This is a genomic window from Stieleria sedimenti (genome assembly GCF_025060895.1).
Lineage (GTDB): Bacteria > Planctomycetota > Planctomycetia > Pirellulales > Pirellulaceae > Stieleria > Stieleria sedimenti.
This window is the reverse complement of sequence record NZ_JANZKV010000228.1, coordinates 1-51,704: the sequence shown is the minus strand read 5'-3', so window position 1 is coordinate 51,704 and position 51,704 is coordinate 1. Positions and strand designations below refer to the sequence as shown.

29 protein-coding genes are annotated in these 51,704 nt (G+C 59.2%); 18 read left to right on the top strand and 11 right to left on the bottom strand.

The features are described 5' to 3' along the window. Nucleotides 1–178: 178 nt before the first annotated feature. The 3 genes from dsrP to NZK35_RS27040 all read right to left on the bottom strand — a co-directional run bounded on the left by dsrP (nucleotide 179) and on the right by NZK35_RS27040 (nucleotide 3,227). Nucleotides 179–1,459: a sulfate reduction electron transfer complex DsrMKJOP subunit DsrP gene (gene dsrP, locus NZK35_RS27050; protein WP_259635643.1), complete on the bottom strand. Its 1,281-nt coding sequence runs from the start codon at nucleotides 1,457–1,459 to the stop codon at nucleotides 179–181. 123 nt (nucleotides 1,460–1,582) lie between these two features. Continuing rightward, nucleotides 1,583–2,545, bottom strand: a complete 963-nt coding sequence (locus tag NZK35_RS27045) for a 4Fe-4S dicluster domain-containing protein (RefSeq protein WP_259635642.1) — start codon at nucleotides 2,543–2,545, stop codon at nucleotides 1,583–1,585. Further along, nucleotides 2,529–3,227 carry a cytochrome c3 family protein gene (locus NZK35_RS27040; protein WP_259635641.1) on the bottom strand — a complete coding sequence of 233 codons (699 nt, stop codon included), beginning with the start codon at nucleotides 3,225–3,227 and terminating at the stop codon, nucleotides 2,529–2,531. Before NZK35_RS27040 ends, NZK35_RS27045 begins: the two co-directional genes overlap by 17 nt. Before the next feature lie 94 nt (nucleotides 3,228–3,321). On the opposite strand from NZK35_RS27040, the gene NZK35_RS27035 reads away from it, so the two are divergent. The 5 genes from NZK35_RS27035 (at nucleotide 3,322) to NZK35_RS27015 (ending at nucleotide 8,084) form a co-directional block, all read left to right on the top strand. Continuing rightward, nucleotides 3,322–3,597, top strand: coding sequence for a hypothetical protein (locus NZK35_RS27035; RefSeq protein ID WP_259635640.1), 276 nt, complete (start codon nucleotides 3,322–3,324; stop codon nucleotides 3,595–3,597). 16 nt (nucleotides 3,598–3,613) lie between these two features. Then, nucleotides 3,614–6,031, top strand: a complete 2,418-nt coding sequence (locus tag NZK35_RS27030; protein ID WP_259635639.1) for a molybdopterin-dependent oxidoreductase — start codon at nucleotides 3,614–3,616, stop codon at nucleotides 6,029–6,031. Further along, the gene (locus NZK35_RS27025; protein ID WP_259635638.1) at nucleotides 6,028–6,849 is read left to right on the top strand and encodes a multiheme c-type cytochrome; all 822 of its coding nucleotides are present in this window, start codon (nucleotides 6,028–6,030) and stop codon (nucleotides 6,847–6,849) included. The genes NZK35_RS27030 and NZK35_RS27025 overlap by 4 nt, the downstream gene beginning before the upstream one ends. A 204-nt stretch (nucleotides 6,850–7,053) precedes the next feature. Further along, on the top strand, nucleotides 7,054–7,785 hold the full coding sequence (locus NZK35_RS27020; protein ID WP_259635637.1) for a 4Fe-4S dicluster domain-containing protein: 732 nt from the start codon (nucleotides 7,054–7,056) through the stop codon (nucleotides 7,783–7,785). Continuing rightward, nucleotides 7,782–8,084, top strand: coding sequence for a hypothetical protein (locus NZK35_RS27015; RefSeq protein WP_259635636.1), 303 nt, complete (start codon nucleotides 7,782–7,784; stop codon nucleotides 8,082–8,084). Before NZK35_RS27020 ends, NZK35_RS27015 begins: the two co-directional genes overlap by 4 nt. Nucleotides 8,085–8,295: 211 nt before the next feature. On the opposite strand, the gene fusA is transcribed toward NZK35_RS27015, so the two are convergent. Continuing rightward, nucleotides 8,296–10,377 carry an elongation factor G gene (gene fusA / locus NZK35_RS27010; protein ID WP_259635635.1) on the bottom strand — a complete coding sequence of 694 codons (2,082 nt, stop codon included), beginning with the start codon at nucleotides 10,375–10,377 and terminating at the stop codon, nucleotides 8,296–8,298. A gap of 604 nt (nucleotides 10,378–10,981) precedes the next feature. On the opposite strand from fusA, the gene rpsR reads away from it, so the two are divergent. The 5 genes from rpsR to NZK35_RS26985 all read left to right on the top strand — a co-directional run bounded on the left by rpsR (nucleotide 10,982) and on the right by NZK35_RS26985 (nucleotide 18,117). After that, entirely contained in the window at nucleotides 10,982–11,245 is a 264-nt protein-coding gene (gene rpsR / locus NZK35_RS27005) for a 30S ribosomal protein S18 (protein ID WP_095736868.1), read from the top strand. Continuing rightward, nucleotides 11,245–11,670 (top strand): acyl-CoA thioesterase, encoded by a 426-nt coding sequence (locus NZK35_RS27000; protein WP_259635634.1) that lies wholly within the window; start codon nucleotides 11,245–11,247, stop codon nucleotides 11,668–11,670. The genes rpsR and NZK35_RS27000 overlap by 1 nt, the downstream gene beginning before the upstream one ends. 507 nt (nucleotides 11,671–12,177) lie before the next feature. Then, entirely contained in the window at nucleotides 12,178–13,926 is a 1,749-nt protein-coding gene (locus NZK35_RS26995; protein ID WP_259635633.1) for an ABC transporter permease, read from the top strand. A 130-nt stretch (nucleotides 13,927–14,056) separates the two neighbouring features. After that, the gene (locus NZK35_RS26990; protein ID WP_259635632.1) at nucleotides 14,057–15,877 is read left to right on the top strand and encodes an ABC transporter ATP-binding protein; all 1,821 of its coding nucleotides are present in this window, start codon (nucleotides 14,057–14,059) and stop codon (nucleotides 15,875–15,877) included. Nucleotides 15,878–16,461: 584 nt separating this feature from the next. Continuing rightward, nucleotides 16,462–18,117 carry a hypothetical protein gene (locus NZK35_RS26985; RefSeq protein WP_259635631.1) on the top strand — a complete coding sequence of 552 codons (1,656 nt, stop codon included), beginning with the start codon at nucleotides 16,462–16,464 and terminating at the stop codon, nucleotides 18,115–18,117. Between the two features lie 149 nt (nucleotides 18,118–18,266). On the opposite strand, the gene NZK35_RS26980 is transcribed toward NZK35_RS26985, so the two are convergent. Beyond that, the gene (locus NZK35_RS26980) at nucleotides 18,267–21,455 is read right to left on the bottom strand and encodes a serine/threonine-protein kinase (RefSeq protein ID WP_259635630.1); all 3,189 of its coding nucleotides are present in this window, start codon (nucleotides 21,453–21,455) and stop codon (nucleotides 18,267–18,269) included. A 243-nt stretch (nucleotides 21,456–21,698) separates the two neighbouring features. Between NZK35_RS26980 and glgA the strand changes: the two genes are divergently transcribed. The 3 genes from glgA (at nucleotide 21,699) to NZK35_RS26965 (ending at nucleotide 27,339) form a co-directional block, all read left to right on the top strand. Further along, entirely contained in the window at nucleotides 21,699–23,201 is a 1,503-nt protein-coding gene (gene glgA, locus NZK35_RS26975) for a glycogen synthase GlgA (RefSeq protein WP_259635629.1), read from the top strand. Nucleotides 23,202–23,411: 210 nt separating this feature from the next. Then, nucleotides 23,412–24,797, top strand: a complete 1,386-nt coding sequence (locus tag NZK35_RS26970; protein ID WP_259635628.1) for a galactose-1-phosphate uridylyltransferase — start codon at nucleotides 23,412–23,414, stop codon at nucleotides 24,795–24,797. 376 nt (nucleotides 24,798–25,173) lie between these two features. After that, nucleotides 25,174–27,339 (top strand): alpha-amylase/4-alpha-glucanotransferase domain-containing protein, encoded by a 2,166-nt coding sequence (locus NZK35_RS26965; RefSeq protein WP_259635627.1) that lies wholly within the window; start codon nucleotides 25,174–25,176, stop codon nucleotides 27,337–27,339. Between the two features lie 93 nt (nucleotides 27,340–27,432). Here the strand turns inward: NZK35_RS26965 and NZK35_RS26960 are convergent, their stop codons facing one another. Both NZK35_RS26960 and NZK35_RS26955 read right to left on the bottom strand, forming a co-directional pair. Then, entirely contained in the window at nucleotides 27,433–28,713 is a 1,281-nt protein-coding gene (locus tag NZK35_RS26960; protein ID WP_259635626.1) for a radical SAM protein, read from the bottom strand. A 187-nt stretch (nucleotides 28,714–28,900) separates the two neighbouring features. Next, on the bottom strand, nucleotides 28,901–30,139 hold the full coding sequence (locus tag NZK35_RS26955; RefSeq protein ID WP_259635625.1) for an amidohydrolase family protein: 1,239 nt from the start codon (nucleotides 30,137–30,139) through the stop codon (nucleotides 28,901–28,903). A gap of 25 nt (nucleotides 30,140–30,164) precedes the next feature. On the opposite strand from NZK35_RS26955, the gene NZK35_RS26950 reads away from it, so the two are divergent. Continuing rightward, nucleotides 30,165–30,785 carry a DNA-3-methyladenine glycosylase gene (locus tag NZK35_RS26950; protein ID WP_259635624.1) on the top strand — a complete coding sequence of 207 codons (621 nt, stop codon included), beginning with the start codon at nucleotides 30,165–30,167 and terminating at the stop codon, nucleotides 30,783–30,785. Nucleotides 30,786–30,852: 67 nt separating this feature from the next. Here NZK35_RS26950 and NZK35_RS26945 read toward each other — a convergent pair whose 3' ends face one another. After that, nucleotides 30,853–33,813 (bottom strand): PVC-type heme-binding CxxCH protein, encoded by a 2,961-nt coding sequence (locus tag NZK35_RS26945; RefSeq protein ID WP_259635623.1) that lies wholly within the window; start codon nucleotides 33,811–33,813, stop codon nucleotides 30,853–30,855. A gap of 319 nt (nucleotides 33,814–34,132) precedes the next feature. On the opposite strand from NZK35_RS26945, the gene NZK35_RS26940 reads away from it, so the two are divergent. Beyond that, a complete protein-coding gene (locus NZK35_RS26940; protein WP_259635622.1) occupies nucleotides 34,133–38,941 on the top strand; it encodes a DUF4132 domain-containing protein in 4,809 nt (1,602 codons plus the stop codon). Nucleotides 38,942–39,167: 226 nt separating this feature from the next. Here the strand turns inward: NZK35_RS26940 and NZK35_RS26935 are convergent, their stop codons facing one another. The 3 genes from NZK35_RS26935 to NZK35_RS26925 all read right to left on the bottom strand — a co-directional run bounded on the left by NZK35_RS26935 (nucleotide 39,168) and on the right by NZK35_RS26925 (nucleotide 44,528). Then, a complete protein-coding gene (locus NZK35_RS26935; protein ID WP_259635621.1) occupies nucleotides 39,168–42,098 on the bottom strand; it encodes a PVC-type heme-binding CxxCH protein in 2,931 nt (976 codons plus the stop codon). Between the two features lie 339 nt (nucleotides 42,099–42,437). After that, nucleotides 42,438–43,808 (bottom strand): two-component system sensor histidine kinase NtrB, encoded by a 1,371-nt coding sequence (locus tag NZK35_RS26930; protein WP_259635620.1) that lies wholly within the window; start codon nucleotides 43,806–43,808, stop codon nucleotides 42,438–42,440. Between the two features lie 78 nt (nucleotides 43,809–43,886). Continuing rightward, complete coding sequence (locus tag NZK35_RS26925) at nucleotides 43,887–44,528, bottom strand: carbonic anhydrase (protein ID WP_259635619.1); 642 nt, start codon at nucleotides 44,526–44,528, stop codon at nucleotides 43,887–43,889. 667 nt (nucleotides 44,529–45,195) lie between these two features. Here NZK35_RS26925 and NZK35_RS26920 point away from each other — a divergent pair. The 3 genes from NZK35_RS26920 (at nucleotide 45,196) to NZK35_RS26910 (ending at nucleotide 51,426) form a co-directional block, all read left to right on the top strand. Next, nucleotides 45,196–48,360, top strand: a complete 3,165-nt coding sequence (locus tag NZK35_RS26920; RefSeq protein WP_259635618.1) for a DUF2309 domain-containing protein — start codon at nucleotides 45,196–45,198, stop codon at nucleotides 48,358–48,360. A gap of 176 nt (nucleotides 48,361–48,536) precedes the next feature. Beyond that, complete coding sequence (locus NZK35_RS26915; RefSeq protein ID WP_259635617.1) at nucleotides 48,537–49,931, top strand: proton-conducting transporter transmembrane domain-containing protein; 1,395 nt, start codon at nucleotides 48,537–48,539, stop codon at nucleotides 49,929–49,931. A gap of 46 nt (nucleotides 49,932–49,977) precedes the next feature. Further along, nucleotides 49,978–51,426 carry a proton-conducting transporter transmembrane domain-containing protein gene (locus NZK35_RS26910; protein WP_259635616.1) on the top strand — a complete coding sequence of 483 codons (1,449 nt, stop codon included), beginning with the start codon at nucleotides 49,978–49,980 and terminating at the stop codon, nucleotides 51,424–51,426. The last annotated feature ends 278 nt before the right edge of the window (nucleotides 51,427–51,704 follow it).

Sequence of the window (51,704 nt, the reverse complement as noted above, 5' to 3'; positions counted from 1 at the left end):
ACACCAACGCTTGCTGAATCCCGACCGACTGTGCCGGTGGCAGCATTCGCGCGAGACGCATTCTGCCGCCGATTATACACGGACCGCCGGACGAACGAATGGCGGTCTGAAAGAGTGACGCAAGCCTGCAGCTTGCGCTTCAGGGGACGCAAGCTGGAAGCTTACGCCACTAAAGAATTCAACTCGTCGCCGTCCGCTCGTTGGAACTCACCTGACCGGTGAAGACGCTAATCACCAATTTCATCAGCAGCGTCAGAACCAGCATGCCGAACGCCCAAATCCCGACGGTGACTTTCCACTCGATCAGGCTCGGAGTGTACTCCACGATCTCGTGAAGCGTCGAAGGGATGAAACCGGGGATGATCAGCCCCATGCCTTTTTCGATCCAAATGCCGACGATGCAGCACAGGCAAGCGACGATGCGGACGGTACTGCGTTCCATGGCCGCCGGCAGGAAGAACAAAAACGTGCCGATCAAATTGAGTGCGATGGCCGACCAGATCCAAGGCACCAAACCGTGGTGACCGTGCGCGCCGAAGAACAGATACTTGGCCGACGACGCGTGCCCACCACCGGTGTAGAAGAGCGTGAAAATCTCGCTGGCCAGCATCACCAGGTTGACCACCATCGCGACGCGAATGATTTGAACCAGCGTCCTGGCCGGTCCCACCGGTGCGGAGTAACCGGTGGTGATCCGCATCACCCGCATCACCAGGATGATGAAGGCTGGTCCGCTGACAAATGCCGAGGCCAGAAACCGCGGCGCGAGCAGAGCGGTGTTCCAAAAGGGCCGTCCGCCCAGTCCGCAGTACAAGAAGGCGGTGACCGTATGAATGCTGATCGCCCAAAAGATCGACAAGAAGACAAACGGGATGTACCACTTGGGATCGGGTTTGCGACCCAGGTAACGCATGTAAAGCAAGTAGCCGACGACATGCAGATTGATCAGCAAGTAGCCGTTGAGCACGATCACGTCCCAGGTCAACATCGACATCGGCCAATTGAATTCGCCGATGCCGGGAATCATGTGCCAGAATCGATCCGGGCGTCCCAGGTCGACGATCACGCTCAGCGTGCACATCACGATCGCCGCGATCGCCACCGTTTCTCCGACGATCACCACCTTGTGCATGTCTTCGTCGTCATACAAATACGCAGGGATCACCATCATCACGCCGCCGGCGGCCAAGCCGACACAGAAGGTGAAATTGGCGATGTACAAGCCCCAGCTGACGTGATCGGTCATGTTGGTACCGATCATGCCGCCGGCGACTTGATTGGCCCAAGCGTTGGCCCCTACCAAAGACAATGCCGTCAGCAGGGTCATCCAGGCATAGAATCCGAAGGATCCCTCGGTGGCCAGCGAGAGGATGCGTTTGATGAACCGCGGATAGGTCAGCAGATGGGAGTCTTCGCTCCGATGATCATCGCTTGTCGGCACGGCCGTAGTGCTGCTCATGCTATTCCTTGATTCGCTCGCCAAAGCATTTGGGTGGTGGATGTTGATCGTTGGTGTCCAGCCTTTAGACCAATACCGCTAAGNNCTAAAGCCTGGACACCAACGGTTTGGATGTTGTGTTGTTCAGTCGAAGTAGTAAAAGAACGCCGGCTTGGTCCCCAATTCTTCCTTCAGGATGTAGACCCGTTTGTTTTCCAGGATCCAACGGATGTTCGAATCGGGGTCCAAAATGTTTCCGAACACGCGGGCACCGGTCGGGCAAGCTTCCAGGCAAGCGGGCAGCTTCCCGCGACGGGTTCGATGCAAACAATAGGTGCACTTTTCCACGACCCCGACGGGGCGAATTCGATTGCTCAGGTAGCTTTGGTCCGGATTGATTTCCTCGGCAGGAATCTCTGCCTGTTTCCAATTGAACCGACGCGCGTGGTAGGGGCAGGCCGCTTCGCAGTACCGGCAGCCGATGCACCAGTTGTAATCGACCACGACGATCCCATCTTCTTCCTTCCAGGTCGCTTTGACCGGACAGACATCGACGCAAGGCGGTTCGTCACACTGTTGGCACTGGACCGGCAAGTAAAATTTGTCGTCTTTGGGAACCACGCCGCTGTAGGTCGTGTTGCCCTGCTCCATGTCCATCGTGCCCTTGGGCATTTCCAAAACACGGATGTACGACTGGCCGGTCGACCGGTCGTGATTGTTCTCTTTGTGACAGGCCTCGACGCATTTTCCGTTGCCGTTGCAGACGCTCAGATTGATCGCGTAGACAAATTTGGTGCCCGGGATCGGACGGTCGTCGGCGATCTCAACCTCGACGCCATGGTTTTCTTTGGCCTCCGCTTCCAGCCGCTCGATCACCAGACGCTTGTCCTGATCGGTCAAGCGTTTGTAGTGCGATTGCATGAACTCGGCCGCCGAGGTCCGCTGGGCGGCTTGCCGCAACGGGGAGACGGCGGCAACAAAGGCGGCGGCGCCCAGCGTGGCGAACGCGCCTTTGACCGCGGTGCGACGGCTGGGATTTGCGATGACCGGCAGCGAACGATCGCGCCCGCCATCACCTGTCGGTGACGGATCATTCGTGGTCGTCATGCTTCGTTTCATCCTTTAGAAATCGATCCCGTGGCTTGAAGCCGACGATCATCTTGGGGTAACTCGGCTCGTGGGGGTCGTGACAATCGATGCAGTTGTTTTTCGTTTGCGGACCGCGCGACAAATCCCAGTGCCCGTTCATGCCGCCGTGGGCACCATGCCGAAACGCGGTCGCCTGGGCGGCGTGGCATTGCGAACACAACGTCATCACGTCGCGATACTCGACCGCACTGCCGTCGGCCAAACGCAAGGCGTCGGATTGTTCGGGGTTGTGGCAGGCATAACACGTCAACGTGCCGTGATTGAACGCCAATCCCTGGTGAAACTCGTCCAACGAATCGCTGGTCCGGTTGGCAAGGTTGGGTGGGCGGACGCTGTGACAGGTCGAGCAGGCGACCTGGCCGGATCGACCTTGCGGGTCCGTCGCGGCCAGCTCGATCAGCGGCGGACCTGCGGGGCGACGAACCACGACGGCGTGACGCCCCGGCTCACCCGGGTCGCGTTCTGTCTCGCTGCGCGACTGAACCGGTCGCCCGGAAGGCTCCGATGAGATCGACTGCGCTGCAACGTCGCGCTCCCTGTGCTGATTGTCACGCGGTGGTGTGCTGTCCCAGCACACCACAACCATCAACGCGGCTGTACAAATGACACCGGCTGAAACAAGACTGGCGATTCGCGTCATGCATTTTCTGGCGGGGATTGGGTTCAACTGACGAGACAAAACCTATACACTGCTGTGCAGATTAAACACTACTCAAGTAGAAGAAGCAAGCGAAGTGCCAATCAGCGGCTTGGTGATCACTTTCGATCAAACGTTCGACCACCCCGACGAAACCCTTTCCCGTTTGCGCGCCGAGCCTGCGATCGAAGTTGGCGCCTGCGACCGGCGACAATGTGCGATCGTTGTTGACACGGCTTCGCAAGCGGACGACAAAAAGATTTACCAGTGGGTACAGGACTTGCCCGGGGTAGCGGGCATCCAGGTTGCGTTCGTCGGATTCGATGACGACGCGACCCCAAACTCCTCTTCAACGACCGATTCGGTGGACTGACCAGTAGGGAACAGAGATGGATTCAAAGCGACGTGGTTTTCTCAAGTCCGCCGCGATGGCAGCGGCCGGTTCGATGGTGCTCGGCGAAGGGGAGTTCTCCTTGCCGGTGCTCGGTGCGGCCGACGCGCCCAGCGATGGAGACGAATTGACGTGGAGCAAGGCACCGTGTCGTTTTTGCGGAACCGGGTGTCACCTCCAGGTCGGCGTGCACGAGGGGCGCGTGGTGGCGGTCGCCGGAGACAAGGCTGCCGAGGTCAACAAGGGGCTGTTGTGCGTCAAGGGCTATCACGTCGGTGGCATCTTGTATGGCGCGGATCGATTGACGAAACCGTTGCTTCGCAAAGACGGCGGTCTGGTCGAAATCGAGTGGGACGAAGCGATCGACATCATCGCCCAACGCATCATGGACGCGCCCGAGAAGTTCGCGTTTTACGGCAGCGGTCAATGGACGATCCCCGAAGGCTACGCGGCGCAAAAGTTGATGAAGGGCGGGCTTTCCAACAACCACATCGACCCCAACGCTCGGTTGTGTATGGCCTCGGCCGTGACCGGGTTTCTGGCCACGTACGGGGTCGACGAGCCGGCCGGCTGCTACGACGACCTGGACGCCTGCGATGTGCTGATCACTTGGGGCAACAACCCCGCGGAAATGCACCCGATTCTGTTTTCACGGGTCACCGACCGCCGCTCCCGCGGAGAGAACGTTCGCATCATCGACATTTCCACCCGACGGACACGGACCACCGATGCGGCCAATGATTATTTGGAAATGGCCCCCCACGGCGACGTTGCGATCGCCTTGGGGATCATGAACCAGCTGATCGCTTCGGGCACCTACGACAAAGACTTCGTGGAAAAACATTGCGCGTTTCGGACGCTCGAATCGGAAACCCCCACGCTGCAAGGCGAGGCGATTTCGGAAGACGAGTTTCGCAAGCGGATCGCGGCGTACACGCCCGAACGTGTCGAAGAGCTTTCGGGGGTTCCCGCCGACCAGATCCGCATGCTGGGCAAACTGTTCGGCGACCGCAATTTGCGGATCACCAGTTTGTGGTGCATGGGGATGAACCAGCACACGATGGGCACGGCGGTCAACTCGCTGGTCCACGGGGTCCATCTGCTGAGCGGCCACTTCGGACGCCCCGGCGATGCGCCGACCAGTTTGACCGGGCAGCCGTCTGCTTGCGGGACGGTTCGCGAAGTCGGCACACTCGCTCACGCGTTGCCCGGCGGTCGGGTGGTCGCCAATCCGGATCATCGCGCCCAGTGCGAAGGGTTTTGGAACCTGCCGGCCGGTCGCATCAGCTCTACGCCGGGCTACCACACGGTCAAGATGTTCGACCAGTTCACCAAGTCTGCCGACGAGGGCGGCGACATCGACACGTTGTTTGTCCAGGTCACCAATCCGGGCCAAACCCTGCCCAACTTGAACAAGTTGTTCAACGACAAGGAAAAACTAAACGACAAGTTCTTGATCGTCTCGGAGGTTTATCCGACGGCGACGACGCAGTTGGCCGACTTGATTTTGCCGGCCGCGCTGTGGGTCGAAAAAAACGGGATCTACGGCAACAGTGAACGTCGAACCCAACAGTGGTTCAAGCTGGTCGACCCGCCGGGCGAAGCTCGTGACGACACCTGGATGACGATCGCCATCGCGCACCGATTGCTGGAACTCGGTCACGAAGGCATGAAAGACAAAGACGGCGAATTCATTTTCTCAGTCAAAGACGAACAGGGCGAAGACATCCCGATTTGGGAATTTGAACACTACTACGACACGAACGTCGACAAGCATTTGTTCGAGGAGTATCGCCAGTTCACGACGATGAAACACAAGAACCTGGCGCCCTATGACGAGTATGTCAAAGCACGTGGATTGCGTTGGCCGGTCGTACAGCAAGACGACGGGTCTTGGCGCGAAACGCGATTTCGTTTCGCCGGCTTCGACGACCCGTTCGTCGCCGAAGGCGAGGAATTCGACTTCTATCATTCCACCAGCGGTGACGGGCGCGCCCAGGTTTGGTTCCACGATTACCAACCACCGCCGGAGGTTCCCGACGAAGAGTTCCCGATGTGGCTGTGCACCGGACGGGTGCTGGAGCACTGGCACACCGGGACGATGACCCGGCGTCTGCCCCAACTGAACCGCGCCATGCCGACCGCCTATGTCGAAATGAATTTGCAGGACGCCTTGGCGCAGAACATTCGCCAAGGGGAAACGGTGGTGATCGAATCGAGACGTGGCACGACGCAGCTGCCGGTGTGGATCGATGGCCGTGGCCGACCGCCGCGGGGAACGATCTTCGTTCCGTTCTTTGACGAGACCAAACTGATCAACAACTGCACCTTGGATGATCACGACCCGTTCTCCAAGCAACCGGATTACAAGAAGTGCGCCGTCCGAGTTCGCAAGCTCAGTGAGGCATCGTCATGAGCGAACCAGCCAAACCGGTGCGACGCGGTCGCCTGACATCTCTGTTTCTATTCAGCGTCCTGGCGGTCTCCGTGATCGGATATCTCGTCGGGCTCTCCGACGGTGTGCCCGCGCCCGATGGCGTGTCCCGGCGCTCTCCCACGGACGTCGCCCAAACCTCCGCGGCCGACGCGTCGGGCAAGGTCGTCCCGGCGGTCAATTATGCCGAGATTCCCGCCACACCGATGGGGCCGACCGACGCCTACCAGGCAAAACCTGTCGCGCTATCGGATCAGCCGGCGTACGATTTGTTCAAGCAGATCGAGCCGAGTGAAGCCGATAAACTGGATTCGAGTCGCATCCGGTCCTCCCGGAGAGCGTACAACGGGGCTCCGCCGATCATCCCGCACGCGGTGGAGAACACCAGCGACGCGGCCTGCTACGCCTGCCATGGCGGCGGCATTCGGTTGGACGGGATGAAGGCCAGCGTGATGTCGCACGCATATTTAGCCAACTGCGTCCAATGCCACTCGCCGCCTCCGCCGACGCCGTTTCAAGACGTTCCCCATGAGGTTGACAATGGTTTCGTCGGCCTAGCGGCACCCCAAGCCGGAAAACGGGCCTACCCCGGCGCGCCGCCCACGATTCCACATTCGCAGTGGATGCGAGAAAGCTGTAACGCCTGTCACGGCGGCCCCAACGGTTGGGCCGGGATGGAATCGACGCACCCCTGGCGAACCAATTGCACCCAATGCCACGCGCCGTCCGCCGCCTTGGATCAAGCGATTCCGGCCAAGGCGATTCCGATGTTGCCGCCGTTGGATGTGGCGGTGAATTAAATTCGGCGTCGTCGCGTTCGTCCATCGTCCGATGGTTGTCGTAGGCCGTTGGCCAAGCGTGTGCGGGGAATCAACGGTCCGTATGGACCGATTCGGCCAACGGCCGTTCACATCCGTAGCCTAGGGCAACGCTCTAGGTGGACGAACGCCACGCGTTTCGGATTGGCCGACGGTCATCCACACCCAACTTGACGGATCGATCCAATGCCATTGCCTGCGGCAGACGACAATCAACCGAGCAAAAAGCCGACGCTCAATCGCCGCGATCTGCTGCAAGGCAGACTGTGGAAATTGGTGCGTCCTTCCGAGCGGACGCCTTTGGTGATGCGTTATCCGAAAACGCGTGAGGACGTCGACGGATCCGATCCCGTGCCGTCAGCCAAACCGCCACGCAGTATCGGCGGCATCGCGATCGAACCGGTCAGGCCGACGGCGTTCGACACGACCGCACCGCCGAGGTCGTACCCGGTCTTTCGGCCCCCCGGTGCCGTCGCCGAGTCCCAGTTTCTCGCCGGTTGCACGCGCTGTGGCGATTGTGTCGACGCCTGTCCGCATGACGCGATCGTCAAGGCACCGGATCGCACGGGTGCGATCGCGGGGACGCCGACCATCAACGCCGATGCCAACGCGTGTCTGATGTGTGAAGACTTTCCTTGTATTAGCGCTTGCGAACCGGGCGTGCTGTCCCGGTCGCTGCCCAAGGCGATCGGCACCGCCAGGATCACCGAGCACCTGTGTCTGGCCCATCACTCGACGACCTGCACGGTTTGCAGCGAGCGTTGTCCGACCGCAGGCGTGATCCGTGTTTCCGATGGAAAGCCGACGATCGATGAAGGGGCATGCACCGGTTGTGGTGTCTGCCGTTACGTTTGTCCGGCACCAGAAAACGCGATTTTGTTGATGCCGCTATTTAATCGTCCGAGCTTGCCGTCATGACGTCCGAAGAACCGCTTCCAGAAATCCTGCAGGCCGAATGGGCGCGGGATCAGGTGATGGCGTTGTTTGCCGATCTAGAGGCCGGATCTGAAGTCCGGCACGTGCAGTTGCGAACCGCATCGGACGACGCCGCGGTAACGCTGGCCGATGCCGAAGCGGCATTCGCCCAAGGGACCGCCCGCGCGATCCAAGTCCGCTATCGATTCGAGGGGGAGTGGTGGAGCGACACGATCTTGCCCGGTGAACCGACGACCAAGATCATTCGCAGCCGGTTGCCCGACCACGGAATGTCGCCATGAAACGGGACGCGGCGTGAACGTGTTCCGCGTGAGACGGAGCCTCCGGCCCATTGCGTTCCAAGGCGGAGCCTTGGAACGAGTGGAGGGTGAGCCGCAGGCCGTAAGGCCTCGGGCAGCGTCGCAATGCCCGGCCGCTTACGCGTCGCGGCTCACAAAATCGACAGCCCGCTCGCGCCGTTCCGATCACCAATGACGAAAGGCGTGAGGCGGACTACTTGCCTTCCTTTTCGCGGCGTTTCATCTCGACGATTTCGTCCTGGACGTTGGACGGAGTTTCGCGATACGTCGCCAATTCCATCGTGAACGTTCCCTGGCCTTGCGTCATGCTACGCAGATCCGTCGAGTAGCCGAAGGTTTCGGCCAGCGGGATTTCAGCGATGATGATGCTGACTCCTTCGACGATATCGTTGCTGTTCATGATGCCACGGCGGCGGATGACGTCACCGACGACGGTCCCTTGGAAATCTTCGGGGCATTCGATTTCGATCTTCATGATCGGCTCGAGCAACTTCGGCGCGGCTTGTTTGAAGTACTCGCGGAAGCAACCTTGGGCGGCGGTGTAGAACGCTTTTTCCGACGAGTCGACTTCGTGGAATGAGCCGTCATCGAGGTCGATTTTGGTGCCCACGACGGGGTATTCCGCCAACGGCCCTTTGCCCAAGATATCTCGGAATCCTTTTTCGATTGCCGGGATGTATTGCTTCGGAATCCGTCCCCCGACGACGTGATCTTCGAATTCAAAGCTGTCTTCGCTGATCGAATCGAGCGGGCTGAGCTTACCGACGATGTGGGCGTATTGGCCCGAGCCACCGGTTTGCTTCTTGTGCTTGTAATTAAACTCGACCAAACGAGTGGGGCTTTCGCGGTAGCTGACCTTGGGGGCACCGACTTCGATTTCGACGTCGTATTCACGGCGGATTCGTTCGATGTAGACTTCGAGGTGCAATTCGCCCATGCCGCTGATCAGAATTTCGTTGGTTTCCTCGTCCGTCATGACTCGGAACGTCGGATCTTCTTTGCGGAAGCGTTGCAGCGCCTTGCTCATCTTGTCGCCGTCGCCGCGGTTTTTGGGGCTCACCGCGATCTTGATCACCGGGTCCGGAACGAACATCGATTCCAACGTGCACTGGTCACGTTCGGCGGCATAGGTGTCTCCACTGGCCGAGTCGATGCCGGTGACCGCCACGATATCGCCGGCACTGGCCGATTCGATTTTCTCGCGTTTATCACTGTGCATTCGAACGATTTGGCTGAAACGTTCCTTGCGGCCGGTCCGCTGGTTGATATAGCTGCCAGCTTTTTCAATGGTCCCTTGGTAGATTCGCATGAAGGTCAATTGGCCGAACTCATCGTCCACGATTTTGAAGGCCATGCCGACAAACGGTGCGTCGGGGTCGGGCTTCAGTTCGATCTTCTTGGTTTCGTCCTTGGGGTCGGTGCCACGGATTTCACGATCCAGCGGACAGGGCAGGTAGCGGTTGACGGCATCCAACAGCGGTTGGACCCCCTTGTTCTTGAACGCACTGCCCAAGTAGACCGGGGTGGCACCGGCGAGCACGGCGTCGCGGGTGACCTTGTAGATCATCTCCAGCGGCACTTCTTCTTCGCTGAGCAGCAATTCCATCATCTCGTCGTTGTACATCGACAAATGTTCGAGCATGTGGGCGCGTTCGGCAACGCACTTGTCCATCAATTCGGCGGGGACTTCACCGACGTCGACGTTTTGGCCTTCGTCGCCGGAGAAGCGATAGGACTTCATTTCGATCAGGTCGACGACGCCTTGGAACTTGTCTTCGGCACCGATCGGGTATTGCATCAAGAACGCTTCGGCACCCAGTTTGTCGCGAAGTTGTTGGACGACGCGGAACGGGTTGGCACCGGTTCGGTCCATCTTGTTGATGAACGCGACCCGGGGAATCTGATAGCGTTTCATTTGCCGGTCGACGGTGATCGATTGGCTCTGGACGCCGCCGACGCTGCACAGCACCAGGACGGCACCGTCGAGGACGCGGAGCGAGCGTTCGACTTCGACGGTAAAGTCGACGTGGCCGGGTGTATCGATCAGGTTGATCTTGTAGCCCTTCCATTCCAGGCTGGTGGCGGCACTGGTGATCGTGATCCCGCGTTCCTTTTCCAGTTCCATGTGGTCCATCGTCGCGCCGTCGCCGCCGCCACGGACGTCTTCGATCTTGTGAATTCGACCAGCGTAGAACAAGATGCGTTCGCTCAATGTGGTCTTGCCCGAGTCGATGTGGGCGCTGATCCCAATGTTTCTCACTTTCTCCAATTTCATCTCATTCACCTAGCTGTCGCAGCCGACCGAAGACGTCTCGGGGACGCGGAAAACAATTCGCGTCAACTTGTTTATTGGAAAGACCGAGAATGGTGGGTCGGAACGAATTGTGTTGTGGGGCACCGATCGGTGTGGTCCGAGAGGCCCCCTGGGGGGCAAGCGGTACAGCCGGCTCGGTACAAATCTCAGTAACGGGGAAGGGCTGATTCGAACGCGGCAAAGGAGGCCGTCTTGAATCACGCCGAAAATTTTTGCGGAATATGGCAAAGGTTTGGCCCAGCGGAAAGGGCAAATCCAACCGGAGTGGTCAACAATTCGACCGCTTTTCACACCGTTTTCACAAGGCCCCCGTCGGTTTCCTCTTGCCGAAGGGCTGCGACCGCGGCATACTGCCCGGCTTCATTCGATCCCTTGGCGAGTCGATGAGCCGCCCGCGGAAATGGTTTCCGCCCAAGCTCCTGTCTCACCGACCACTCACGACGTCTTCACCGTCAACACCGCTTCAGCGATGAAAGGGTGTGGCTTAAGGGTGTTGCACGCCGCCTTGAGTGTCCGATCGCCACCCTTTCTGTAGAGCCCAAGAAAAGAAATGCCAGCCCGACCGATGAGTTCGCGTAGCCGAGCTCGAAAACGTTCACGCGTCCGCTCCCGTGCCAAGAAACAAGATCCGATTTTTGTCGATGGCCAACGTCCCCGTCCGATGTATGTGGACTACAAAGACGTCGAGCTGCTGAAGAAAATGATCAATCGCCAAGGTCGAATCGTCGGACGGCGCAAGAGCGGATGCACGGCCGTCAGTCAGCACGCGGTGACCGCCGCCGTCAAACGCGCCCGCTACATGGCTCTGTTGCCCTTCCAAGGCGATTGATGAGTTTTCGAACTCGTCGTCTCGTCGAGTTTCGTGACACGGATGCCGCCGGAATTGTTCACTTTTCGGCGTTCTTTCCCTGGATGGAATCCGCCGAGCACGAAATGCTGCGGTCGCTGGGAATCAAGGTGTTGCCTGATTCCCACGACGACCCCTCGGTGACTTGGCCCCGTGTCAGTGTCAGCTGCGATTACGCCAACGCCGCCCGCTTCGAAGATCGGCTGGACATCGAGGTCTCGGTCGTCAACATCGGCCGATCCAGTATCCGCTACGAGGTGGCGTTCTCACGCCAGGGCGAAGGCGGGGAGAGCGTGCCGGTCGCGAAGGGGACGACGGTCGTCGTCTGCTGCCGTCTGCGCCCCAGGGGTGGTCTGGAAAAAGTGCCGATCCCCGATGACATCCGCGCCAAGCTAGAATCGCTGTAGGGGTCCGCGTCCGCCGGGCAATGAGAGGATCGGCGGATCGTTTGTACGACGTCCTTTCGCGACTCGTTCCCAGGGCTCTGCCCTACGCCGTGAACGAATTCTTTCCCGTGTTTTAGGAGATGTTAGCGGCAGGGCGCGAGCCCTCCGGCTTGCGCATCTTTGCCGAAACACCGGAGGGCTCGCGCCCTGCCGCTAAAAAATCGTTCACGGCGTAAGGCTCCGCCGGCGGACCGCCCAGGCGGAGCCTCCAAGGCAGTGTGTTCCCAGGCGGAGCCTGGGAACAAGTCTTGAAAGCCTGGACACCAACGGCGGCGGATTGATTGTCGCTTCGTTGGCCGCCTGGGCGAAACTGAGAAATCTCGGGGAAGCCGGGCAACCATTTGGCGACTCGTTGCGTAGCGATCAATCGGCGGAAAAGGTCCGTCGCTCGCGCTTGTCTCCCTTCACCTCGTTGCTGCCCTGCTCATGGCCCCGTCTGTGCTATCGGCTCCTGCCGCCATCTCTGGCTTGTCGTTGGACGTTTCCAACTTGTTCCCCGGGCCGATGTTGCTCGGGCAAATTGCGGACTGGTTTCCCATTTGGGTCACACCGATCTACACGATCGCGATCGGTCTGTTGCTCGGAGCGGGGGCCGCGGCGCTGTTCTATGGAGTCCTGGCGCTACTCTCGTTCGTTCCGCCGCTGGGGAAATTGGCCGATTCGCCGACCACCGGAAACATCGCCTCGCTGGTGATCGGGGTCGTGATCGCAGTGTTGCTGTGCAGCCAGTATGCCTGGTCCGATGACGGGTTTGCGCAAACGCTGATCCTGCCGCTGGTCCTGATCGGTTTGGTGATGGGCTACGCGATCATCTATGCGATGTGGTATCGCACACGGGTGGAATGGGGAGAGATCTTGACCGAGGGGATTGTGCCTTACGTGTTGTCGGTCGCGGGCGTGTTCGTCCTGGTCGGTCTGGCGGGCAGCTACTTCATCTCCGACCCGATGCGGTTCGTCCGCTCGCTTTCGGAAGTCCATTTGGTCGGTGATGGCGTCACGGAAGTCGCGCTGACCATCCCCGGTGCCGATCCTTCGGTCAGTCCCGATGCGGCGACGTTTCATCCCCAGTCGATCGACTACGACTTGACGGGGATTTCCGAGCTGACGATCTCGACCGACAAGACGGTGATGTTGGCCGATGGCGCCGAGATGATTGATTTTGAACGCAATCCGACGCGCGTCGATGCGGGCGAAACGTTGGTGTTTCGCTATCAAGACCGTGACCAGCCGCCGCTGCCGCAGGACCCGTCTCGGTTCCACATCCAGAACCGCGAACTCGATCCGGCGACCGTCACGATCACGATGACGTCGATCCCCCGAGTTCCCGAGATCACTCAGGCGGCCGGCATCGGTGCCCTGGTGTTCTTTCTGTTCAGCGGGCTGGTGGCCTTTCGTCAGGCCGCACCGCGTGTCTGGGCGTTGGCCTGGTCGACCGCCAAGAACGAGATGGCCCAGACGCTGTATCTGATCCTGTTGGTCATCGGGGTGGTCGGGGTCATCATCTTTTCGATCTACCCGTTCAACACGCTCGGCGATGACATTCGCATGTTCAAGGACAGCAGCGTGACGCTGATCATGGTCCTGGCCATGTTGCAAGCGGTTTGGAGTTCGGGGACCTCGGTCAGCGAAGAGATCGAAGGTCGAACGGCGTTGACGGTGCTCAGCAAGCCGGTTTCGCGGCGATCGTTTTTGCTGGGCAAGTATGCCGGCATCATCATGTCGGTCGCGGTGATGTTCGTCATCATCGGAGCCGTGTTGCTGTTGTTGATGGCCTACAAGCCGATCTATGACGCCCGCGAGACGGCCAAGGCGACGCCGATCTGGGAAATCGGATTCAACGAAATCATGTCCACCGTTCCCGTCCTCGGACTGTACTTCATGCAGACGATGGCGATCGCGTCGATCGCCGTTGCCCTCGCCACCCGCCTGCCCCTGCTGGCCAATCTGATCCTGTGTTTCGTGATCTATGTGATCGGAAACCTGACGCAGCCGCTCGTCGCGTCGGCCCAGGGCGAAAACCCGCTGGTCGGTTTCTTCGGCAATTTGATCGCGGTCATCGTCCCGAATTTGAACATTTTTAATGTTCAAAGCGCCATGGATAGTGGAAGCCAGGTCCCATGGATCTACTTGGCCGGTTCTTTTAACTATCTTGTGTGTTTCGCGGTCGCGATTTGGATGCTTGCGATGCTGTTGTTCGAGGACCGCGATTTGGCATAGTGGGTGAACGGAAAACCAGGTTTCCGCAGGGCGACACACGCCGGACGCACTGCGGAAACCTTCGGATTGGATCAACAGACGTTTCGTTCCCCGAAGACTCAGTGGCGTTTATCATCGGGGAGCCGTTGCTTTGAATCGATTTCACACCCTGTCGGCAGCCCGCAATGAACCGGAGGCGGGCCCGGGCAAACTGTTCTCGTTATTTTGGGCGACGCTCGCCGGGCTGCTGGTCCCGTGCATCGTCTTGGTCGTCGGCCTGATTTCGCTGTTGCTACAGACGGGACAGCTGGGGCAATCGACGGTGCGGCTGGGAGCCAATCTCTACGTCCGGCTTCCGGCCTCGTTTGTCGATCAGCCGCCGCTGGTCCAACTCACCCAGCTGACCTCGCTGGCGTTTGCGATGGCGGTGGTGTTGAGCGCCGCGGTTTGGCGTCATCGATGCTTGGCGGATCGTCGTGCCGCGGCGATCACCAAGTCGCTGCATCAAAAGGTCTTGAAACAGAGCGTGCGTCGCGCCGAGCTGGAAGGTGCCGCCGCGCAATCGTTGAACGCTCAGAAGCTGATCGGTCGGCACCTGCCGTCGGTCCAGGCCGGGCTGTCGCTCTGGTATCGCTCAATGCCCCGCAGCCTGTTTCTGTTGCTCGGGTGCGTGTCGCTGGCCCTGTTGGTTCATATCTGGTTGGCCATCGTCGCGGTGATCAGCGGCGTGATGGTTTGGCGTCTGTATCGTCAGGTGCGCGGCGGCGACGCGGACGAAGCCGGTCGGTGGGAGCTTCCGCAGTTGCGCGCCCAGATGGCGGCGTTGGTCGGTCGCGCCCCCAAGATGGCCCGCCTGCAGGCGCAGGGGATTGCCGAAGCTTCGTTTCAGCATGAACTGGACCAGCTGTATCAAAAATTGGCCGAGAACGATGCACAGCGCGGACGTGTCTGGCCGCTGCTGTTTTTGGCCACGTCGGCAGCCACCGCCATCATGGTCATCGGGTTGGGGCTGAATCTGCTGGAGGCCGAATCCGGGTTAAGCCTTTCGTCGGCAGTGGTGTTGGGGTTGTCGCTGGCCGGCGCGGTGTCGGGAGTGTGGCGATTGCAAACACTGGCCCGACGATTGCGTGCCAGCGGGACGGCCTGCGACGCCGTCTATGCGTACTTGCGCAAAAGCGATGGCACGACGCCGTCGGAACAACGCGTCGGGTTGGCCGGGCTGCGGGACGGCGTCGAGTTTCGTGACGTGACGCTGGCCGATTCGCACGGTCAGGCGATTCTCAATCACATCACGACGGAGTTCACGCCCAAGTCTCTGGTGACACTGTTGGGAACCGATTCGGTGTCTCCGCAAGCGATGGTCGAATTGTTGATGGGGTTTGGACGTCCGGGTTCGGGCGAGGTCCGGATCGATGGGCTGAAACTGTTGGAAGTTCACCCCGCGTCGTTGGCCAAGAACGTGATGTGGATCGAACCGTCGGGCCCGTTGTGGGATGGGACGATCGAAGAAAACCTGTCGGCCGGAAGCGGCGGCACGATCAGCAACGCGGACATCGTCGATGCGTTACGCGAAGTCGATGTGTATGAACAGATCCAGCGTCTTCCCGACGGGCTGTCGACGTATGCATCGGTCGAAGGATTTTCGTTGTCCACCGAAGCGACCTATGGGATCGGGCTGGCGCGGGCGCTGCTGCATCGCCCGCCGATCTTGCTGGTCAACGAACCGCCAGCACCGAACGCGCAACTGGCCGATGATCCGTGCTTGAAGGCGATCAAGAAATTGGTCGACCAGGGATCGTTAGTGGTGATGCTGCCGCGACGGCTGCAAACCTTAAGAACAGCCGATCGTGTGATTCTGCTCAACGGCCCCAATCTCGCCGGCGAAGGAAAACATTCCCAATTGCTGAGCGACAGCGATCTGTATCGCCATCTGAACTATCTGTTGTTCAACCCTTACCGCCCGGGACGGTAAAACGCGACCCCCAGGGGCAACGCGGTCACGCATTCCTTTCCTGTGGTTTGCGAGGGTGTAGCGGCAGGGCGCAAGCCCTCCGGTCTTTCGATAACAGGGAGGAACCGGAGGGCTGGCGCCCTACCGCTAACAAAAAACACCCCGCTTGGCGTCAAAGTAGCACGACTTCTCTGTCCCTGCGATTTTGATCGTCAGCGAGAAAACCCACCGATGGCCGCGCGGACCCACGGATTTTTGCTGCTCCCCATCCGCGGGTTCGCGCTGCGATCGGTGGGCTTGTTGTGTCTGGGGCAGTAAATAATCCCCCCCGGCGATCTGAAATCGGGCACAATGGAAGAGGGCGGCTGGCGACGCAGTGACGCACTTTTTAGCGGTAGGGCGAACCATTTTTTAGCGGTAGGGCGCGAGCCCTCCGGTGTTTTGGCAGAGATGGAGAACCGGAGGGCTCGCGCCCTGCCGCTAAAACCTCAAGAAACACAAGGGAAAAATGCTTCACAGCATTGCCCAAGCGCTCGGACGCCGCATCGCTGGTTTTTGAGCTAGTCTTTGCGAACCACTGAATCCTTCAACGATGGCGCGATGAGATGAATCGACGACACAAAATCCTCTGTCTTCTAGCCGCTGCTGGAACTCTGACCGCGTTTCCGTCCGCGTCTTCAGGGCAGGACATCATCGGCGAGGCGTTGGGGAAAGTCATTTTGCCGGCCGTCGGGCCGGTCATTTTGGATCGTGCCGGCGGCCAGATCCTGGAGAAGGGATTGAACGGAGGATTCGGAAAAGGCGGAATGCTGCCGGGACGGGGCGGGCGAGTGCCGACGCGTCCTTCACGTCGCCAGGGATCGCCCCAGGTCATCCGCTCCCAGCCCTATTCGCAAACGGTTCCCTCGGGGTCTTACCAGGTTCAGCCGCCATCGGACGTCGCCCCGGCGCCGAACGCTCCGCCCCCGGTCGAACCGCCGGAAAACCGAATCGTGACGCGACCGTCGGTTTCGCCCAATCCGTCGCCGACCGAAATTGCATTGACCCACGTCGTTTCCGCAGGCCCGCAATTGGCCGGCAAAGTCATTCGTGCCGAAGCGGCCGAAATCGCGGGCCAGATCGATCAGGCCGTCATGCGATCCCTCGGCCAATCGTCGGGTGATGCCAGTCTGGAGGCGTTGCGTCGCGACTATCAGAATCGATTGAACAAGAATCATTCCGAAACCGCTCGCGCCGAGCTGATGCTCAACCACGATGCGGCCCTGGCCGCCGCAGGGACTCGGCAAGCCTGGTCGTCTCTCTTTGATGCCGCCGACGCCGCCGATCGAATCGCGGCATTGCCCTCCGAAACCGACCAAACAACGCTGACGCAAGCGATCGAAGCGTTGCGGAGCGAACTGACCGGCATCACCGGTCCGGTGCTCAGCGGCAATGAGATCGCGGTGATTGCCCAACGCGCCAAGAACATCCGCAACATGGTCGTGTTGAGCGAGATCGCGCGGGTGCTGGGGGCGCAGCGCCGCGACGACCTGTTCGCGCGGATCGCCGAGGCGGCGGGCAAAAGCGACGCGCCGGATGAAGCGATCACGGGATTGTTGGGCGTCGGTTTGGGAACAAGCGGTAGTACCGTGACCGACATGCAGCTTCCCGAAGGGATTCCCGCGGTGGTGCTCTACAGTCCCGAGATCAACACGACCCCGATCAGTTTCGTCTGTGATGACGCGTTGGAAATCACGCTCGCCCCGGGCGAGATGGTGCCGTTGGACCAATCCTTCGTCGTCGCGTTTCAAAACGGGAAGGGCGTCGTCAAACGATACACGATCAAAAACGGCATGTTTCGCTGGGTGGTCGATCAAGACGGCTGGGATCTTCGTCAAAAGACCGCGGTGGACGTTACCATCGACGCCAGTGAATCGCCCGCCGCGTTCCATTACCTGCTCAATGGTCAACCGCAGATCGCCGAGGCCGGCTCGGTGATGCAGCACCGGCTGGACGGACCGGCTCGGATCGATTTTGATCGGGGGCTCGGTGACGGCAGCAGCAAGTCGACACTGGTCACTCCCGGCGACTATGTGGTCGGCGTCAACCCGGACACGGCAGGCTGGGACTTGCACCTGCGACCGCAACAAGGGTCGGCTGCGGAGTCGACGACGGAGATCGCCAAACAGTATTGGAGAGACAGCGTCGTGCAAGCCCAACGTGCTGCATTGATCGATCCCGCCGAAGCCAAAGTCGACGCGCTCTTGGATCTGATCGAATAACAAAGTGGGGTAAGCATCTTGCTTGCGAAAAGTGGGGTAAGCATCTTGCTTGCCATGGAATGTGGGGTAAGCATCTTGCTTGCCATCCGGAGTGCGTCAGCACTCTGTCTGCGATGCAGCCACGGATCGCAAGCTGGAAGCTTACGCCACTAGGGGGCGGGAATCTGAAACTCTTTCGGCAGTTCGTACTTGTCGTTTGCGGCATCACGGGTCGTGATCAGAATCTCGGTTTCCTCGGGCGGTTTCCCCTTCGGGTGCACGACCCAAACGAGCGACTGTTTTGCGTCGCTCGGCCCCGTCGCCGTCTTGTCGGGATTGGCGCCCAAGACCAAGTCGGTCAACACCTTTCGCAGTGGTTCTTCATCGCGTTGAAAATTGCGGATCTGTTGGTTCTGAGTGATCCCGTTTTTCTCCAGATCGGCGCCGATGATTCTGACATCCGGCATCGTCGATCCGGCCGGAAGCGATGATTTAAATTCATCGACGACGGCGTCGACGGCGAATTGCAGAGAAAGTTGCAGGAACGAAATCGACATCGGTCGGTCCAGCAGCTCGTCGACCGTCAGCGGGTCCGCGGGCGGAGTTTGCGCCAGGCTTTCTTGTCCGGGTTCGGTGTTCATCGCCAGGAACGTGCCCAAGGCGACTTGGGTTCCGGCATCGGCGGGCAAGTAGGTCGATGCGACGACCGTTTCACCAAGAATCGTGCTGCGCGTCTGTTCGTTGACGAACCGCAACATCAGCGGCAAGCGAGTGGCCAACAGACGCCAGGAGGGATCGGGGACCGAATTCAAAATGAAGTTGTCCGCCCAATCGGGCCACGTTTGGGTTGTTTCGCGGAACGATTTCAACAGCGTCGCCGCGGTCGCGCCGCCGCTGGGCAGTTCACGCAATTCCAGATACAGCGCGCCGTCCTTTGCCGAGGCGGACAAGGAGAACGCGGCGACATCGGGGATCAGCCATCGTTTGAGCGGCGATCTGAATTCTGGCAACGAGGATGCCAACATCTCGCGGCCGTCGGCGAACAGAAAATTGGGCGTGACCAGGGCGACCAGGTCACTGTCGACACTCGTTTGATTCCACAGCGTTTGCATGCTGCGGACCAAGGGGATCGATGCGCCTTCGGTCTCGGCGACCTCGCGAATTCGATCCAACGAGGCGATGGCGAACCGTTGGGCCTTGCCGTCTTCGAGCGGTTTTCCTTTTTCCCCGCCGCCGACGAAATACGCATCCCCGTCCAGGTCCTCGCCGGCGTAGAGGATCACGCCCTTGTCGGTGCGGGATTCCAAGGCTTGCCATTTTTCGCTCAACGTGTCCAGTTCGACCGGTGCGACCAAGTCGATCACCAGAGCGACTTCGGGCCATCCCTGTTTGCCGGGGAACAACGCGGCGGTGCAGCGCTCGATCTGGTCCCGCGTCACTCCGGCGCGCTGCTCGACCATGGCGATCAACGGCGACAATTCGGCATCGAAGGTCGATGTCAACGTTTGCGCATCGGCGCTCGACGTGACGCGTGCCAGGGGAATCGATACGATCACCGCCGGCCCGGGTGGCAGAAGCTCCAAGGACGGTGGTGGAGAATCGGCGGCATAAGGTGGCACCCAAAGCAAGCGATCGCTGTCGACAATCTCATAGCCATTGACCAGCGTCGGCTCGTCGCTGGGCACCTCGCGCCGTGACTCACGGACTTCGGGAACGCGGTTGACGATCGAGGGGTTGGGCCGCGGCCGGGCCGGAGGTTCGACGGGGCCGCGTCCACGAAGCGCAATCGCCAAGCCCAACATCAGCAGCGGCACGATCATCGTGCCGGCCAGGATCGGAATCCGATTCTTGCGTCGCTTGCGCCGTTTTCGTCGCGAGGGCCTCGCCGGTTGCTCAGCCTCCGACTCCGGCGTCGCGCCGGTGGGCGTTGGCTTGATGGACGCTCGCTCGGCGGGTGTCTGTTCGGCGGGTGTCTGTTCGGCGGGTGTCTGTTCGGCGGGTGTCTGTTCGGCGGGTGTCTGTTCGGCGGGTGTCTGGGGTGTAGCCGCTTGCTCAACCGGCGCGAGTTCTGATGGCGGCTGATCGCGGGTCGGCTGATCGCGGGTCGGACGGGTCTTGATCGCCGGCGGCTTCGGTGGAATCGAAGCGGGCTCGGGGGCGGCGTTTGACGCTGCCTCAACCGGCGGCGCCGGGGACACGTCAACCGGCGGTGCGGTGGGGACTTCGACCGGCGGTGCGGTGGGCGTCTTCGGTCGTTTCGGTTTCGGTGGGCGGGTTGGTTTCGGTTGGCTGTCGAGCAGCTCACCGGCTCGTGACAGAGCGTCGGCCATTGCACCGGCGGTTCCGAATCGGGCGGCGGGGTCTTTCGCCATCGCGTAGGCGAGCACACGCAGCAGCGGGTTTCCGGCGGCACCCTGCTCGACCGCCTCGATCAGTTCCGGAGGCAGCACTTCGTTGTGCGCGGCGAACAGATCTCGATCGTCTTCGCCGGAGAACGCGGGGCGTCCCAGCAGCAACGAAAACAGCAAGCATCCCAACGAATAGACATCCGACGCCGGTGTCGGCATGGCGGCCGGATCGGCCAGTTCGGGTGCGGCGTAAAGCGCGGGCGGTTCAATCCGGTCGATCCAACTGGTGGAAAGATCGGCGCGAGGCGATCGCGCGGGGGAGGAGGGATCGCGGAGCAAGATCGCGCGGCCCTTGGGAGTCACCCAGGCGTGGTCGGCGGCCACGGCCCCGTGTGCCATCACCAAGCCGGAGTCGAGGGGTTGGTGCAGCGCTCCCAGTGCGTTGGCAAGGTCGACACCGATGCGAATGGTCTTGCGGGGGCTGAGTGGTGGCTTGGATTGCAGCGCATTCAGCAGCGGTGTGCCGTCGGGAAGCGGTGAGAAAATCTCGACCGTTTGCTCGGCGTTTCCCGCTTGCGCGCCACCGGACAATTCGATCGCCTGCAGCGATTCCGCCTGGATTTCGCTGTGCACCGCCAGCCAACCGCGACGCGTTTCGTCCAGACTGGCCAGGGGGACGCGGAGCAGGAATCCGTACCGCGGGACGGGGGCGTCTTCGCTGACCGGCGTTTGGACGGGAATCCAGTGTGAAAACGGCGCGACCGGCGCACCGCTGGTGATCACGAACGAACCGACTCGCAGCGTGGTCGGCTGCCGTCGGAGCAACTCGCCGGCCTGAAACTTTGTCAGAACGCCGCTGCGGACCAGAAACGCTGAGAGCGGTGTGGCGTCCTCGCCGGTCGATTTGTCCGGCGATTGTTCGAACGCGGCCGAATAACGCTGGCAACTCCCCGCGTCGGCGAGTCCGGATTGGACCAAACGAGACCAGAATTCGCTCTGTGCGATCGACATGCAGGCAACACAACTACGGATTTGGAACAGAAGACCAGATTACGACGGTTTACGAGAAAGTTTAGCTGATCCGGTGGAAATCTGGCGTATTCGCCCCCCGCCCTTTCCCGCTCGATCGTTAATTGCGACCAATAATTCCATACGGGTGGGTGGGAACGCTGTAAATCCTTGGCCCGTTGAATTAACTTCGGCCGTGGCCCACATTCGGTGGGTGATGTCCGGCTCCGACTCAGGTACCAAGTTTTGAACATTGTCTACGTAACTTCCGAAGCAGTACCGTTGGCAAAAACGGGCGGGTTGGCCGATGTCTGCGGCACGCTGCCCCGCGAAGTCGCCGCGCTGGGACACCGCTGTGCGGTGATCCTGCCCGCCTTTCGCAGTGTTTACCGCGCCGGTCTCAAGATTGACACGACGGATATCAGTTTCGCCATCCCGATGTCGCCAGGCAAACTGGTGGGGGGGAGGCTGCTGCGGTGTCTGCTTCCCGACAGTGACGTCGTCGTTTGGTTGATCGACCAGCCCCAGTACTTCGACCGCGAATCACTTTATGGAGATGCGCTGGGGGACTATCGGGACAATGCCGAGCGTTTCACGTTCTTCTGTCGCGCAGCGCTGGCCGCCCTCTCGCGGATCGAGATGGACGTCGATGTGCTGCATTGCAACGACTGGCAGTCCGGATTGATCCCCGCCCTGCTCCAGGCATCACCGAAAGCGTTTGGGGCGCTCGGAAAGGCCGCGACCTTGATGACCATTCACAACATGGCCTACCAGGGTCAGTTTCACCATGACGCGTTCAAATGGACGGGCTTGGATTGGAAACACTTCACCCATGAGACGTTTGAGTACTACGGGCAGCTTAACTTTTTGAAAACTGGGATCGTCTGCGCCGACCACGTCACGACCGTCAGTCCCCGCTACGCGATGGAAATCTGTACGCCCCAGCACGGCTGCGGTCTCGATGGCGTGCTGGCGTCCAAAGGCGGGCGTGTGACTGGCATTACCAACGGGATTGACGAGACCGTTTGGAATCCGGCGACCGATGTTCACCTGAGCGCAAACTACGATCAAAACAATTGGCCGTCGGGAAAAATCGCCAACAAACGTTCGCTGCAGCTCGAATTCGGACTCGAAGAATCAGCCGACGTGCCGATGATCGGTTTGGTCGGGCGTTTGGCCGAACAAAAAGGATGGGATTTGATTCTGCCGGTGATCCGACAGCACGTTGACGAAGGCCGGCCGACGCAATGGATGATCCTCGGCAGCGGCGACAGGCAGATCGAAGCCGAACTGACGGCATTGGCGGCGCAAGCGCCCCGGCAAGTCGCCGCACACATCGGCTTTCACGACGCTTTGGCGCACCGGATTGAAGCCGGTGCGGATCTGTTTGTGATGCCCAGTCACTATGAGCCGTGTGGGCTCAATCAACTGTACAGCCTTCGATACGGAACAATCCCAATCGTTACCGCGACGGGCGGGTTGGCCGACACGGTGGTCGACACGACTGCCGAAACGTTGTCCAACCAAACGGCGACCGGATTCCACTTGCGCGAGGTTTCTCCGCGCGGACTCGATGAATCCATCGGCCGAGCCCTGAAATTGCGATATCACGAGCAAAAAATTTGGAATAATTTGGTGCAGCGCGCGATGGCCGCTGACTGGTCTTGGAGGAAGAGTGCGTCCCAGTATGTGGAGCTTTACGACAACGCAGTTTCCCTTAAGGGGGGCCAGGCTGTTGTGCCGAAATGAGGGCCGGCAAACGATTTTGTTTTTTTGCTCAGACAAGGCTGGAAATCGCTCAGAAATTGGTAGAGTGAGGCAAGTCGGGTCCGCGACAGCACTCCCAATCTGGATGACTTGGGACGGCTCTGGCGGACGAGAGGATGATGGACAGTCCGAGGGTGGCAGCATCCGTGTTCAGGCATCCTCATCAATCCCAACCTAACCCTGCTGCGACGCATGTCTTCTGATTCTGAGCAACAACCGCAAATCGTTTCGGCAGAGTCGGCTCTGCCCCGTCAAGTAAGCGAAGCGGTCTCAGGATATCAAGCGAAGCCCGGGACCATCGATACCGACACGCGACTGGCGTCGGCCGGCGAAACCGAAGCGATGTGGCCGGGACGACCGGCGCGGCGATCGGTCATGCGTTCACTGGCACACTCGGATGCCGATACCAAAAGCCGTCAAGAGGCGGCGTCCTATCGGGGCAGCAGCGCGACTTCACATACGCGGCGAGACTTGCTGACCGGCGACTGGACGATTTTCGCGCCCAAACGCGATCAACGCCCCAACGATTACGAATCGTCCAAGCTGTCCTCCGCTGCGACCGCCATCGAGCCTCCGACGGTCGATGCGGCCTGTCCGTTTTGCGTCGGCGCCGAAAACCGCACGCCGGAAGCCGTCTGGTCGGCCAGATTGGGCGACCAGGCAACGGCGCCACTGGATAGCGCGGCGACCCGCTTTGCCGGGCCGGCGGTCGAGGTCGTTCCGGGCGAACAAGAGCATTGGGACGTGCGTGTCGTGCCCAATAAATTTCCAGCCGTCAGCCCCTGCGATGCCGAGAAAGGCGGCCACGTCGATCGGCACAACCTGTTTCCGATCACCGATGTGGTCGGCGGACACGAAGTGGTGGTCGAATCCTCGCTGCACGCCGAATCGATCACGCAGTATGACCCCGCAATGGTCTACATGACGTTGCTGGCCTTTCGCGACCGGATTCGCCATTGGCGACAGGTCCGTGGAATCAACTACATCAGTGTGTTCAAGAATTGCGGGCCCGAAGCCGGTGCGTCGCTGCGACACAGCCATAGCCAGCTGATCGCGACCAGCCTGATGCCGCACCATGTCCGCACCACGCTGCTTCGATGCGAGCACCATCGGGCACGGACCGGATGCACGCTCGCCTGCGATTTGTTGCGGGCCGAGTTGGCCGAGCGAAGTCGGGTGATCGACCGGACCGATTCGTTTGTCGCGTTCTGCCCATTCGCCAGCCGCTTCGGTGGCATGATTCGATTGACGTCGGTGGAACATCAACCCCACTTTGATCTGATGACCGAGACGTCGTTGGACCAATTGTCCAGTTTCCTGTGGCGAGTGCTCTGCTGGGTCAACGAAGCCTTCCCGGGCAAAGCATTCAATTACCTGCTGCACACCTGCCCTCCCGGCGGCCAACAGCCCGAAGCCTTCCAGTGGTCGCTCGATGTCTTTCCGCGATTGAACAAGACCGCGGGATTCGAGTGGAGCTGTGACTGCATGATCAATTCACTGTTGCCGGAAACCGCCGCGCTGCGTTACCGCGAGATCGCCCGACGGCATGATCCACGCAACGTTCTGCTGACGCGGTAGGACACCCGCACGCTCGCGGCTCCAGACCTCTCCTGACCTCCGCCTTCCCCAGGCGTTGAGACAAGCGAAAGGAATCGCTGTGAAAATTTGCCGATTCTGACTGTTGTTCACCCCTACAGTCATGCCGATACAACCCGTGGGTCGCCGTTAACGATTAGGGGAAGACGTACAAACTGGGAAACCTTTTGCTTCAACGCCTGATCGATTTCGTGCAACCGGACTGATCCGTCCGGAGTGGCCATTCGGAAACGTCCACTCGTTTCATACAATTCGCTCAGTAATCACGTCCGGCAACCCGGTTGAACCGTCACGCTGTGCGACAACGCACGGTGTCGTCAATCGTTGCTACCAATTCACGACTTTAACTCCTGCGAACATGTCTGCTCACGTTCATCTTTGCTTGGTTTTGCATAATCATCAGCCGATCGGAAACTTTGACGGCGTGTTTGAGCAGGCATACCAAGATAGCTATCGACCGTTTTTGGATGTCTTTGAGCCCTATGACAAGTTGCAGATTTCGCTGCACACGTCGGGACCGTTGATGATGTGGTTGGCCGAGCGTCATCCGGAGTATCTCGATCGGCTGCGTCTGTTGGTCGAAGCGGGACGGATCGAGATCATCGGTGGTCCGCAATACGAGCCGATCTTGACGATGCTGCCGGCGCGCGACCGGATCGGCCAAATCGAAGCGTACGGACGCTGGCTGGAGCGGCACTTGGGCAGCACCCCGGCGGGGATGTGGACGCCGGAGCGGGTTTGGGAATCGACGTTGACGCGTGATGTCGCTGATGCGGGCATTCGCTACACCGTGCTGGACGATTATCACTTCCGGGCCGCGGGAGTCGATGAGAATCAATTGACCGGTTACTTCATCACCGAAGACGACGGGCGGTTGCTGCGTATCTTCCCCGGTTCGGAACATCTGCGTTACACGATCCCCTTCCAACCGGTCCAGGCGACGATCGATTATTGTCGCAGCGTGGCCGAGCGAGCTCCCGGCGCAGTCCTGACCTTCGGCGACGACGGCGAAAAATTCGGCACCTGGCCCGATACCAAAGTACACGTGTACGACAAGGGCTGGTTGAAATCGCTGTTCAACGCGCTGACCGAAAATGCCCCGTGGTTGCACACCGTGGCGCTCGGCGAGGCGATCAATCGCACCGCACCGGTCGGGAAAATCTATTTGCCCGATTGCAGCTATCGCGAGATGACCGAGTGGTCGCTGCCGACCGAGTCACAAGTGGTGCTCGATGAGGTGACCCATGAGATGGATTCCCATGAGCGTTGGAACGATTTGAAAACGTTTGTCCGCGGCGGGTATTGGCGGAACTTCAAATCGAAGTACGAAGAAACCAACGAGATGTACGCGCGGATGATGCACGTCAGCCGTCGTCTGGCTGATGCCGAATCGGCCGGCATCGAGGCCGGACAATTGGCGGTGATTCGCGACCATCTCTACCGCGGCCAATGCAATTGCCCCTACTGGCACGGAGCGTTTGGTGGGATCTATCTGCCGCACCTCCGCAATGCCGTCTATCAACACCTGATCACGGCCGACAATCTGCTCAGCAAACTGACCGGTGAACTGTCCGGCGCGGTCCAGGCGACCGCCGACGACTACGACTTTGATGGTCTGCAAGAAGTCCGTTTGAGCAATGACAAGCTCTGCGTCTGGGTCGCTCCGGGACGCGGCGGTCGAATTTATGAGTTGGATGTGCGCGAGATTAGCCACAACCTGCTGGCCACGCTGCAACGTCGTTCGGAAAGTTACCACCAGAAAGTGCTCGCCGGACCCAACACCGGTGGCGACAGCGTCGCCAGCATCCACGACCGCGTGGTGTTCAAGCAGGCCGATCTGGACCAGCGATTGCAATACGATCGCTACCCGCGAAAAAGCTTGATGGACCATTTCTACGACGTCGACACGGATCTCGAATCGGTCGCCCGTGGTGAAGCGATGGAACGCGGCGATTTCGTTGAGCTTCCCTTTGAGGCGAAACTGCGTCGGGGGGCCGATCGTGTCCAAGTGCAAATGCGCCGTGAAGGCAACGCTTGGGGAATCCCGATCGTGCTGACCAAAGCCGTCACCATGGTGACGGGAAGCGATGCCTTGGAGATCACCTACCTGCTGGAAAATCTACCGCGAGATCGGGATCTGCACTTTGCGGTCGAGATGAATTTTGCGGGGCTTCCCTCCGGTGCCGACGATCGCTATTTCAGCGACGAAGACGGCCAGCGTCTCGGACAGCTCGGCGAGAAGCTGGATTTGGAACACGCCTCGCAGTTGTCGCTTTCGGATCGCTGGCTGGGGATCGACGTGTCGCTGAAGCTGGATCGCCCCAGCGGCATCTGGGCGTTCCCCGTCGAAACGGTCAGCCAAAGTGAAGCGGGGTTCGAACTGGTGCACCAAAGCGTTTGCGTGCAGCCGCACTGGTTGGTCCGCGGTGACGCCGAAGGCCGCTGGCACGCCAAGATCGAATTGGCCGCAAGTTGCGAGTCCCACGCCGAAACGATCAACGAAGAGCAGGTGATCCAGCTGTAGGGCATGCTGTGCATGCCAATCGTCACGCACAGCGTGACCTACGCCGTCACGCACAGCGTGACCTACGCCGTCACGCACAGCGTGACGGACCTGCTACTGCAGCACCGGCAACTCACTCTTGGACGGTTCGCGATCCGGGGCGTCTTTGTCCGGGTCGCGATACTTGGCCGCGTCGAAGTGCCGTGCGTAGGTTCCGAAATCGTTGAAGGCGTACTTCTTGGCCCAGCGATAAACAAAGCTCCGTTCGGGGATCTCATCACCGGGTTGGAACTGGCTCCGCCGCGGCGTGATGTTTTTCAGCTCTTCGATGACGGCACCCCGAGCGGTGGTGTCGCGGGCGCCGTGCTTTTCGGCCAATTCGACCAGCAAGTCGGGACGCTCCATGATCACGCAGCCGCGCGTGTGCTCGGCCGTCAACGATCGGAACTCTTTGAGAAACTGTGACTCGTTGAACGTTTCGGCCAGCGGACGGTCGTCGTGGATCGATTCAGTGGCCAGTTGGATCACCGGACAGGGCTCGAGATCACCCCAGGGGCCGACGTGGTGTGTGAACCCGGTCGCAGCCGGACACAAGGCGTTTCCGGCGTCATCGTGATAAGCGTCGATGACGATGATCGGCTTGGTCGCGCGGGTGTCCACGACGAACTGTCGAACACGCCGCTGCTCGTCACTATTGAGTGCCAGCTGGGCATTGGCTTCCGGACCGACCGGTCGATAGATGTGGAACCAGCAATACATCACCCCCATCTCGATCAATCGATCGACCCAGGCGTCGTTGACAAGGTCATCGATGTTGGACTTGCAAACGCTCGTGCACACGCCGACCAACAAGTTGTGCTTCAGGGCGGTCTTCAGCCCCTCCATCGTCTGATTCAAGACGCCGGCACGACCACGTCGCTCGTCGCTGATGATTTCCGATCCTTCGACGCTGATCAGCGGCGTGACGTTCCCCAGCCGTTTCAATTCGGCAGCCACCTCGTCGGTAATGAAGTGGCCGTTGGTGAACACTTGAAAATAGACGTCGCGATTCTGTTCAAAGATTTTGAGCAGATCCTTGTGCATGAAGGGCTCACCCCCCAGGATGCCGAAAAAGCTGTTGCCCATCGCTTTGGCCTGCCGAATCGTCTCGTTCGCCGCATCCAGTTCGATCCGCTGTTGTTTGGCCGCCACATCCACCCAACAGCCCTGGCAACGCAAATTACAACTGTTGATCACCGACAGATACAGAAACGGCGGAAAGAACTCGCCGCGTTTCAGACGCCGCTTGTGCTTGTGCACACTCCAAAGTCCCTTCACACCAAGCGTCCACGCCGCTTTGGCAAGCAATCGCTTGTCGGTTTCGAAAAGGAATCGCGAAGCCAAACGAAGATACATAAAGCAACAAACCGGACTTGGGACTTGGAACTTGGAACTTGGAACTTGGAACTTGGAACTTGGAACTTGAAACTTGAAACTTGAAACTTGAAACTTGAAACTTGAAACTTGAAACTTGAAACTTGAAACTTGGAACTTGAAACTTGAAACTTGGAACTTGAAACTTGGAACTTGAAACTCGGACCTATTATGCCCGCCCAGGCAACCCCGTGCACGACAATTCCCCGGCTGCGAAGTCCCGCCACACCTGATTCAGGCGTTTGGCGGTCGTGGGAAGCATAACCGGCGGCTGGTGACGGATCCGCCCTGGTTGGATTCTCCCAAATTGAGACCCGGCGCCTAGCAAGGCATCCGATCCGGCAAGCGTCGCCATTTCCAGCACCGCGTGTGGATCGAGATCGGGGCGATGATGGAGCAGAAATTGCACTTCCTTCCAAACGCTCAGGTCGGGATTGCTGGCCCGCGAATCCGTGCCGATCGCGACACGGATTCCCGCGTCGAGCAGTTTTTGGACGCCATGTCGGGGGTGACCGAAAAAGTGGTGGGTTCGCGGACAGTAGACAACGCTCAGGTGTCGATGCCGCGAAAGTTGCTCGATTTCGTCGTTTTGAAAGTCATTGCCGTGAATCAACAAGGCCCTCGGTGCCTCGGCGAGCCAGCCGATCAACTCGATCAGCGGTTCCGAACCGGCCCAAGGAAAAAGCCCCTCGGGCCACAGACCGGCGGCGCGGAGGGTATCGGCAAACGGCCCGCTGCCTTGCCGCAGCAACGTTCGCTCGTCAGGCGACTCGGCGACGTGCATCGCCAATGCTGCGCCGTGCTGCTTGGCCAAATCGACACAGCGGCGAATCAAATCAGGTGGCGTTGAATAGGGGGCGTGGGGGCTGACGCCAAAGTCAATCGACGGGTTCGCCGACAAAGTGTCCGCGTGCGTCTGTGCGGATCGAAACCGCTCATCGGCCCGGTCGTCACTCAAACCAAGCACTTCGGCAAACGAAACAATCCTCGCATCCGCGTCGGCCGGGTAGGCCGATGGTGTTGTCGCGATATCCCCGATCAATCCCACGCCGGCGGCAACCGATTCGGCGATCCCGGCGCGGATGCAGTCCTGACGCTGGTCCGTCGTTGCCACACCGCGAGCGGCGATCACGCTGCCGATCCAGTCGGCCAGTCCGATCCCGGGTCGGCCGATCGGGGTCAGACAATCGGAAAACTCCATGTGCGTGTGCGCATTGACCATTCGTGGAAGCACCGCTACGTCGCCCAGATCAACGACAGCTTGGCTTCGGTAATCGCCGTCGGACAGCGCCCCGATCTCCACGATTCGGTCATCGACGACACGCAAAAACCCGCCATTGATCGGCGGTCGACAAATGGGGAAAATCCAACCAGCGGTGTAGATTGTTTCACGGCCTGTAGAGTTCACAGCGTCATTTCATCAGATTGCTTGAATGGTCCAACGTTTCTCGCCCCCCAAAATGCTGCACTCCGATTGCCTCGGCGCCGCGTTTTACGGCCGGCCGACGGCGGTCGTGGCGAAAGAACTGATCGGCAAAGCACTGCTTCATCACGTCGACGGTCAATGGCTGGGCGGCTGGATCGTCGAGACAGAAGCGTATCTGGATCAAGGCGATCCGGCCAGCCATTCGGCGCGTGGAAAGACGGCCAGCAACGCGTCGATGTTTTCCGATCCGGGAACGCTGTACGTTTATCCGATTCATGCGAAACACTGTTTGAACGCGGTCACGCAACCGGCTGACCAGGGGGCCGCGGTTTTGATCCGGGCGATCGAGCCGGTTTGGGGCCTCGATGTCATGCGTCGCCTGCGGGGTTACGACGATGTCCGCCGGTTGACTCGCGGTCCGGCAATGTTGTGCCAGGCGTTACAGATCGATCGCGACGACGATGGCCGATGTCTGGTCAGCGACGAACGGTTGGGCGTGTTCACCGATTCGATGCCGCGTGCCCCCGTCGTCCGGGCGACAAAACGGATCGGCATCAGCAAAGCCAAGCACCGTAACCTGCGATTCGTCGACGTGAACTCCAATTACCTGAGCCGCCAAGTGGGATAGGCTTCCAGGCTCGTCATTTCAGTATTGACGAGCCTGGAAGCCTATCCCACTTATTTTCCGTATGTTGCTAACGGTCCTTCAAGTACGCCAACAAATCAGCCATCTGCTGCAGCGTAATGTCCTTCTCGATTCCCTCGGGCATCAACGACACGTCACTCGCTTTCATTTGGTCAATCTCGGCCCTGCCGATCGCTTTGGTTTTGCCCTCCGCCATCTTCAAGATCACCGCTTCGCTGGTTTCTGATTCGATCAGTCCCGTGAACACCGAGCCCTCGGCCGTCAAAATCGAATACGAGGTGAAACGCGGTTCGACTTTTGCGTTGGGATCCAAGATGTCGTACAGCAGCGCGGGTTTGGAACGATTGCGGACGTCGGTCAAATCGGGACCCGTCTCATGGCCCTCGCCACTGATCCGGTGACAACTGGCACAGACCCGCGTGAAGACTTGTTTGCCGTGCGCGGCGTCGGCCGTCATCGCCAACGCGCTCTCATAATCCTTGGCCACTTTCTGGCGGTTCGGCGAAACCACTCCGCCAAACAATTTTGTCGCCTGGTCTCGCAGTGGTCCATCGGTGTGTTTGAGCAATCGCACCCGTTGGTCGATACTCAACGCCGACGGATTCATCTTCCCTTCGCTCATCGCGTCAAGCGTCATGCGAGTGGATTCGGTCCGACGCAGCAAGAACGCGATGGCGGTGCCACGGACCGACGGTCCGAGCTCTGGCCACCGATCCAAAACGATCTGCGCAGCCCCTGCCGAGCCGCTGCGTTGCAGCGCCTCCAGACAGGCCGATTGGATTTGCACCGGCTGCTCGCTCGAGAGCAACTCCGCAAACATTTCCGCAGCGGCTTCAAAGGGTTGGTAGGCCATCAACTCGATCGCCGCGACGCGATCCGCGACGGCTTGTTCGGGATCCAACGCAATGTCTCCGCTGCGATCAAACACCGCTTTGAGTGCGACGATGGAATCGCTCAGCTCTGCAGGCGGCTTCGCGATCAGACTTGGCAACGTCATCCGCCCCCGCTCGCCACGATAACGCGGCAGCCCGTCACCGATCCCGGCGATCGCCGCGGCTCGCCACCAATTTTCGTCGCCGTCGCTGCCGAGCAACTCAAAAACCGTTTTCAATTCTGCCTGATCGCCACGGGCGCCGACGATCGCGGCCAGTTTTCGAACCAAATCCAACTTGCCGGCGTTCCCTTGCTCGCGAAACGAACCGTCGGCGATCAACCCGACCAACACCGCACCGCTGCGCTGCCGGAGAGATGTCAGTAATCCGTCGGCAAAGGCGCCGTCGTGCCCATCACGTCGCGCCAGTTGAGTCAACGTTGCGGTGGCCTGTTGAGAATCGTTGGCCGAGAGCGACAACGCGACTTGAAAACGGACGCGGGGGCTGGAGTCGCCCGCGAGCGAGATCAGAGTGTCCCGAACGGCGTCGTCATCGGTCATGGCGCCCGCCAACGTCGCCGCCGCGACACGGCAATGAACGCTCGCGTCGGAACACATCTGCTGGATGTCGGATGGTTTGAGTGTCGATAACCCGTCCAGCGTCCAGAGGGCGTGCAATCGTGTCGTCGGTGATTGCGACGTCAGCAGGCTGCGCAGTCGAGCCGCCTGGTCGGTCGCTTGCTGCTCGACCAACAGCCGTTGACCGAGGAACTGGCGCCAGCCGTTAGCATCGGCGAGCAAGTCAACGAAATCGGATTCGGACTCCGGCGGGGTGAATGGCCGTGGGACCGAACCGGCGGGAACGATTCGATAAATCCTGCCGCGGTCATCGCCGGCCCGCCAATCCAGCTTCGCCGCGATTTCCGGCGGCAGAAATTTTGGGTGTTCCACCCACAAGCGATACATGTCTGCCAGGTACAACGCACCGTCGGGACCGGTGGCCAGGCTGGATGGCCGGAACCAGGTGTCGGTCGAGGCCACAAAATCGCTTTTCTGTTGCGCACGTTTCGCCGTGAATTTCAGAGAAGCGGTGTCGACGATCGACCGTGTCACCAAGTGGCCGATCGGTTCGCAAACAAACACGCTGTCGCGAAACGATTCGTCTCCCAGGTCGCCCGTGTACGCGGTCGTGCCGCATGCCGAGGTATGGGTGCCCGCGTGAGACAGATAGTTGCTCTTCATCGCAACGAGCGGGAAGACTTGAGATTGTCCGCCCGAAGGAGCGACGTCGTAGTACGGGCCGCTGACGATGTGAAACGGGTTCCGCGCCAAGACGTTCGGGGCGAGAAAGGTCGTGATGATCGGGTTTCGGTTGGTGCAATAAAACCGATGCCCCCAACGGTCGACCGTGTTGCCGAACTGTCCCATTCCGCTGTCGGCTTCAAATTCCATCGTCTGGGGATGGAAGCGAAAGTCTTTCCGCGGCAGCGCGACGGCTGAATCCGGATCGGTTTTCGAAGTCACATTTCCGGGACCGTAATTCAAGTACACCCAGTTCTCGATTCCCCAGCGTGGGTTGCCGATTTGCATCTGGGGGTGCGCGGGGGTGAAACCGTCGAACAGGGTTTCACGGACATCGGCGACGTGGTCTCCGTCGGTGTCCTTGAGGAACAAGACTTTCGTTTTCGCACCGACCAGCAAGCCTCCCTTGTAGGCCATCATGCTGTGGGCAAAATCCAATTTGTCGGCGAAGACATGTCGGCGGTCCGCAAGGCCGTCACCGTCACTGTCTTCCAACATCACAATCTTTGACAGCGGATCACCACCGTCCTCGGGGCCGATCGGATAGTCGCCGTATTCGACCACGTACATCTCCCCTCGCCGGTCGAAACAGATTGCGACGGGATCGCGAACGAGTGGCTCGGCCGCGAACAGAGAGATTTCATAGCCCGGTTCGATTTGAATCGCGTTGAGCGAATCAGCCGGCGACTTCGGCGGCGCCGTTTCCTGTTCGACCCAATGTCGACCACCACGATTGCTCTCAATCGCCTCGAGTGCAGATTTTGCTTTGTCCTGTTCGGCGGACTGAACTGATGACACAAATAACAAAGCCGCAAGAGTCATCGCAAAACGCATCATTCATCACTCAAGTCAAAACTGAAACTGAAATACGGATCGACCCATTCACTGCAACCGTTGGTGTTTAGCCTTTAAGCGATTTCCCGTCGCTACGACGCAGCGACAGTGGGCGGCTGAAGCCTGCACACCAACACTGATTGCCCCACAATTCACCGCGGAACCGTTATTCTACTAACCACCGTAATCTGGATGTTCCCAAGTCGACACCTTTTTAGCGGTTGCGACGGGAACTCTCCGCGGCGTACCTGGCGAAGCAGTCGACCAGCTTGCACAGGACGTCGCGTTTCAATACACGTCGAAGAAGGCACCAGGTTGGAAGTTGAGTACGCTCGAAAAAGTGATTCTGACGCACCAAGTCACCGGCCCGACAAGCGACCGTGTTGTGGCTGCAAAACAATCCGCCTCGCAGATTTCCGATCCAGCGCTAAAATCGATCGCCGGATGCTTGATCCAAACCGGAATGGAAGTGTTGGACAAGAACGGCGGCAGCGGCGACGATGAAGAAAAGTACGATTTCGAGCAAATCCAGCGGCTGATGGGGGATCGCTGCGATGATGACCTGAAGCCGGTCTTTGCAGCAGTCTTCGGTGAGTTGGGGGCGGAGGTCGCAAACGCTTGGCAGGCGCTCCGGCACTTGCCATTTGATGCCATGCTGCAGGGGACGCCCGCCCGATGCCCCCGATTGAACTCGGCAACGCTGAAAGTGCGATTCGGTTGGTTGTGTGAACTGGCCAAGGTCGTCTACCGTTTTCCCGCGGGCTTAGTCACCCCGGAATGGCTTGCCGTTCATGGAGCCGGATTGACCCGTGAAACCACGGCTGATTTGATGTTGCGGGTGTTCGGGTTGGCGAACAACGCCACTGGAGAGCAGGATGTGGTCGGTCGGCTCTTGGGTTGCGTCATCGCGACGGAATCCACAAGCGGAGAAAACGTCTACGAAACACTCGCTCTGATCGCGCGGGGAAAACACCCAGTAGGAGAAGCTGGCGTCTATGTGTATCGGGCACTGTGGGGCAGCATTCAAGATCGCTCGCACGACCTGCTGATCGATTTGCTTCGATGTAGCGAAGACGCGGCTCAAATTGAGTCGATCGTTCGCAGTGCTACCGATGGAGGTCCGGCGGCGATTGCGGCGGTCTTGCGGGTCGCATCGGAAACTCAACTTCTGAATCAGAAACCGATTGCCGAATGCATCGGTTCCTGGTTGGCCTTGCGACTAGCCGATGTCGATCCTGAAGCCCGTTGTGTCTTGGTAGAGCCTTTCACGCTAACGCTCGAAGGCGCGGTCGGCGAAACGACGTCGAACTTGCAGTCCGCGGCAGTCGATAGCGAGGCAGAGTACGTTCGATTGATAACTGCATTGATGATCGACGCCTCGGAAGTACCCGAGCAAGCGTCAGAACTTCTCGGACATGTCGATGCGGACCGTCGCATGTTGATCGCCGCTCTCCTGCGTCAAGTCAACTTTCCCCGAGCCCTGCATGAATCCGTCTCGCGATTTTGGTTGACGCTACTCGACGACGAAGATCTGAACGTCGCTTCCCTCGCCATCTGGTGGCCGGATGATTACCCGGTGCCGACAGATGGCCATCTCATGTTAGAGACGGTCCAACGCGTGAAACAGCGGCTATCGCAACACCGAGGGGAACTTGGCGAGGACGACAAGAGCAAGTCGAAGAAAGAGGCTCAAGCAAAACTGGCCGCAATCATTGGCGCTGTCGCAGATCGATTACCACTCTCCGTACTGATCGAGCACTACCCGGCTGCACGTGCGGGTGAATATCGAGATTGGGGGGGCTACGAAAAACACTTCAAATCGTGCACGATCACAAGTCCCGAGGATCGCGCAGTGGCCATTGGGTTTATCAAGCGTTCCAAATCGGATGAAGAAGCTTGTCTGTTGATCGCCGCCGTGGTCCGTGATGGAGTTTCTCCGGCTGACCTCGATTGGCTTCGACCCTACCTCGAAGTCAAAAACGAATACAGCAAACCTCATGCGGCAACGTTGATCGCCGCCAATGCCCCAGAGCAAGATTTGCATGAAATCGTTGATGCGATACTTTCAGAACGCAAGAAAGAAATCCGCTTGGGCGGTCAGGTCATGCTCGCCGAAATGATCAACGCCGCGCGATCCACCGCATGGGCGGTGCAACGTGTGGCCGATCTGTCAACGCGTAAAAAACTGACCAAAGATGAAAAGGTCAGTATCGGGAAGATTCGCAAATTGATTCCGAACAGACTTCTCTCCCAAGCGAAATCGCAACAGAAAAAGGAAACGCCGACAAAGCAGACGATCGAAAGCGATCGACAAACCGACGCGTCGCAAGTCACGCCGGTGAAGAAGCCTTGTTCCCATCAACCTGAATTAGACTTTCAACAGATTTCGAAAACGTTCAAACAACTGACGAAATTAGTGGAACAGCAAAAAGACGTTCGCATCAGGATGGTGCAAGATAATGAGGTCCGCAGCGGTCGCTTGGTTGAGTTGCCAATCGAACACGCCGCGACCAAGGGTTACCGCATGTCGACAAGACTGAACGACGATTTCCCGTTGGCTGAGGTTTGGCAATCCTGGTACGAATCGGAAGAACAATCTGCCCTCCGTGAGTCAACGGTGCTGGAACAGATCTTTGTCATTGTGCACTTGAACCGGTTTCGGAAGACCGCCTTTATTTTTCCGGAAAAGCGCCAGCCTTACCTCGACTTGTTTGTGTGGGATGATCCGCTTCTGCAATCCGACGTTGCGAAACATGTTTTCGGCGTCGTGTGTTGGCTTGCAAGCAAGAATGCGAATGCTGCCGGCGCGCAGACGTTGCTCGATTATTTCGAGGGTTACCTCGCATCGATTTCCGAAAGCGTCTGGCGGGCGGATGCAGACGCGTTTGCGACACGATGCCGAAGTCGCCATTCGTCGGGACTGCCGATCGCGCTCGATTGCTGGGATCGATTGATCAATGATTACTTGGTCGGATTCGAAACCCGCTTTCCACCCGAGGTTGCGGAACGATATTGGCATTTGCTTCGCTTTGTCGACAAGCCGGCCGAGGATGTGCCGAGTCTGCCGCCGCAGATGCACATCACCGCCAGTGCGTTCGGTGCCGGAAAAGCAACCGTCGCCGATCTGCGAGAGACATGGCGAACGTCACGCATGGGCGGTGAACCCTTGCAAGACGCGACCGATGTGGATGAAGACTCCGTGCGAATTCGAAAGCATGCGCAACCACGCGAAGCGGAATACGATGCAGCCTTGAACGAATTGATTGACGAAACCGTCGCAACGGCCCTGTTTCAGAAGTCAGACGAAACCGACGATGCGATTCGAATGGCGGGACGCATTCGTTCTTACCCCGGTACCGCGCGTCTGATGCGATTGCTCCAAGCTTTGGGGAAAAAGAGATTGTCACGATGGAATCGTCAAAAGCGTAATGAGTTGACCAAGGCGTCGGTGCTCCTTCGGCAACTGGTCGCGTATTCCATGCCGGGCTACGGAGAGACCTGGGAACAGTTCGATTCGGTCGTCAAACAGGCGCTGAAGGAAAAGCGGCTGGATGAACAGAGATTGCTGGAACTCGCCCTCGCTGCGCCGCAATGGGCCCAGTGGATCGGGCGATCGATGTCGCGAACCGGGCTTCTCGAGGCAGTCGAATGGTTGCTTCATCAGGCGGGCGAAGATTGGATTTACACACCTGCGCTTTTCGTCTGGCACAATTTCAATCGGGGCGGCAGCGATTCGTTTCCGACGATGGAACAAATCGCTGAGTCGCCTGACGAAGCGTATAAGCCTTGGCTGAAACTCAGGTCCAACCACTCGGATGTCGATTCGGAATCGGACAACTGCGTCGATATCCAATGGTTCGAGCGAGCATCGCGAGAAATAAGTGCCGCGCATTGGTTGGAACTGGAAGCGTGTTTACCCGCCATCGCGACGCCGCAACGCGTCACGCAGATTCGCACGATCACCGAAGCACTGCGGGGCGATACGGATCGGCAAGAGCTTCGCAGACGGATTGAGTCGGAGATGAATGGGATCGATGTTCAGGCACTCGCACTGATTCCGGTGGCCGTCGGTGAGCAGCGCGAAAGCGATCTGGCGGAGCGAATGAGGATTCTGCAGGAACACCGCCGCGCGGCCAATCGACTGAAGTCGAGCAAACGCGACCAAGCGATCGACGTCAATCGACAAGCGAGAGCGACACTCGCACTGCGAGCCGGGATGGACGACCCCGAACGACTGGAATGGTTCGCCATGATCGATATTCAAGATCGCATCGACGCCGTCTCACCGGTGGAGATCGCTGACACCCTCATGAAGTTGGTTGTCCAGGCCAACGGCAAGCCGATCATCGAAGTCACCAAGTCCGGTAAATCGCAGAAATCGATTCCCGCCAAACTTGGGAAGAAGCCGGAGGTGCAGAAGCTAAAAAAACTGCAAAAGGAATTGCAAACTCAAAGCCGACAAGTGGTGCGATCTCTCGAACAAGCGATGGTGACGGGGGCAACCTTCGAAGCCGCTGAACTGCAACGGTTGCTGCAAGACGGACTGATCGGTCCGCCACTGCGATCGCTGTTGTTGATGCACGGGCAACAGATCGGATTGCCGCGATGGGACAACGATTGTCTCGTGCTGGTCGACGTCGACGGAACCGAATTTCCAATGAATAGCGATCTTCCATTCCGAATTGCGCATGTCTCGGATCTTGCCGAGGCCGGCAGCCTCAAAGCGTGGCGAAACGCTTTCGCCGATCGGGTCCAAGCGATCCCGCAAGTCGAGCGTGAGCTCTTTCAGCCGACCAAAGCCGAATTCGCGTCCCCAAAACCATCGATCACGCGTTTCGCCGACTATGCACTTCGGCAAGACCAAACCCATGCGATTCTGCTGAAAATGGGCTGGCGTTCCGATCGGTTCGAAAGCCCGTTCACCTACGCTCAACATCATCCGCATTCCGGTGTCACCAGTGTCGCAGAACTTGATTTCCCGCCCGGTGATGGAGATCACGTGTGCATCAAGGAGGTTTGGTTTGCCGATCCGCAGCAATCCGCCATTGCCTTGAAGGACGTCGATCGTCGCGTGATGAGCGAGACGATTCGCCAAATCAATCAGATCGCAACCTCGGCGGAGAGCGATTGAATCAAACGAGGATGCAGAGGCCGTTCGCCGACGTGAGCCGTCATGCGTCGTCTCGATTGATGTGGTTTCCTATTGATCAAATGGTCCCACGGTTGTCCAGCGAGGAATTAAACGCGGACAGTCTGATGGTCAAAAAATTAAGTGGTCAAAAAATGAAGTCATCGAGACAGAAGAAAGTCTCTCTCCGGAGGCTGCCATTTTTTGACCAACCCATTTTTTGACCAACTCATTCCAATTCGACCTGAGTCGGATGCATCAAATAACCGATCAGATCGCGGATTTGCTCTTCGGTCAGTGTCGTCAGCAACCCATCGGGCATCGGTGAGAGTGTTGTTTCTTTGACGTTTTCGATCGAATCGATCGGGATGGTTTCTTGGCGGGATTGGGTTTGAATCACCATCGTCTTGTCGTTTTGGGAGACCACCAAACCGTTCAAGACGCGTCCGTCAGCGGTCAGCACGATGGTCATCCGGTGATCTTTGCCGACCACCGCGCTGGGGTCGAGGATGTTTTCCAACAGGTAGTCCAAACTGGATCGTTGGGCGCCGGTCAGGTCGGGACCGATCTTCTCTCCGTCGCCGAACAGCATGTGGCATTGCGAGCACGTTTTCTTGAACAACGCACGTCCTGTCGGCAGATCCGCTTTGGCCAGAACATCGCCAGAAAGCATTGTCTTCACGGCAGCGATTTTCTCGCGTCGTTCCGCCGGCGACTCGCGCAAGGCGCCCCAGGACTCGGTCAGTTTCTCACGCAAGCCATCGTCACCGAGCCCCAGGATCTGGCGGGCGTGAAAGGCGGTGATGTCGCTGCGAGGAATCGGATCTCGATCGGCATCAATGCGATCGAGCAACGCCGCGGCAAAACTCGGTCGGGAAACCAAGATTTCGATTAACCCGGGGCGGTCATTGATGTGGAATCGCCGATACATCTTGGCCAGTTTTTCGCCGACGGCGGGATCGTCGAACCGCGACAAACCTTGGGCGGCCGTCGCGTTCAATTCACGCTGATCCAGCAACGATTCACAGATCTCGCGCAAGTCATCCGGCCGCGCACCGATCAAACTCTCTAGCGCCGATTGCCGTGTCTTGAGCGTAACTTTGGATGACATCGCAAGCTCCCTCAATTCGTCGATCGCCCGGCCGTCACCGAACAGCAGGTTCAACTCGCGAACGGTGTCGGGATTGGCTTTCGCCGCTCGGCTTTGAACGATGCTCGGCCAGGTCTTTGGCATGGGGACTTTCAGCCAGCCGCGATAGGCTTCCGCCATGCCCTCCAGAACGCTCGCCTGCAACGCCGCCGGCATCTTCAGCGAGGCGGTCAACACCTCGTCGAGTGGCGCGGGCGTTGTTTCGACCCGCGTGGCCAACCCCCGTGTGATCCAACGCAGGGTGTCGGGCCAACGACAGTTCGCCGCGACCCGTGCCAAGGCCGCGGGGTCCTGGTCGACCAGCGGTATCAAACCGAACCAGACCATCATCGGTAAATCGCGGTCCGCGGCGAATCGCGGCTGGGCGACCAGTTCGCTGGCAATCAAGGCTCGCTCTCGGACCGGCAAACGCTGCAAGGTCGACGCCAAGGTCAGGTGGACCAACCCGGAAGGGTCTTGCTGCGCGGTCCGTTTCAACGCCGCCAGCGTTTCGGGGTCGTTGGGGTACTCGACATCTCGTTGCGGTCCCAAAAACGTGTCCAGCGGCCAGTGGTCGGTCAGCAGCCGAATCGCCCAGACGCGGACGTGTTCATCGGGATCGCGGAGCAGACTTCGTAGCTGTGCGGGCGTTGTCTTGCCCGCTTGGTAATCCCGCCAAAGCTGGGGCAATTCGCCGTCACCGGCCAAGCAGGCCGGTTTGCTGAAACGGTGACTCGGCTTGTTGCCGGCGTCATAGCTGATTTTGTAAACGCGTCCGCTGGTTCGGTGCACGCCGGTGTGATCGTGGCATTCACCGGTATCACTCCAGTCGAGCACATAAACATCGCCATCGGGCCCGACGCTGATTTCGATGCCGCGAAAGAACGGGTCTTTGGAAATCAAAAAGTCGGGCTCGTGACTGGCCAGATATCCGGCGCCGTGACGTTTGATCGTTTCGACGTTTGCCCGTAAGCCGTGCATGTTCAACGTGAACAACTTGTTGTGATATTGCTGCGGCCATCGGTCGGATTGATAGATCATCATTCCGATGTGGGCATGTCCGCCTCCCAAATCGTTCGCCGCCCCGTCACGACTGTTGGTCCATGATCCCGAGCGATCGTAGTGGTAGTGATCGGCGATCATGTCCATCCGCTCGAACACCAAGGGATTCGGACTCTCGCCGAACGACTCGATGAAGTGGGCGCCGGGAATGGAATGCCAGAGGTGGCCGATCACGGTGTTGATAAAAAACAGTTCGCCGTTGGCGTCCCAGTCCGATCCCCAGGGATTGACCGTGCCGTGGTTCAGCACTTCGACGGTCTTTCGCTGCGGGTGAAAACGCCACATGCCGCCATCGATCGGAATCCGGCGATCGTCCGGCGTTCCCGGAACACCCAGGTTTCCGGGACAGGAATGGCCGCAACGCCCATACAGCCAACCGTCGGGACCCCAGCGGAGTCCGTTGGCAAAGTTGTGGTAGTTGCTTTGCGAGACCGTGAAACCGTCCAAGACGACTTCGGGTGATCCGTCGGGGACATCGTCACCATCGGCATCGGGGATGAATAGCAACTGCGGGGGGCACATCAACCACACACCGCCACGGCCGATTTCGACGCTGGTCAGCATTTGGACGTTGTCGGTAAACACCTTGCGTGATTCCGCGTGCCCGTCGCCATCGCGGTCATTCAAAATGATCACTCGGTCACGCAGCGAAAGATCAAAGTGCTGGGTGCGATCTGAGTAGGTGTAGTTCTCCGCGACCCACATGCGGCCACGGTCGTCCCAGGCCATCGCGATCGGGTTGCGCACCTCGGGTTCGCTGGCGTAAACCGTCGCCCGGAAACCTTCGGGCAATGTCATCGTAGCGGCGGCTTCGGCAGCGGGCATCGGGCTGGCCTCGGAACTCGCCTCGTTGTTGAACACCGGCGGGAAATCATCGGCCTGGCAGCAGCAGGTGAGCCAGCCGATGACCAGCAGTGACGCGACGGCGGTAACGAATTGCTTGGGGGCGAAGGAGCACCGGGGATTCACGTCGCAGATCTCGATTGAATGGGTGAGGGAAACACGGATCGATCTGCCGAACACTATACCAGCCCGACGCGACCCCAATGCCTTCTACTTTGCCGCCAAGTGGGGTGTTTTTGTTAGCGGTAGGGCGCGAGCCCTCCGGTATGTCCGGCTGAAACCGGCCCGCTTGCGGACTGTCGATTGAGTCGGGATCTGCTGAGTCAATGGTGAGCCGCTGNNACGCGTCGCGGCTCACAAAATCGACAGCCCGCTCGCGCCGTTCCGCTAACACCTAACACCTTCAGAGCCAAAGTAGCTGGGGTTGGGCGCCCGCCCGCGCGCCCCGAATCATTCTGCCCCGAATCATTCTGCCATCTCTCCCCCGCTTTCGACCGTCCCGACAGGCAGAACCACGGTGAACACGGTGCCTTGACCGTTGGACTGAAAATCGATGCTGCCGTCATGTTGGCGAACGATTTTGTCGCACAACGCGAGACCCATTCCGGTGCCTTCATTGCGGGTCGTGAAATAGGGGTCAAAGACTTGGTCCTGAATCTCCGGGGGGATGCCGGCTCCGGTGTCACTCACCGTAATTCTGACATTGCCATTCTCTCCGGCGATTTCAAAGCGGAGCGTTCCGCCATCGGGCATCGCCGCGAGCGCATTGATCGCGAGATTTAAAAAAACTTGTTCCAGACGCGTCGAATCGGCTTGGATCATCCCGACCATCTCCGCCGGCAGATCTGCTACCAGTTTGACATTCTGATGTTCGGCTTGGGGGCGAAGCAGTCGGATCAATTTTTCGACCAGGAACGTCACGTCAACCGGCACACGGCCGAACTCGGCGACGGAGGCATAGTTGCGAAAACCATCGAGTACGTCATTGATGCGCCTGACTTCCGTGTTCAAGATGTCCAGCAACTCGGCGACTTCCGCGTCATCGCTCTCCTGGTCCAGTCGTTCACACAACAGTTGAATGTGCAACGACAGGGCGCTCAGCGGGTTCTTGATTTCGTGTTGCAAACCGGCCGCCAGCGATCCGAGACCCATGTAGCGTTCCATCCTGCGGAGTCGTTCTTCCATCAGCGTTTTTTCGGTGACGTCACGAACGTGAATCACCATGCCGATTTGCTCGTCGTGTCGATTGTGGAGCATCGTGCAACCGGCGCGCAGGGTCGATGGATGGCCGTTGCGGTTGACGCAGTAGTCTCGATCGCGAATCGGTTGATGGTAGGTCGTGATTTCCTCGCAGATCTCGTCCAACAAGGCGTGCTGCGGATCGATCTCGGACAATCGCGTCCCAACGCCATCACCGTTCAATCCGATCAGCTCACGACTGCTGGGGTTGGTGCTGGTGATGACCGCGTTCTTGTCCGTGGTGATGACTCCCACGTCCATGCTGGCCAAGATGTCCGCCGAAAGCACCCGCACGTCGCGGAGCGTTCGTTCGCTGCTCAAGTAACCGCGCACGACCAGCGCGAATGCGATCGCGGTTGCGACGATATTCAATACCAGCAGGAACGACAGGCTGCTCTGAAGGTTCAAATCGCCGGAGAGTTCCTTGGCCACTTGCAGGTCGCTTTCGGGCAAGTGTTGAATCAATCGCGCCACGATCTCCTGTTCGCGACGGACGTTGGACAAGATCCAGGCGGTGACCGAGACCGCGGTCAGACTCAGCAACGCCAGCCCGAATGCGAACCGACGAATCCCCCGCCCGTCATGAGAGTCAAACATCGCGTGTTGCTGTGAGAAGGCTGTCGTTGGAAAAAAAGACTCGTGTGTCACGAGTCTATCCGCCGTCGCACGCTTTCATCATGAGATGCGTTTCCGGTTGGAGATTTTTTCGATACTCACAAACTGGTGCGTGTGGGGGGTGTATGCCAAGACCCTGGCGGTGCTGTCGTCGACGACCCAGCCATGAAGCCGTAATCGCCCAACCGCCAGCCGATCCTGAACGATGGAATGTGACCTCAGGTTTTCAAGCTGATAAAGCGTGTGCTCACAAATCATCAGCGTCTGCCGCTCACTTTGGGTCGTGTAACGATAAAGACGGTCGACCGTCCAACAAGCGTTTTGGTTGAATCGACAACCGGGATCGTTGGGGGCGTGCAGGATCGGTGTTCTCATCCAATAACGCACGATTCGACAGCACAGGTGGTGGCACACGATGATGTCGCGGACACCCTGTTGAACGACCGCGTACTCGAGACTGGCCATTGTGGAATCGTAAGGTTGGTCCGCCGCCGGAATCGACGCCGCCAAATTTTGCACGACGGCACAGCGACCCGGTGTCGCGAAGGAGAGCATGTCGGGAGCCAATCCATGATCGGCACATCCGACGATCAAAACCCGCGGTGAAGCCGCAGCGGCTGATTCACGCACGTCGGCGAGCGAGCCGAATTCGTCTGCCCGCAGGGTGTGAACGTGTTTGTGCAATTGGATACGTCGGTGCATCTCCCCGCCTCGATCGCCGGTCTGTTGGGAATTTCCTCGCTGCACGCTTCGCATACCGCATGCCAATCCGTTTAACCCCCTCTGAGCGACGTTTCTACGGGCAAGAAGCTTCGGTGGTGATGCAATTCAATGCACGGCGTGCAGCGGATTGCAGGTCGACGCGTTGAGTCGCGCATCGTGTACCGTGCATGTCTTTGCAGTTTGCAACGCTGGCCGGCGAAGTGAACACCGCGATGGACCCATCGACCTCCCCTCGCTTCGCTCGACCCTCCTGCCAGGAGGGTGACTTCAAAAACCGTACGACCTCGCAGGCAGAGGGGAAAGCGATGCGGACATCTACATGCTGCGTGCGCAAGTGCATTTCTAACCCCTCCCCATTCGGACTGTGCAAGGTTTTGCACTGCAGTGCAACGCAGTGCACCTGCTCGGATTTAAGGCTGGTGAAGCCGCGTTGCCCGGCTTCACATCGCCTTGCCATTGTATTTTTTCCACTCCCGGATTTGCACGAATGTCCGGCGATTGGCGGGCATGGACGTCAGTCGGGGCCCCCAGGTCGCAAGGTCTCAATCGGTTTGGTACGAATTGTGCCCAGTGAATGACGTCAACACGTGATCACAGCGCGTGACATTCAGATGTGATCACTTTGCCCGAACCATCTGTCGCCACCATGCAAGATGCTACCTCCGCCGTCATCCCCTCGACCGAAGCCTTCGTTCGGCTCGGCGCGGATCAACACTCCAAGCTGCAGGCGGCGATCGAGCACGCGACTCACTTCTTGCCTTCCCAAGGACCCATCTCGGTCTTCGTTCACCACAACACGTTGCATTGCTTTGAGGACATGCCTTTTGAACAGGCGGTGATCGAAGGGGGACGGCGCTACGGCTGCGAGCCCTACTGGCCGGAACAACGCTATCGAAGCGAACTGGCTCGCGGGCGGATCTCAGCGGAGGATCTGCGGCAAGTCTTGATGGATGACCTGGATGAGGAAGCCGATGAATTGGTCGCCAGTTTCGGGACGCGCTACACCCTTCGCTTGGCCATGCTGCAGATGACGCTGCATTCGGCTCCCGATGCGGAGCTGAAATGGTTGCTGGCCGAATCGGATCTGCTGACCCGGTTTCGCGCGGAGGTTTCGCCACAGCGCGCCGAACAGATGGTGGGAAAGACCCGCAGTTGGGTGATGCGTCATCGGGACCTGGCTGGACAAGTCGCCGGGGCGGTCGCCAAGCAGAACGCAGCGGGTGGGCAAGCAGTCGAACGCCTCCGAGGTGATGCGGGGACACGATTGCCCGATGTCGTGGTGTCGGCGGTCGACCGTTCGCGTGGCCAGCCGATTGAAAGGTGGTCCGACGCCCGGTGGGAAGCCTTCACGTTGGAACTGCTGTGGCAGATTTCACGCACCGGCGTCAAATCCGCCGGACTACCCGAATTTGAACGGCGCGATCCGATCCGGTTGCGAGACCTGTTGTGGGAGGTTTCCGGCGAAGACATCGATGTCAGCGTCAACGAAGTGCTGATTCGTTTCTGCGGCGCCTTTCTCGACCAAGGATTTTCCGATTGGGCGTTGCCCGATCGAGGACTCGGATTCGCGCAAGCGTTTGCACGGTTGTATCAGGGATCGCTGGCGGTCACGCCGATTTGGATGAATGGGATCGCCACCGAATTGAACGCGATCCAGGCTGAACCGTTCGATCCGCTCGCCTCGATCCGGCAGTCGCTCGATGCGTTGGGCATCGCCGAGGAAGAGGCCGAAGAGAAGATCGCATCGACGCTGCTGGCCCTGCGAGGCTGGGCGGGCATGATCTGGCAGATGGAGACAAACGCTCCGTTCTTGCAGCACCCGGTTTGCGGCGGAACGTTGAACGAATACCTGGCGATTCGCTTGATGCTCGAACGCTATGCGATCGCTGACTTCGGCGAACGGCTGTACGGGACACGCGATTATCGAGAGATTCGCCGGATCGCCGAGAGCCGACTTGGCGTCAAACCTTCACCCTCGACCGACGAGCGGACGTACACGATTTTTCAACTCGCCCAGGCAGGCGGTTGGACACCCGAACAACTGGTCCACATGACGCCCGGGCAATGGGCGTGTCTGATTCGTGAAATCGAAACGTTCGATTCGGTCCAACGGCGCCGCGTCTTGCACGCCGCTTATGAACGACATTATCGCAATCAGACGCTCGATGCGATCGCCATCCATTCGGCTCGTCGCCGCCAGAAACGTCGGGACACCAAGTCCGGTAAACCCGCGTATGCAGCGGTCTTTTGCATCGATGATCGTGAAGAATCGTTCCGCCGGCACCTGGAAGAAGTCGATCCGGAAAGTGTGACGGCCTCGGCCGCCGGGTTCTTCGCAGTCGCCATGTATTACCAGGGTGTCGACCACGCACACTACCGAGCGCTCTGTCCGGCCATTCTAACGCCGCAGCATTTCGTCCGCGAAGAACCCCTCTTCTCAGCGATGCACGTCAGCGCGAAACGGGCGGAACGGCGTCGCCGCATCGGTTGGTTCACCCACCAAGTTCACACCCACTCGCGGACCATGCTTGGTGGCTGGGTGACCGGGATTTTTGGTGCGTTGGCGACATTCCCGATGGTGGCACGTATCTTGGCGCCGCGGCTGACGTCAAAAATTCGCGAAACGATGGGGTCCTTTGTCAAACCCCCCGCGACCGAGTTGCACTTGGAACGGACCGCCGCAGCACCCGGGCCTGAACCCGAATCGCTCGGTTACAGCTTGGACGAGATGGCGGGGATCGTGATTCGCATCCTGCAAGACATTGGGATGGTCGACAACTTTCCCCCGATCATCGTGTTCTTCGGTCACGGCAGCGGCAGTCTGAACAATCCCCATGAATCCGCTTACAACTGTGGCGCCTGCAGCGGCGGTCGTGGCGGACCCAACGCACGCGCGTTTGCCATGATGGCCAACGATCCTCGCGTCCGACGATTGATCTTCAGACGCGGTGTGCAATTGCCCGATGACGTGCGTTTTGTGGGGGCGTTTCATAACACCTGCAATGATGACGTGGAGTACTACGATCTGGACTTGTTGCCACGGACGCATCGTTTGCTGTTTCGCCGCATCGAAAAAAGCGTTAACGAAACGCGCGCCCGAAATGCTCACGAACGGGCTCGGCGGTTCGAATCCGCGCCGTTGGATCTGACCGTCGAAGAAGCGCTCGAGCATGTCGAAGAGCGGGCGGAAGATTTGTCCCAGGCTCGGCCGGAATACAACCACGCGACCAACGCGGTCGTTACCGTCGGACGTCGCGACTGGACCCGTGGTCTGTTCATGGATCGTCGCGTGTTCTTGACAGAATACGATCCGGCGGTGGACGACGAAAACGTCAGCGTGCTGACCCGGATTCTGCAAGCGGCGATCCCGGTTTGTGCGGGGATCAGTCTGGAATACTACTTTTCCACCGTCGATGTCGAAGGTTACGGCTGTGGATCCAAGTTGCCCCACAACGTGGCGTCGATGATCGGCGTGATGACCGGAGCCGCCAGCGATCTGCGTCCGGGATTGTCTCAGCAGATGGTTGAAATCCACGAACCGATGCGGATCCTGTTCGTCATCGAAACCTCGCCGGAAAAGATGGACAAGATCATCGATGAAAATCCGGGGATCGAACGCTTGATCAAGGGGAACTGGGTGCAGGTTGCGCTGATCGACCCCGAGACCTCGACGATCATGCGGTATGTCAACGGGGCCTATCAACGCTACACCCCGGAGTCGAGCGATTTGCCCGTCGTCGCGTCGTCGGCCGATTGGTACCGCGGCCAACGCGATCACCTGGGCTATGCGTCAATCGAGGAGCACTCGTGAGATGTGCCGATTCAAGCGTGGGGTAAGCATCCTGCTTGCCATCTCGAGACACCCCGGCCATCGCAAGCTGGAAGCTTACGCCACGTTTCGTAAGCTGGAAGCTTACGCCACGTTTCGCAAGCTGGAAGCTTACGCCACTTCGGTCCGCACCCTGCTTTCAATTTGAAGCCTTCATCATGACTCCACTGCACTTACTCTTTCACATCCTCGGCACGGCGGTGGTTGCCAGCCCGATCGTGTTGTTGGCGATTCTCGGGCTTTCGACACTCGTCAATCGTCCCTTGAGCGAGACGTCGATCGCGCGTCTGACGCAGGCAGCCGTGCTGTTTTCGTTGTTGCCCGCTGTTGCCATCCTGGTGATCATGCTCGCAACGGACATTCGCTATGTGCCGATCGAGTTGGGTAACTGGGTGACGATTCCCGAGGAGCAGTTTCAGTTCCATTTGAAATTCGCTTTCGATCGCCTCAGTATTCCTTTCTTGATGCTCTCCTGCGTCCTGTGTGGCGTGGTGGGGGCCTTCACACGTCGTTATTTGCATCGCGAAGAGGGTTATGGGCGTTTCTTCCTGTACTACGCGATGTTTTTTTGTGGCATGGTGCTGTCTTCGTTGGCCAGTACGATCGAAACGTTGTTCGTCGGCTGGGAAATGGTCGGTCTCTCGTCCGCGCTGCTGGTGGCCTATTTTCACGAACGGACCAATCCGGTGCGCAACGGTCAACGGGTGTGGTCAATCTATCGCCTCAGCGACGCCGCGTTTTTGATCGCCGCGATCACGATGCATCACATGACCGGCGAAGGCGACTTCGGCGGGCTGATGAGCAGCGGGGTTTGGCCCGAAGGAACGGCCGCGATCACGTCCAGCCAGGCCTTGATGGTCGGGTCGCTGCTGTTGGTCGCGGCGGCCGGTAAGTCGGCCCTGTTTCCGTTTAGCGGTTGGCTGCCCCGAGCGATGGAAGGCCCGACACCCTCGAGTGCCATTTTCTACGGTGCCTTGTCGGTTCACCTGGGCGCGTTCTTGCTGCTGAGACTCAGTCCGATCCTCGAAGCCTCGTTGACCCTGCAGGTGATGGTCATCAGTCTCGGCGTCGTTTCGGCGGTTTGCGGCGCGGTCATGTCACGCGTGCAAAACGATGTCAAGGCTTCGCTCGCCTACGCCTCGCTGACCCAGGTCGGAATCATCGTCGTGGAGATCGGATTGGGGCTGAAGTATCTGGCACTGATCCACATCATCGGACATGCGAGCCTGCGGACGATGCAATTGTTGCGTGCCCCGACGTTGCTCCGGGACTACAGCGATTTGGAAAACAAGATGGGCACACGATTGCCGCGTGATGCCTGGGTGGGAGCTGGATTATTGCCACCGCGGATGCAGCGTTGGTGCTACCGGTTCGGCTTCGAGCGGGGATTCATGGACATCGCTTTGGACAAGTGGATCGTCCAGCCATTCGTGCGGGTGTTCCGTTGGTGTGATTCGGTGGAGCGACAGGTCACCGATGCGTTGTCCAATGAAGCGTCACGTGAATCCGACCAGGCCGAATTGCACCCCGAAGATTTAAAGTCCGCCGCCTAACGCATCAACGTCCACTCTTTGATCACTTTCCCCCGCAACGCCCACGATGCCCGAGTTTCATTTTCCCTGGATTGAAGTTTCCATTCTGTTTCCCCTGTTCGGGGCGGTTTGGATTCATTGGCTCGGCAACCGCGACAACATCCTGCGACACGCCATCGTGATTTGTTCGGTGACGCTTGCGCTGACGATCGGCGAACTGATCGATTTTGTCTTGATCGGGACGTTCGAGGCGCACGACCATTGGCCGTTTATCGATTGGATGTTTGATCGAGACATTTTTGTCGTTGATGAACTCAGCGCGTTTCAATTGCCGCTGGCTGCGTTGATTTTTCTCGTCACGGTGATGTCGACGCTACGCACCAAAGCGCCGCGGTTTTCGCTGAAACTCGCGTTGGTCTCTGAGACGCTCGTGTTGGCAACGTTCAGCTGTCGTAGCTGTTGGACATTGATTGTGTTGCTGATCGCGGCGACGATTCCTCCCTATTTGGAACTGCGCAACCGTCAGCGGTGCACGCGTCTTTATGTGTTGCACATGGCCGTCTTCGCGGTGCTGCTGGTGGTCGGCTTTGGCTGGCTCAGTGTGATCGAGGTGAACAGTACGGCGGTGCTGATTCCGGGGGCACTGCTGACGGCAGCGGCGCTGTTCCGCAGCGGCGTGTTCCCGTTTCATCTGTGGATGACGGATCTGTTTGAAAAGGCGACCTTCGGAACCGCGATTCTGTTTTCCACGCCGCTGGTCGGCGCCTATGCCGTGATGCGGTTGGTGTTGCCGATCGCGCCGTCTTGGGCGCTGCAGAGTATCGCCGTGCTCTCGTTGGTAACGGCTGTTTATGCGGGATCGATGGCCTTGATCCAACGAGAAGCCCGGCGGATGTTTTGCTTCTTGTTTCTCAGCCAATCCTCTCTGGTGTTGGCGGGACTGGAATTGGTTACCCCAATCGGACTGACCGGTGCGTTGTGCCTGTGGTTGTCCGTGGGGCTGTCGCTGACCGGGTTCGGGATCACGCTCCGCTGTATCGAAGCGCGAATCTCGCGGGTCGCGTTGGCCGATTACCACGGCTTGTATCACCAGATGCCGATGCTGGCGGGTTTCTTCCTGCTGACCGGGCTGGCTGCGATCGGCTTTCCCGCGACGGTCGGCTTCGTCGGCATGGAACTGCTGATCGAAGGTGCGGTGGATGTCTATCCGCTGGTCGGAACGATGGTGGTGATCGCCGCGGCACTTTGCGGGATCACCGTGCTCTCCGCCTACTTTCGCATCTTCACCGGACATCCGACACGGACGCAGGTTCCGATGCACGCCCGTCCGGCCGAACGGATCGCGGTGCTGATGTTGACCCTGCTGATTCTCGGCGGCGGTTTGGTGCCGCAACCCGGCGTCGCGTCACGCTACCACGCCGCCAAAGAACTGACGCGGCTGCGGCAAACGCATCCGATCAATGATGACGCACATGTCGCCACCATCGTCGAGCCGTCGGATCGCAACGAGCGGTGATGGTGGAAGCCGTTGGTGTTTAGCCTTGAGGCGATTCCCGTTCGCTGCGACGCAGCGACAGTGGGCGGCTAAAGCCCAATACCGCTAAGTTAAGCGTCGTTTCTTCAGATGAGGGCCCGTAGGCTCGCGCCAAACGGCTGATATTCGTTTGACATCAGCCGGTTCGCGCCAGCGTCCGGGCCCCCTCATTCATGTTAACTTAGCGGTATTGGGCTAAAGCCTGCACACCAACACTCATGCCCGTGCCATTCGGGTCACGCACCCTACCGCTAACAATG

Excerpts from the sequence above, each read along its gene's own strand:
- NZK35_RS27030 (WP_259635639.1), top strand. The coding sequence starts at position 3,614 with ATGGATTCAAAGCGACGTGGTTTTCTCAAGTCCGCCGCGATGGCAGCG.
- NZK35_RS26950 (WP_259635624.1), top strand. The coding sequence starts at position 30,165 with ATGGTCCAACGTTTCTCGCCCCCCAAAATGCTGCACTCCGATTGCCTC.
- NZK35_RS26980 (WP_259635630.1), bottom strand. The coding sequence starts at position 21,455 with ATGTCGATCGCACAGAGCGAATTCTGGTCTCGTTTGGTCCAATCCGGA.
- NZK35_RS26925 (WP_259635619.1), bottom strand. The coding sequence starts at position 44,528 with ATGCACCGACGTATCCAATTGCACAAACACGTTCACACCCTGCGGGCA.
- NZK35_RS26970 (WP_259635628.1), top strand. The coding sequence starts at position 23,412 with ATGTCTTCTGATTCTGAGCAACAACCGCAAATCGTTTCGGCAGAGTCG.
- NZK35_RS26960 (WP_259635626.1), bottom strand. The coding sequence starts at position 28,713 with ATGTATCTTCGTTTGGCTTCGCGATTCCTTTTCGAAACCGACAAGCGA.
- NZK35_RS26915 (WP_259635617.1), top strand. The coding sequence starts at position 48,537 with ATGACTCCACTGCACTTACTCTTTCACATCCTCGGCACGGCGGTGGTT.
- NZK35_RS26930 (WP_259635620.1), bottom strand. The coding sequence starts at position 43,808 with ATGTTTGACTCTCATGACGGGCGGGGGATTCGTCGGTTCGCATTCGGG.
- NZK35_RS26985 (WP_259635631.1), top strand. The coding sequence starts at position 16,462 with ATGAATCGACGACACAAAATCCTCTGTCTTCTAGCCGCTGCTGGAACT.
- NZK35_RS27040 (WP_259635641.1), bottom strand. The coding sequence starts at position 3,227 with ATGACGCGAATCGCCAGTCTTGTTTCAGCCGGTGTCATTTGTACAGCC.
- NZK35_RS26945 (WP_259635623.1), bottom strand. The coding sequence starts at position 33,813 with ATGATGCGTTTTGCGATGACTCTTGCGGCTTTGTTATTTGTGTCATCA.
- NZK35_RS26910 (WP_259635616.1), top strand. The coding sequence starts at position 49,978 with ATGCCCGAGTTTCATTTTCCCTGGATTGAAGTTTCCATTCTGTTTCCC.
- NZK35_RS27045 (WP_259635642.1), bottom strand. The coding sequence starts at position 2,545 with ATGACGACCACGAATGATCCGTCACCGACAGGTGATGGCGGGCGCGAT.
- NZK35_RS26920 (WP_259635618.1), top strand. The coding sequence starts at position 45,196 with ATGCAAGATGCTACCTCCGCCGTCATCCCCTCGACCGAAGCCTTCGTT.
- dsrP (WP_259635643.1), bottom strand. The coding sequence starts at position 1,459 with ATGAGCAGCACTACGGCCGTGCCGACAAGCGATGATCATCGGAGCGAA.
- NZK35_RS27025 (WP_259635638.1), top strand. The coding sequence starts at position 6,028 with ATGAGCGAACCAGCCAAACCGGTGCGACGCGGTCGCCTGACATCTCTG.
- NZK35_RS27000 (WP_259635634.1), top strand. The coding sequence starts at position 11,245 with ATGAGTTTTCGAACTCGTCGTCTCGTCGAGTTTCGTGACACGGATGCC.
- rpsR (WP_095736868.1), top strand. The coding sequence starts at position 10,982 with ATGAGTTCGCGTAGCCGAGCTCGAAAACGTTCACGCGTCCGCTCCCGT.
- fusA (WP_259635635.1), bottom strand. The coding sequence starts at position 10,377 with ATGAAATTGGAGAAAGTGAGAAACATTGGGATCAGCGCCCACATCGAC.
- NZK35_RS26965 (WP_259635627.1), top strand. The coding sequence starts at position 25,174 with ATGTCTGCTCACGTTCATCTTTGCTTGGTTTTGCATAATCATCAGCCG.
- NZK35_RS27015 (WP_259635636.1), top strand. The coding sequence starts at position 7,782 with ATGACGTCCGAAGAACCGCTTCCAGAAATCCTGCAGGCCGAATGGGCG.
- NZK35_RS27020 (WP_259635637.1), top strand. The coding sequence starts at position 7,054 with ATGCCATTGCCTGCGGCAGACGACAATCAACCGAGCAAAAAGCCGACG.